Source organism: Pseudorhodoferax sp. Leaf274 (assembly GCF_001422445.1).
In the GTDB taxonomy this organism is placed as follows: Bacteria; Pseudomonadota; Gammaproteobacteria; order Burkholderiales; family Burkholderiaceae_C; genus Pseudorhodoferax.
In genome coordinates this window covers 109,354-163,881 of sequence record NZ_LMNA01000003.1, presented here as the reverse complement: position 1 = coordinate 163,881, position 54,528 = coordinate 109,354, and the positions used below count along the sequence as shown (strand labels likewise).

The window sequence follows — 54,528 nt, the reverse complement described above, 5'->3', positions numbered from 1 at the left end:
TTCATGGTGCTGCCCACGTAGCGGCGCATCACGGCACGGCGGATGAAGGTGACCTTGTCGGCCTTGCCGTCGTACTCGATGACCTCGCCCTCGCCCTCGATGTACTCGTCCACCGCCTCGCGTTTCTGCCGGTAGTAGGCCAGCTGGCCCGGCGCCGCGGTGATGGTGCCGAACTGGTAGCCCTGGGCGTCCTTGCGCACGTCCACCCGTGCGCCGCGCGCCACGATGGTGCCCTTGGTCACGACCACGCGGCCCGTGAACACATTGACCTGCTTGAGGTCGTCGTAGCGCATGGCATCGGCCTCGATGTTCATGGGCTTGTCGCGGTCGGCGCGTTCGGCCAGCGCCAGTCCGGAAGACAGGGCGAGGGCCAGGCTGACGAGGAGGTGGGCGGAGGTGGGTTTCATGAAAGGCACGAATCTTGCTCGGCCATTGTAACGGGCGCGGACGAATGCAAAAACGACATGGCCCGCGTCAGCGGGCCATTGTGCAGTGCAATATTGCTGCAGTCTACGACTTGGTCTTGCGCAGTTCGCCCAGCAGTTGGTCGGTGACGGTCAGGGCGCGGCCCATGGACTGGGCCAGCGTGCCGTCGGTGTAGAAACGGCCGTTGATGCCCATGGCCGGCACGCCGGCCAGCTTGTAGGCATCCTGCAGCTGCGTGGCCTTGCGCACCTTGGTGGCCACGTTGAACGAGTTGTAGGTCTCGGTGAACTTGGCCTTGTCCAGCCCCTGGGTGGCGGCCCAGGCGATCACCGTGTCGTCGCTGTTCAGGCGCTGCTTGTCGACGTGGATGGCGTAGAACGCCTTGCGGTGCAGCTCGTCGACCTTGCCCAGGGCTTCCAGCGTGTAGTAGAGCTTTTGCAGCGGGACGAAGTCGTTGCGGAAGGCCACCGGCGCGCGGCGGAAGGCCACATCCTTGGGCAGTTGCTTGACCCAGGCTTCCAGCGTCGGCTCGAAGGCGTTGCAGTGCGGGCAGGCATACCAGAAGAACTCGACCACCTCGATCTTGCCGGGCGGCGCTTCGGTGCCGGCCGGCTTGTCCAGCACCAGGTAGTCGGTGCCGGCCTTGGCTTGCGCCCACGCGGCAGGCGCCTGGGACAGGCCCAGGGCGGACACGGCCAGGCCGGCTTTCGAGAACTCACGACGTTTCATTGGTTTCAACTCCTAGGGCCGGTGTGAGCGGCGGCGGTCGCAAAAAGTTTCAGCGTTGTACGCGGACCAGGGCCGAATCGGCACCCGTGCTGTCCAGCCGCGTCTTGGTGCGTTCGGCATCCTCGCGCGAATGGTAGGGGCCCATGCGCACGCGGTAGACGGTGCGGCCGGCCTGCTCGCGCTCGGTCACGCGCGCCTCCAGGCCCATCATGGCCAGGCGGGCGCGCTGGGCCTCGGCATCGTCGGCGGTACGGAAGGCGCCGGCCTGCACGAAGTAGTCGAACGGATCGGCCGCGGCAGCCGCCGGCGCCGCCGCGGGCGCAGGCTTGGCCGCCGAGCGGGCACGCGCCAGGTCGCCGAGCGGGTCGGCCGACGGCGTGGCGGGCCGCGCCCCGGCAGGGGCGGCGGCGTCCGCGCGCGGCGCAGCGCCCGGGGCCGGCACGGCCGCCGTGGGCGGCACTGCCGGTGCGGCCGCTGGCGCGGAAGACGGCGCCGCCGGACGCGCCGGGTTGCGGCCATGCAGCGGCGCGTTGGGGTCCCAGTTCTGGTTCTTGCGGCTCTCGGCGTCGTCGTCGGCCGTGCGGCCCGACGGCGACTTGCCGCTCATGAAGGGCACCGGCACCTTGGTCACGTAGACCGCCATGGCCAGCGCGGCCACGAGCCCCACCACCACGCCGGCGATGAAGCCGACGATGGTGCCGCCGGTCTGCCCGCGTGCGGCCTTGGCGCCGGGCTTGGCGGCGGGCCGCTTGCGTTGTTGTGCTTGCGTCATCGTGGGATCACATTTTCTCGGGCGCGCTGACGCCCAGTTGCGCCAGGCCGTTGCGCAGCACCTGGGCGGTGGCCGCCACCAGGGCCACGCGCGCGGTGCGCACGGCGGGTTCGTCGACCAGGATGCGTTCGGCGTCGTAGTAGCTGTGGTAGCTGGACGCCAGCTCGCGCAGGTAGAAGCTCACGTCGTGCGGCGCGAAATCGGCCGCCGCGCTCGTCAGCATGTCGGGGTACCTGGCCAGCAGCTGCATCAGCGCATCGGCCTGCGGGCTCTGCAGCGCCGACAGGTCGGCGCCGGCCAGGCTGGCGCGGTCGCCGCCCCAGGCCGCCAGCACCGAGCAGATGCGCGCATGGGCGTACTGCACGTAGTAGACCGGGTTGTCGTTGCTCTGGGCGATGGCCAGGTCGACGTCGAACACGTACTCCGTGTCGGGCTTGCGCGAGAGCAGGAAGAAGCGCACGGCGTCCTTGCTGGTCCACTCGACCAGGTCGCGCAGCGTCACGTAGCTGCCGGCGCGCTTGGAGATCTTGACCTCCTGGCCGCCGCGCATCACGCGCACCATGGTGTGCAGCACGTAGTCGGGGTAGCCCTCGGGAATGCCCACGCCGACCGCCTGCAGCCCGGCGCGCACGCGCGCGATGGTGCCGTGGTGGTCGGTGCCCTGGATGTTGACGACCTTGGTGAAGCCGCGCTCCCACTTGGCGATGTGGTAGGCCACGTCGGGCACGAAGTAGGTGTAGCCGCCTTCGGACTTGCGCATCACGCGGTCCTTGTCGTCGCCGTAGTCGGTCGACCTGAGCCACAGCGCGCCATCCTTCTCGTAGGTCTTGCCCGAGGCCTGCATGCGGGCCACGGCGTCGTCGACGCGGCCCGAGGTGTACAGGCTGGACTCCAGGTAGAAGTTGTCGAAACGCACCTGGAAGGCCTTCAAGTCCAGGTCCTGCTCGCGGCGCAGGTAGGCCACGGCGAATTCGCGCACCGAATCGAGGTCGTCCACGTTGCCGCTGGCCGTGACCTCGCGGTCGTCCGCCTTGACGGTCTTCTTCGCGAGGAAGTCGGCGGCGATGTCGCCGATGTAGTCGCCGTTGTAGGCCGCCTCGGGCCAGCCGGCGTCGCCGGGCTTGACGCCCTTGGCGCGCAGCTGCGTGGAATTGGCCAGCGTGGCGATCTGCACGCCGGCGTCGTTGTAGTAGAACTCGCGCCACACGTCCCAGCCCTGCGACTGGTACAGGTTGCAGATGGCGTCGCCCAGCGCCGCCTGGCGGCCATGGCCCACGTGCAGCGGGCCCGTCGGGTTGGCCGAGACGAATTCGACCAGCACCTTGCGGCCATTGGACGGCTGCATGCCGAAGCGCTCGCCCTGGGCCAGCACCTCGCGCACGACCTGCTGGCGGGCCTCGGGCTTGAGCTTGAGGTTCAGGAAGCCAGGGCCGGCGATGTCGACGGCCGCGACCCACTGCGCCACGGCCGGCTGCGCCAGCAGCGCGGCGCGCAGTTGCTCGCCGACCTGCCGCGGGTTGAGCTTGAGCGGCTTGGCCAGCTGCATGGCCGCGGTGCAGGCCAGGTCGCCGTGGGCGGCGACCTTGGGCGTTTCAAAGGCCGCGCGGGCGCTGGCGCCGGGGGAAACCTGCTCCAGCGCGGTGCCCAGTGCGGCCAGCAATTCTTGTTTGACGGAGAACATCCACGGGATTTTAGGTGGCGGCCGCTGCGCGCTTCAGCGCCGCCACGGGCGCTCAGCGCGCGCCGACGGGCAATGCGGCGTAGACCATGGCACCGGGCACGGCGGCAGCCGGGCGTTCGGGCAGGCCGGCGGCCAGAAGCCAGCTGCCCCGCACCGCATGTTCCTGCCCGCCTTGCAGCCAGGGCAGCGGCGCGGCATCGGGCAGGCGCTCGGCCAGCAGGGCGCCCGGCACCGGCTGCGGCGGGGCGTCCAGGGTCTGCACGCGCAAGCCCTCGCCCGCGGGCGCGCCGTGCGGCGCCTGCAGCGCGCAGACCCAGCGCGACAGCTGGCCCAGGTGCGGGCGCATGCGCGCGCTCCAGGGGGTGGGCTCGCGCAGCAGGCGCTGGTAGGCGTCTTCGGCCAGCACGCGGGCGTCGCGCAGGCCATACAGCGTCAGGTAGCGCGGGCCGGGCTGCGGCCAGAAGGCGGCGTAGCGCCGCGCCCACAGCATGCCCGGCACCGTGAGGCGTTCGGGCACGTGTTCCTCGGCGTGCCAGCGGTTGTACTCGGCCTCGTGTTCGGGTGCGACGCCGTTCCACAGCGCCAGAAGGGCCGTGGCCTGCGGCTTTTCAGGCATCGCCCGCCTCCGGGCACAGCAGCACCTTGCTGGCCTGCTTGCCGTGCGCGAGCGCGAAGCCCTCGTGCGCCCGGGCCAGCGGCAGCACGTGGCTGACCATGGGGCGCAGCACCGCGTCCATCTCGCCCATCAGCGCCAGCGCCAGCGGCCAGTCGGATTCGGGCGGGCGGAACGAGCCGCGCAGCTGCTGCTGGTTGCGCACCAGCGGCGTCAGGTCCAGCGCGAGCGGCCGGGCGTGGATGCCGGTCACCACCACGATGCCATTGCGGCGCAGCAGGGCCAGCGCCTCGGTGATGGTCTCGGGCACGCCGGTGGCCTCGAACACGAGGTCGAAGGGCGCGCCGCCGGTGTGGGCGCGCGTGCCGTCGGCCAGCGACTGCGCCTTCACGTCGACCAGCGCATCGAAGCCCATGGCGCGCAGCGCGTCGAAGCGGGCCGCGTCGTCGTAGCCGCTGACCACGACCTGGCTGGCGCCCGCGCGGCGCGCCAGTGCCGCGATGCCCTGGCCGATGGTGCCTGGCCCCATGACCAGCACGCGCAGGCCCGCCACGTCGCCCGCGATGCGCAGCGCCTGCATGGAGATCGTCAGCGGCTCGGTCAGCGCGGCCATCTCGTCGCTGAGGCTGTCGGGCACGGGCACGCAGTTGCGCTGCGGCACCCGCACCCAGGGCGCGAAGGCACCATCGCGCGTCATGCCGATGCCGCGGCGGCGCTCGCAGGCGTCGTGCCGGCCCTCCGTGCAGGCGGCGCAGCTGCCGCAGGTGACCGAGGGCCGCACCACCACGCGGCGCCCGGCCAGCGGGCCGGACTGCGCCACGCCGACGAATTCGTGCCCGATGGTGACGGGGATGCTGGGCGCGATGAAGGCGTAGCTCGGCGTCCAGTCGTCCACGTGCAGGTCGCTGCCGCAGATGCCGGTGGCGCGCACGCGCACCAACACCTCGTCGGAGGCCGCATCCACGACGGGCACCGGCACGTCGACCAGTTCGAGTCCCGCCGCGGCGCGGGTTTTCTGGAAGGCTTGCATGGCGAGCATTCAATCGACGGTGATGCCGACCTTCTGGATGATCGCGCCCCACTTCTTGCCCTCGGCGGCGATGAAGCCCTTGAAGCTGTCGGCCGTGCCGCCGCCGATGATGAGCCCCTGCTTGGCGAAGGCCTCGCGCACACCGGCGTCCTGCATCACCGCGTTCACGTCAGCGTTGATGCGGGCGACCAGCTCGGGCGGCGTGCCGGCGGCCGTGAACAGGCCGTTCCAGGCCAGCGCCTCGAACCCCGGGTAGCCCTGCTCGGCCACGGTGGGCAGGTCGGGCATGCCCTCGCTGCGCTTGAGGCTGGTGGCGGCCAGCAGCCGGATGCGGCCGCTCTGGATCAGCGGCAGCAAGGCCGGCGCCACCGTGAACAGCCCATGCGTCTCGCCCGAGGCCAGCGACAGGCCGGCCGGCGGCGAGCCGGCGAAGGGCACGTGCGTGGCCTCGAAGCCAGCCGTGCTGCGGAACAGCTCCATCGTGAGGTGCGAGGAACTGCCGGCGCCGACCGAGGCGTAGCTGACCTTGCCGTTCTGCTGCCTGGCCCAGGCCACGTACTCGGGCAGCGTCTTCGCCGGGTTGCCCGCCGGCACCGCCAGCACGTTGGGCTGCGAGGAGGTCAGCACGATGGGCAGCAGGTCGCGCGCCGGGTCGTAGCTCATCTTCCTGTACATGTAGGGTCCGAACGCGATCGGCCCGTTGAAGCCGATGCCCAGCGTGTAGCCATCGGCCGGCGCCTTGGCGACCATGGCCATGCCCAGCATGCCACCGGCACCGGCCTTGTTGTCCACCACCACGGGCTGCTTCCAGCGATCGCGCAGCTTGTCGCCCAGCGTGCGGGCGATGAAGTCGAGCGAGCTGCCGGCCGGCGCGGGCACGACCAGCTTGACGGGCCTGGCCGGCCAGTCCTGCGCCGTGGCCGCCAGGGCCAGGCTGCCGATCACGAGGGCGAGAAATCTCTTCATGGGGCTTGTCTCCGGAGTAAAGGGGTCGGGGCGGATTCTCGGCACACGCCCGCAATATTCCAAACACCGTTCGGGTATGGTTTCCATATTCACGAGGTATAGGGGGCACCCATGGAACTGCGGCACCTGCGCTACTTCATCGCCGTGGCCGAGACCGGCAGCCTGAGCCGCGCCGCCGAGAAGCTGTTCATCGCGCAGCCGCCGCTGTCGGTGCAGATCCGCCAGCTGGAGGAGGAGATGGGCACGCCGCTGTTCGTGCGCCACCCCAAGGGCGTGCGGCTGACGGCGGCGGGCGAGGCGCTGATGCCCGAGGCCCGCGCGCTGCTCGACCGCGCCGGCCACCTGAAGGACCGGCTGCAAGGCGACGGCGCCGGCGGCGTGCTGTCGCTGGGCTACGTGCCCTCGGCCAGCAGCACCGTGCTGCCGCAGCTGGTGCGCCTGCTGCGCGCCACGCACCCGGGCCTGCGCATCGAGCTGCGCGAGATGATCAGCAGCGCGCAGACAGAGGCCCTGGTCGCCGGCCACCTGGATGCGGGCATCGCGCGCAGCCCGGGCCGGCATCCGCGCGTGGTGGCGCCGGCGCAGATGGACGATCCGTTCTGCCTGGCATCGCCCGCCGCGCAGCCGCCACAAGAGCGCGCGGCCATCGACCTGCGCGGGTTTTCCGAGCAGGACTTCGTCGCCTTCACGCGGCACCGCGGCCCGGCCTACTTCGACCAGTCGATCCACCTGTGCGCGCGCGCCGGCTTCAGCCCGCGCATCCGCTACGAGGCCAGCACCGTGCACGGCGTGCTCGACCTCGTGGGGGCGGGCCTGGGCCACGCGCTGGTGCCGCAGTCGGCCGTGCTGCTCGGGCGCACGGGCATCGCGCTGCGGCGCATCCGCAGCCCGTCGCAGGACCAGGTGCTGGCGCTGCTGCGCCGCAAGGGCGACACGCGCGCCGCGCCGCAGTGGCTGGACGAGGCCGTGCAGACCATCTTTGCGCAGATGGCGCAACGCATGGCCACGGAACTGTGAGAGCCGGTCATCCGCAGGCAGCCGGCGGCGTTAGAGTCGTGCCGGCTGCCATTGCCGGCCAGCCTCTCTTCAACGCATTCGAAGGACACTCCATGTTGAAAACCGCCTCCCTGATCCTGGCCGCGGCATGCGCCCTGTCGCTCGGCAGCGCCCATGCGGCCGATGACGCCAAGCCGGCCACCAAGCTCGGCGCCTGCAGCAAGGAGGCCGCCGCCAAGGGCCTCAAGGGCGATGAACGCAACAAGTACCTGTCGGACTGCAACAAGGGCCTGACCGCCGCCGCGCCCGCCGCAGCCGGCAAGGGCGGCTCCAAGCTGGGTGCCTGCAGCAAGGAGGCCGCGGCCAAGGGACTCAAGGGCGACGAACGCAACCAGTTCTTGTCCGATTGCAACAAGGGCGTGACGGCCGCCGCGCCGGCCGCAGCGGGCAAGCCCGCCTCCAAGCTGGGTGCCTGCAGCAAGGAAGCCGCGGCCAAGGGACTCAAGGGCGACGAGCGCAACAAGTACCTGTCGGACTGCAACAAGGCCTGACCGGGCCAGGCACCGCAACGGCCCGGGCCTGCGCCCTGGCGTTCGCCGGGCTTGCGCCCGGTGGACAGCGCCGCCGGCGTGCGGCGCAGGGCTTGCCGCAACCCACAATGGCGCATCCAACAGACCTGGAGCCACGAGATTGCCAACCCCCGAACCACCACCGTTCCTCGCAGGAGGCGGCCGTGCCACGGAACTGATCCTTGCCAGGGATTGGACCGGCCACCCATTGGGCCTGCCCGATGCGTGGCCCGAGGGCCTGAAGGTTGCGCTGAGCCTGGTCGTCAACTCGCCGGAGTCGATGATCCTGTGCTGGGGCCCGGAGCTGCATTTCTTCTTCAACGAAACCTACATTCCCCTGCTGGGGCCGCGCGTCGATTGGGCCATGGGCTCGCCGTTCGACGAGGTCTGGGCCGACGCACTCGCGCAGGCCCATCCCATCATCGCAGCCGCGATGGCCGGGCAGAGCCAGCGCTTCAACGATCTGCCCTGGAAACTGGCGACCGACCGGGGACAGGCCGACACGTGGTGGACGTTCTCGTACTCCCGCATCCTCGGGCCGGACGGCGCGATTGCAGGCCTCTTCATCTTCACCAACGAGACCACGAACAAGGTGCTGGCAGACGCGGCGCTGAAGGACAGCAACGAGCAGCTGCGCCTGGTGATCGAAGGCGCGAAGGACCATGCGATCTTCACCGTCGACCCGGCAGGGCACATCACCACCTGGTCCGCGGGTGCGCAAGCCATCTTCGGCTGGACGGCGCAGGAGGCGCTGGGCCAGTCGGTGGCCCTGGTCTTCACGCCGCAAGACGTGGCGGACGGCGCGCACGTGCGCGAACTGACGTTGGCGGCGCGGACCGGCCATGCCCACGACGAGCGATGGCACATCACCAAGTCGGGGCGCCGCGTGTTCATGAACGGCTCGGTCCACCCGCTGCCCGACGACACCGACGGCCAGCCGCGGGGCTTCATCAAGATCGCGCGGGACGACACCGTGCGGCAGGAGGCCGCGGCGGCGCGGGCGCAGGAAGTCGAGCGGCAACGGCTGAGCCTGCAGCAGATGCCCGGCTTCGTCGGCATCCTGTCCGGCCCCGAACACCGCTACGAGTACGTGAACGACGCCTACGTCGCGATTTCGGGCGAGCGCGATTTCCTGGGCCGCACCGTGCGCGAGGTGTTTCCCGAACTGGCCGGCCAGGGCTTCTACGAGCTGCTCGACCAGGTGTACGCGACCGGGACGGCGTACACGGCACGTGCGATGCCGCTGCACCTGGACAACCGCACCGCGAGCGAAGCCGACCGGTTCATCGACTTCGTCTACGAGCCGATCCGCGATGCATCGGGCGCAGTCAGCGGCGTGTTCGCCGGTGGCTACGACGTGACGGACCAGGTGCGCGCGCAACGGCAGCTGGCCGAGGCCAACCTCGGGCTGGAGCAGCGCGTCGACGCCACCGTGCGCCATCTGATGGCGGCCGAGGAAGCCCTGCGCCAGGCCCAGAAGATGGAGGCCGTCGGCCAGTTGACCGGCGGTCTCGCCCACGACTTCAACAACCTCCTGGGTGGCATCACCAGCTCGCTGGAGCTGGTGCAGCGCCACATCGCCCAGGGCCGCATCGCCGATGTCGACCGCTATGTGGTGGCGGCCCAGGGGGCTGCGCGCCGGGCGGCCGCGCTCACGCACCGGCTGCTGGCCTTCTCGCGCCGGCAGACGCTCGACCCGAAGATCGTCGATGTCAACCTGCTGGTGGCAGGCCTGGAAGACCTGGTGCGGCGCACGGTCGGGCCCAGCATCGAGGTGACGGTGGTCGGCTCCGCCAGCCTGTGGCCGACGCTGGTCGACGCACCGCAGCTGGAGAGCGCCTTGCTCAACCTGTGCATCAACGCCCGCGATGCCATGCCCGACGGAGGGCGCATCACCATCGAGACGGCCAACCGCTGGCTGGACGGCCAGGCGGCGAAGACGCTCACGATGGCCGAAGGCCAGTACATCTCGCTGTCCGTGACCGACACCGGCACCGGCATGACGCCCGAGGTCATGGCCAGGGCCTTCGAGCCCTTCTTCACCACCAAGCCGCTGGGCCAGGGCACCGGGCTGGGCCTGTCGATGATCTACGGCTTCGCGCAGCAGTCGGGCGGGCAGGTCCGCATCTACTCGGAAGTGGGAGCCGGCACCACCGTCAGCATCTACCTCGCACGCAGCACCGCGTCGGCCGAACCCGCGGAGCTGCCCGCGCTCGAAACGGTGGGGCGTGCCAGCGTGGGCGAGACCGTGCTGCTCGTGGAGGACGAGCCCACCATCCGCATGGCGGTGACGGACGAACTGGGCGAGCTGGGCTACACGGTGCTGGAGGCGAGCGACGGCAAGACCGCGCTGCGGGCCCTGCAATCGGGCGCGCACATCGACCTGTTGCTCACCGACGTGGGCCTGCCCGGGGGCATGAACGGGCGCCAGATCGCCGATGCGGCGCGCACGGCCCTTCCCGGCCTGAAGGTGCTCTTCATCACGGGCTACGCCGAGAACGCGATGATCGGCGACGGGCAGCTGGAGCCCGGGATGGCCGTGCTGACCAAGCCCTTCTCGCTCGAAGAACTGGGAATCCGCATCCGGGAGATGCTTTCCTGAACCAGCCGCCACGCGCGGCACGGACCGTGGGCGCGCCGTGCACCGGCGGCCTGCGCCCGGCAGCGCCCCGCAGCGTCCCGCAACCGGGCAGTGCCGCGGGCCGGCGCCTCTACTTGCCGAAGCCGCGCGCGAGGAACACCGCCGCCAGCGCCACCAGCGGGATCAGGTGGGCCTGCGCCATGACGGTCTTGCGCATGCTGCGCACCTCGGCCTCGGGCGGCAGCGCACCCGTCGCGCGCAGCTGGCGGCGCCAGCGCAGGTAGGTCAGCGTGGGCTTGATGGACATCAGGCCGATCACCACGAACAGCGTGACCTTGCCGTGCAGCAGCGGGTTGGACCAGTACCACCCCATGCCCTTGGCGCCCCAGGCCGAGCGCGCCAGGCCGGTCAGCAGCACAGCCACCGAAGCGATGCCGTAGAGCATGTCCACGCGCGCAAGCCGCTCGACCACGCGCGCGTTCATCCACTCCACGCGGCACAACGCGGCCTCGCTGGAGAGAAACACCACCATCGCGAAGATGGCGACCCAGTGCACGTAGGCGAGAACGGTTTCAAGAATCATCGACGAGGCTCGGATGTGTAGGGCGGCGACGACGACATTTTGCAGGCCACGCGCCGCACTGCGCACCGGACCGCGCCGTGTGGGGTTCTCGACACAGTTGCTTACCGCCCGGTGTAAGATGAGAACAATTCTTGTTTAGATGCGGGCGGTGTTTCGCTCCGCCGAACGGAGCCCCCTTGTCCGCGGCCCAGTCCCTTCACTCCAGCAACCAGCAGTTGATCCACACGCTGTGCAGCAAGCACCGCGGCTGGCTGCGGCGCAGGCTCGCCACAGAAACCGGCACGCTGCCCGTGCGGGTGGTCTGCCGCACGCGCTGGCGGGTCGCCATGCCCGCATCCTCGGCGCCACCGCCCAGCTGATTTTTTGCGGCACGCGGTTGTTCTTTTCATCTCGCGTGCCATGGCACCCAGAGCCAGCTTTCCCGCGCCGTGCGGAGCCAGCCACGCACTCCGTTCAAAGGAAAGCTCCGCATGCACCGACATCTCCGCGCTACCGTGCGCGCCCCGGCCTCGCCGCTCGCACAGGCCGCGCGCCAGGCCTTGCTGGCCATGGCCCTGGCCACCACCTGCCCGCCCGCCGCCCAGGCCCAGGACGCCGTTCCCGTGGCCGACTACAGCGTGCCGGCCGGCCCGCTCGGCGAAGCACTGGCCCGGTTCGCCGCCAGCGCAGGCGTGTCGGTGCAGCTCGACGCCACGCTGGTGGCCGGCCGTCGCAGCCAGGCGCTGGATGGCCGCTTCAGCGTGCGCGACGGCTTCGCGCATCTGCTGGCCGGCACCGGCCTGCAGGTGCAGGAGCGCAGCCGCGGCATCTGGGTGCTGCGCCAGGCCGCCAATGCACCGCAAGCGGTTGCCGCGGCCTCGCAGGTCGTGCTGCCCGAGGTCAAGGTCACCGCCGAGGCCGTGCGCCGGGAGGCCGGCACCCGCACCGTGCTGACGCAGGACGATGTCGAACGCACCGGCGGCAACAGCATCGCCGACGTGATCCGCTACCAGCCGCTCGTCGAAGCCCCAGGCACCGTGCAGGGCGCCACGCGCGGCGCCAGCCGCTACGACCGCAGCGGCACCACGGGCTACAACATCCGCGGCGTCGAGGGCAACCGCATCGGCCTGGACGTGGACGGCATCGAGATGCCCGACGCCGTCGGCCGCGCGCCAATGACCGCGCGCTCGGAAGATGGCACCTTCGGCATGGGCCGCGACTTCATCGACCCCTACCTGTACTCGTCGGTCGACATCCAGTCGGGCACCACCAATTCGCAGCGCACGGCCGGCGGCATTGGCGGCGCGGTCAGCTTTCGCAGCAAGTCGCCCGAGGACTACGTGCACGCCGACAAGCCGTTCTACGCCGGCGCCAGACTCGGCTTCAGCGAGGCCGACAGCGCCTGGGCCAAAGGCCTCACGCTGGCCGGCCAGCAGGGCGACCTCGGCGTGCTGCTGGCCTACTCGCGCCGCGACGGCAAGGAAACCAGGCCGAACAGCGACAGCGACACCGTCCGCGCAGCCCCGGAGGATTGGCATTCCGATGCGCTGCTGCTCAAGGGCGTGCTGCGCGTGAACCCGCAGCACAAGTTCGAGCTGTCGGCCGACCTCTACCGCAAGCAGAACGACTCGACCTTCGACAGCTGGAACAGCGCCGCCACGGCCATCACCGGCCTGTCGCGGCAGGATTCGCGCACCAGGCGCGACACCCTGTCCGCTGCCCACACCTGGACGCCAGGTGCCGGCGGCCCGTTCGACCAGGTCAACACCCGCGTCTTCGTGCAGAACACCGACATGGACGACCTCACGGACACCGTGACGCTGGCCACCGGCGCGCTCATCCGCGAGGTCTCGCAGAACACCACGCAACAGGCGGGCTTCTCCAGCGTGGCCGACAAGCGCATCGCCAACCACGCCATCAAGTTCGGCGTGAACTACTCGCGCAGCAGCAACGAGCACCCGTTCACGTCCACCGCAGCGAACGCAGCCGGCCAGCCCTTCCCCGACACGGTCACGCAGCGCGCAGGCGTGTTCATCCAGGACACCATCGACTTCCAGGTCGGCGGCCGCCGCCTGGCGGTGGTGCCGGGCCTGCGGGTGGACCGCGTCGACCCCCGCATCCGCAACACCGGCAGCTTCGGCAACAACCGCATCACGCAGGAAGAACTGGAAGAGATGTACGGCAAGGCGCCGGCGACCACCATCGTGAGCCCCAGCCTGGCGCTGCTCTACGACGTGACGCCGGGCCTCACGGCTTACGCGCAATACAAGCGCAGCGGCCGCGCGCCCACCAACAGCGAGATCTTCGGCTATTGGAACAGCGGCGGCGGCAGCTATGCGCTGCTCGGCGACCGCAACCTCAAGAAGGAAACCAGCAACGCCTTCGACGTCGGCCTGAAGGGCTCGCCGGTGCCGGGCGTCACGTTCGCCGGTTCGGTCTTCTACACCCAGTACGACGACTTCATCTCCTACACACGCTACACGCGCGCCAACAACCCCGAGAAGTTCGTCGACATCCAGGACAACCTCTCCATCCTGTACCAGGCCAGCAACCGCGACGAGGCCCACATCTACGGCACCGAACTCAGCGTGCGGCTGGACCATGGCACCTGGACGCCGGCCGCGCGTGGCCTGTACAGCACCTGGGCGCTGGGCTACAGCAAGGGCAGCGCCAAGTCGAGCTATGCAGGCGACAAGGACGTGCCGCTGGACACGGTGCAGCCGGGCAAGGCCATCGTCGGCATCGGCTACGAGGCACCCGAGAGGGCCTGGGGCCTGAACCTGACGGGCACCTTCGTGCGCGGCAAGCAGGCCATCGCCACCAACCGCCAGTCCTTCACCAACAACCCTGGCGCAGAGCTGACCGACTCGACGGTCACGCTGTTCCGGGTGCCGGGCTTCGCGCGCTTCGACATCGCCGGCTACTGGCGCATCAACAAGAACGTGCGCGTCAACGCCGGCATCTTCAACCTGACCGACAAGCGCTACTGGGCCTACAGCAACACGCGCAGCCTGCAGCCGGCGCTGCCGCAGGACCGCCAGCAGATCGAGGTGTCCACCGCGCCGGGCCGCACTGTGGCGGTCAACCTGAACGTGGACTTCTGATTCCTCCCGCCCATCCACCCACCGGAGAACCACCCATGACAACACGCACCACATCCCTGCTCGCGGCCCTGGCCGCCACTGCCCTGCTGTCGGCCTGCGCCGGCGGGCCCAGCGGCAACGCTGCGCCCACGTCGGTGGCTGCGGCCCAGAACCAGCCGGCCCGCCCTGCCGGCGGCCACGGCCTGGACGCCTTCCTGGGCAGCTACGACGCCAACCGCGACGGCCAGGTCACGCGCGCCGAGTTCGACGCCATCCGCCTGCAGCGCTTCAAGGCCGCCGACACCAACGGCGACGGCGTGCTGAGCGAGGCCGAATACGTGGCCGAGTTCGAAGGCCGGCTCAAGCGCCAGTACTTCGACCAAGGCCGCCAGCCCGATGCCGCCTACGAGAACAACATCAAGCAGGCGCACACGCGCTTTGGCATCGTCAACCGCGCGCGCGACGGCAAGTTCACCTGGGCCGAAGACCAGGCGATTGCCGACAAGACCTTCACGGGCCTGGACACCAATGGCGACGGCGTCGTCTCCAAGGCCGACCCGCAGCGCCCACGCGAGCAGCGCGCCGACAACGACTGAGCCCCACCATGGCACCCACCGCAGCACGCAACGCCTGGCTCGCCGGCGCGGCCATGACGCTGGCCACCGGGCCGGCGGCCGCGGCCACGCTGACGCTGCAGCTCACCCGGCCGGCAGGCACCTACCAGTTGGCCATCGAGGTCGCGCGCGAGAAGGGCGGGCGCGAGTTGTTGCGCGTGCCCTTCGCCTGGGGCGGCGGCGCCCAGAGGGCCGATGCACAGGGCAGCAAGGGAGCTCGCCAAGGTCAGCGTCTCCATCGCCCCTTGACCGCGCCTTGATCCACCACACACGGAACACACACCATGAAATCCATCCTTTCCTTCTCCCTGGCCGTGCTGGCCGCCGCGACCATCACGGCCTGCGGCACCTCGGCGCCAGTAGTCACGCAGAGCGCGCCCTACCAGGCCGTGCAGGCCGCGCAGATCCAGCGCGCGGCCGTGGCGCCCTCGCTCTACGAGCTGGCCTACTCGGCGCGCCAGAACGCCTTGTTCGTGGCCTCGTCCGGCGGCTTTGGCGACGGCGCCGGCCCGAGCAAGGTGCTGCGCCTGGACCCGAAGACGCTGGCCGTGCAGGCAGAGATCCAGCTGCCGCTGCGCGGCTTCGGCGTGGCGCTGGACGACGCCGCCAACCGGCTCTACGTGGGCAACACCACCGAGGGCTCCGTCACCGTGGTCGACACCGCCACCAACCAGGTCGTCAAGACCGTGCCGTTGATGGCCAAGGCCAAGGGCGCGGACGGCAAGGAGAAGTTCCCGCACCACCTGCGCGAGCTCGTGCTCGACCCGGCCAACGGCCGCCTCTACGCGCCGGGCCTGGGCGCGGACGGCAGCGCGCTGTACGTCATGAACACGCGCACGTTGGCACTGGAGAAGGTGATCCCGGGCTTCGGCGCCATCGCCACCGGCATCGCGCTGGACGCGGCCAACAACCGGCTGTTCGTCTCCAACCTGCGCGGCCGCCTGCACGAGGTCGACACGCGCACGCTGGCGATCGCCAGGAGCCACACCCCTGGTGCCGACCAGATGCTGAACCTGGCCTACGACGCGCAAGGCAAGCGCCTGTTCGCCACCGACCAGGGCCTGGCCAGCATCAGCGAAAGGCGCCAGAAGGCCGAGCCCGGCTTCACGCCCACGCCGGGCAACCGCGTCGTCGTGCTCGACCCTGCGACGGCCCGCATCACGGCCAGCCTGCCCACCGGCGACGGCCCGATCGCGCCGCTGCTGGACGCACCGCGCCAGCGCCTGTACGTGAGCAACCGCGGTGGCGGCAGCGTCAGCGTGTTCGACACCGCCAGCCACAAGCTGCTGCAGACCATCGCGCTGCCTTCGCACCCCAACAGCCTGGCGCTGGACAGCCGCAACAACGTGCTCTACGTGACCGTGAAGAACGGCCGCGACGATGCCAAGGGCAGCAACGAGAGCGTGGTGCGCATCGCGTTCTGATGGCGGGCTGACATGCGCGCGTTCTGGCTGCGCCAACTGGCCTGGCTGCTGTTCGGCGAGCGCACGCGGCGCAGCGATGCGCTGTACGACGCGCCGCTGCAGGACTGGCTGGCCAACGGCGTGCTGCAGCGGCTGGACCGGGCCTTCTCGCGCGACGCGGATGCGCCGGCGCACCACGTGCAGGACCTGCTGGGCCTGCACGGCGCGCTGCTGCGCGACTGGGTGGGCCGCGGCGCCGCCGTGTACGTCTGCGGCCAGCGCAAGGGCATGCCGCAGGGCGTGGACACCGCGCTGCGCCGCGCCTTGGGCGATGCGCTGCTGGAGCAGCTGGCGGCCGGCGGCCGCTACCGCCGCGACGTGTACTGAAACCGGAACGCGCGCGCCGTCACAGGCCCCAGAACCCCGGCTGCGCGTACTGCGCCTTCAGGAAGTCCAGCCACAGCCGCACCCGCAGCGGCAGGTGCTTGCGCTGCGGGAACACGGCATAGATGCCGTTGGGCGGCGCGGCGAAATCGTCGAGCACGGGCACCAGCAGGCCGGCCGCGATCTCGGCCTCCACCTCCCAGGTGCTGCGCCAGGCGATGCCATAGCCGGCCAGGCACCAGTCGTGCAGCACCTGCCCGTCCGAGCAGTCCAGCGGGCCGCCGGGCTTGAGGTGCACGACCTCGCGCGCATCGCCCGCGCCAGGGATCACGAAGGCCCAGCCGCGCGTCTGCGAGGCGTCACTGGACAAGGTCAGGCAGGCGAAGCGCGGCAGGTCCGACGGGTGGCGCGGCGTGCCGTGGCGACGCAGGAACTCCCTGGTCGCCACGCAACGGCGCCGGTTGTCGGCCAGCCGGATGCTGACGAGCGAGGAATCGGGCAGGTCGCCCACGCGCACCGCGCAGTCGAAGCTCTCGCCCGGCAGGTCGACCACGCGGTCGCTGAGGTTCAGCGAGATCGTCACTTCGGGGTGCAGTTCGTGGAAGCGCGGCACCAGCGGCGCCACATGCCGGCGGCCGAAACCGGCCGGCGCCGTCACGCGCAGGTGGCCGCTGGCCTTGACGCCGCCGGCCCCGACGCTGGCCTCGGCATTGGCCAGCTCGACCAGCAGGCGCTGGCAGTCCTCCAGGAAGGCCGTGCCCTCGTAGGTCAGCGAGATGCGCCGCGTGGTGCGCACCAGCAGGCGCACGCCCAGCCGCTCCTCCAGCGCGTCGAGCCGGCGCCCCATGATGGCCGGCGCCACGCCCTCGGCCTTGGCCGCTGCCGTCAGGCTGCCGCGCGCAGCCACGGACACGAACGACTCCAGCTGTTTCAGTCTGTCCATGGGCGCATTATCGAAGGCGCCCCGGGTGCCTCGGGGCCATGGTGCCCGCGGTGGACGACGCCGCCGCGCGCCCGGCCCGGCCTGGTCCGGGTCAGTCGGCCGTGGCGCCCGAGGCCTTCACGGCCACGCCCCACTTGGCGATCTCGCTCGCGATGAAGCGGTCGAATTCCGGGCCCGTGGTGGGCGCCGCCTCGGAGCCGCGGTCGCGGATGAACTTCACCATGGCATCGCTGCGCAGGATCTCGACGACCTCCTGGTTGAGCCGCTCCACGATCTCGGCCGGCGTGCCCTTGGGCGCCATCAGGCCGAGCCAGCCCACGGCTTCGAAGTCCTTGAGCCCGGCGACGCCGCTCTCGCGCACGGCCGGCACGTCCGGCAACTGGCTGGAGCGCGTGGCCGAGGTCACGGCCAGCGGCACGGCGCGCCCGGCCTGGATGTTGGCCAGCGCCGCGGTGACCGAGTCGACCATCAGCGGCACCTGGTTGCCCAGGAAGTCGGCCTGGGCCGGGCCGCTGCCGCGGTAGGGGATGTGGGTGATGAACACGCCGGCCTGGGCCTTGAGCATCTCGCCCGACAGGTGCTGCGAGCCGCCGATGCCGGCGCTGGCGTAGTTGAGCCGGCCCGGCGCGGCCTTGGCCTGCTGCACCATCTGCGGCAGGGTCTTGATGCCGGAAGCCGGCGTGGCCAGGAACACCAGCGGCACCTTGGCGATCAGCGAGATGCCGGCCAGGTCCTTGGCCGGGTCGTAGGCGAGCTTCCTGTACAGCGTCTGGTTCACCGCCATGGCGCTGCCGGCGACCAGCAGCGTGTAGCCATCCGGCGCGGCGCGCGCCACCATCTCGGTGCCGATGTTGCTGCCCGCGCCGGCCTTGTTGTCGATGACGATGGGCTGGCCCAGGCGCTTGCCGAGTTGCTCGGCCAGGGCGCGCGCGAAGATGTCCGAGGCCTGGCCGGGCGGGAAGGGCACGACCATGCGGATCGGCTTCTCGGGCCAGGCCGCATGGGCCAGCGGCGCCAGCACGGACAGGGCAAGGCCTGCGAGCAGGCTGCGGCGGGCAAAGGGGATGCGCATGGTGTGTCTCCAGGTCAAAAGAAAAAAGCGCAGGAGCGTCGCCGCTCCTGCGCCCGTCGCGCAAGGCTCAGGAGGTCAGGTGCTTGCCGAGGATGCCGGCCAGCTCGAACATGGTGGCGCTGGGCTTGCCGAACACCGCCTGCAGGGCCGCGTCTGCCTTGATGCTGCGCTTGTCCTGGGGATCCTGCAGGCCCTTGGCCTTGATGTAGTCCCACAGCTTCTTGGTGGCCTCGGTGCGCAGCACGGGCGCATCGCCGATCACCGCGGCCAACGCGGCGCTGGGCTTGAGGCCCGTGCCGGCCGTGGCCTTGCGCGGTGTCTTGGCGGCTGCCGTCTTGGTGGCCGGGGCCTTCTTCGCCGCCGCGGCCTTCTTGGCCGGCGCCGCCTTCTTGGCGGCAAAGGCTGCGCCCTTGCGCGGCGGGAACTTCGAATCGCGCGGCTCGAACTCGAAGGTCACCTTGCCCTCGTCCTTGTTCCAGGCCAGGAAGGCCTTGAAGCTGCGCCGCGTGCGCATGCTCACGAACTTGTCGAGCAGGTCGGTCTTGCCCTCGGCCAGCAGCTTGCGCACCTGGGCCTCGTCCACCGGTTGCTGCAGGATGACCTTGCCGGTCTTGAAGTCGCACGTGGGCTGGGCCTGCTCGGGCGTGGGCACCGAATGCGCGCAGATGTAGTTGCTGCCGAACTCGAACACGCCGGCGCCGCACTTCGGGCAGGGCCCCAGGTTGGGCTGGCCGCTGAAGTCGACGATCTCGCCGGTCTCTGCCGGGTCCTTGTCGTCGTCGCCGAAGTCGAATTCCAGTTTCCAGTTCTTGTCGTCCTCGCTGAAGGCCAGGCGGATCTCGGCCACGAAGGGCCAGCCGGCCTTGGAGCGGAAGCCCTCCAGCGGGCCGATGTGCTTGTCGCGCACCAGGGCCTCGGCCTCGGCGATCTCGAAGGTGCGCCCCGCGGGCGACTTGGTGAACGAGAAGCCGCAGGCGCCGTCGCCGCTGCCCTTGGGGCCAGTGCAGGCATAGCGGCGGTAGTTCTCCTTCACCACGCCGGCGCAGTTGGGGCAGGGCGCGGACAGCTGGGCGTAGTCGCCCGGCACGGTGTCGCGGTCGTACTCCTTGGCCTTCTTGACGATGTGCTCGGTCATCTGCGCGATCTCGCGCATGAAGGCGTCGCGGCTCAGCGCGCCCTTCTCCATCTGGGCCAGCTTGTATTCCCACTCGCCCGTGAGTTCGGCCTTGGAGAGCTCCTCCACGCCCAGGCCGCGCAGCAGCGTCATGAGCTGGAAGGCCTTGGCCGTGGGGATCAGCTCGCGGCCTTCGCGCAGCATGTATTTTTCGCCCAGCAGGCCTTCGATGATGGCCGCGCGCGTGGCCGGGGTGCCTAGGCCTTTTTCCTGCATGGCCTCGCGCAGTTCCTCGTCGTCTATGAGCTTGCCGGCGCCTTCCATGGCGCCCAGCAGCGTGGCTTCGCTGTAGCGTGCCGGCGGGCGGGTGCGCAGGCCCTTGGCCTCGGCCGATGCCACGCGCACCGTCTCACCGGGCTGCACGGGCACCAGGCGCTTGCCGCCTTCCTTCTCGTCGTCCTCGCCCTCGGCTTCCTTGCCGTAGATGGCCATCCAGCCCGGCTTGACCAGCACCTTGCCGTCGGAGCGGAAGGCGTACTTCCTGCCCGGCGTCTCGACCGTGCTGATGCGCGTCGTGACCTGGAATTCGGCGCTCGGGAAGAACACGGACAGGAAGCGGCGCACGACGAAGTCGTACAGCCGCTGCTCGGCATCGGACAGGCCGCTGGGCGCCTGCAGCGTGGGGATGATGGCGAAGTGGTCCGACACCTTCGCGTTGTCGAACACGCGCTTGCTGGGCTTCACGTAGTTGCCGTCGATGGCCTGCTGGGCGAACGGGGCCAGGTGCTTCATGCCGCTGCCGGCCAGCATCTTCATGGTGTCCTTGACCACGGGCAGGTAGTCCTCGGGCAGCGCGCGCGAGTCGGTCCGCGGGTAGGTCAGGGCCTTGTGGCGCTCGTACAGGCTCTGCGCCAGCGCCAGCGTGGTCTTGGCCGAGAAGCCGAAGCGGCTGTTGGCCTCGCGCTGCAGCGAGGTCAGGTCGAACAGCAGGCCGCTGGCCTGCGTGGTGGGCTTGCTCTCTTCGGTGACGGTGGCCGGCTGGCCGCGTGCGGCGTCGGCGATCGCCTGGGCATCGCGGGCGTTCCAGACGCGGTCGGCACGCTGCTCGGGATCAGGTTCGCCGTTCGGCAGCAAGGGCGCGGCGGCCTTCTTGAACGCCGGGTCGAAGTACTTGCCGGCGTACTGGCCGGCCTGGGCGTCGAACAGGCCGTGGATCTCCCAGTAGTCGCGGCTCACGAACTTGCGGATCTGCTCCTCGCGCTCGACCACCACCGACAGCGTGGGCGTCTGCACGCGGCCCACGGTGGTCAGGAAGAAGCCGCCGTCGCGCGAGTTGAAGGCCGTCATGGCCCGCGTGCCGTTGATGCCGACCAGCCAGTCGGCCTCCGAGCGCGAGCGCGCGGCGTCGGCCAGGCCCTGCATCTGCGCTTCGCTGCGCAGGCGGTCGAAGCCGTCGCGGATGGCCTGCGGCGTCATGGACTGCAGCCACAGGCGCTTGATGGGCTTGCCCAGCGGCTTGGCGCCGCCTGCGTACTGCTCGATCAGGCGGAAGATCAGCTCGCCCTCGCGCCCCGCGTCACAGGCGTTCACGAGCGCCGTGACGTCCTTGCGCTTGGCCTGCTTGACGACGGCGTTGAGCCGCGACTTGGTCTTGTCGACGGGCTTCAGGTCGAAGTGCGGCGGGATCACGGGCAGGTGGGCGAAGCTCCACTTGCCGCGCTTGACGTCGTACTGCTCGGGCGCCTGGATCTCCACCAGGTGGCCGACCGCGCTGGTCACGACGTAGCCGTCGCTCTCGAAATGGTCGTCGTGCTTGTCGAACTTGCCGGCCACCGGGGTGAGTGCGCGCACGATGTCCTGCGCCACCGACGGCTTTTCGGCGATCACCAAGGTCTTGGTCATATAGAAACTCTGCGATGTCCTTCTGCGGCGCCGGCCCGCGGGCATGCCAGCCGGAGCGCCTTCCAAAATTTGTGCCGAATGTAATTCAGCAGGCCACAGGCCCCGCGCCCCAGGGGGCGAGGGCCGGGGAGGCGGCTCCTACAATCCGCCCCTCGCGCACATGCGCGCATGCCTTTTTTAAACTAACAGAGTTTCGCCGTGGCTTCAAAAACCCAGCGCCCCGCTGCGCCAGCGCGCCGCATCCAGGCCCGTCGTTCGGGCGTCCATGGCAAGGGCGTGTTCGCCGTGCAGGACATCGCCGAGGGCGAGACCATCATCGAGTACGTGGGCGAGATCGTCAGCTGGCAGGAGGCGCAGGACCGCCACCCGCACGACCCGAGCGACCCCAACCACACCTTCTACTTCCACGTCGACGAAGACCATGTCATCGACGCCACCTACGGCGGCAACTCCTCGCGCTGGATCAACCACGCCTGCGAGCCCAATTGCATCGCCGACGAGGTGGACGGCCGCATCTTCATCAAGGCGCTGCGCGACATCCACGCCGGCGAGGAGCTGAACTACGACTACGGGCTCATCATTGACGAGCCCTACACCAAGAAGCTGAAGGCGGAGTACCCCTGCTGGTGCGGCGCCAAGAGCTGCCGCGGCACGCTGCTGTCGCCCAAGCCGCGCCGGCGCAAGGCCTGAGCATGCTGCGCTGGCCTGCCGAGGACATCTGGGAAGCGGTGGCACCGGGGCTGCCGGGCTTCACGGTGGAGGTGCTGCCGCAGGTGGATTCCACCAGCAACGAGCTGATGCGCCGCATCCGCGCCGGCCGGCCTGAGCCGACCCTGCTCGTGGCCGAGCGCCAGACCGCCGGCCGTGGCCGCATGGGCCGGCCCTGGCAGGCCGAGGTGGGCAGTTCGCTGGCCGTGTCGCTGGCGTTGCCGCTGGCGCCTGCCGACTGGTCGGGCCTGTCGCTGGCCGTGGGCGTGGCCGTGGCGGGGGCGCTGCACCCGGCGCTGCGGCTCAAGTGGCCCAACGACTTGTGGTTCGATGACCGCAAGCTCGGCGGCATCCTGATCGAGACCGTGGCGGCCAGCGGTGTGCGCCACGCCATCATCGGCATCGGTCTCAACATCGCGGCACGTCCTGCCGAGGGCCTGTCGACGCCGCCTGCGGCGCTGGCCGAACTGCAGCCCGGCTGGGACGCCGGCCAGGCGTTGCGCGCGCTGGCGCTGCCGTTGGTGCAGGCGGTGCAGCGTTTCGAGGCCGAGGGCTTCGCGCCGTTCCGCGCCGCGTTCGAGGCGCGCGACCTGCTCCAGGGCCGGCTGCTGCGCCTGTCCGACGGCACCGAGGGCGTGGGCGACGGCGTGGACCCCGATGGCGCGCTGCGCGTGCAGACCGCGGCGGGGCTGCAGCGCATCAGCAGCTCGGAAGTCAGCGTCCGGCCGGTGAAGGCCTGAGCATGCTGCTGCGGACCACGGCCCTGGCCCTGCTGTTCGCCAACTGCGCCTACTTCGCCTGGTCGCAAGGCCTGCTGGCGCCGGTGGGGCTGGCGCCGGACTCGGCGCGCGAACCGCAGCGGCTGGCGCAGCAGATCCGGCCCGAGGCCTTGCGCGTGGCACCAGCGAGTGCCACGGCCTCTGCGTCGCCTGCCGCCCCCTTGGCCCCCTCGGCCCCTGCAGCCTCGGCCGTCCCCGAGCCGCAACCGGCTCCCGCGGCTCCCCCTGTCCCGCAGGCCGAAGCCCCGGCACCTGCCGCGGCCTGCCTGCAGGCCGGCCCCTTCGACAACGCCCAGGCCCAGGCCCTGCGCCAGGCCCTGGCGGCCGGCGGCCTGCCGGCGGCAGCCTGGTCGCTGGACCCCATCGCGCCGCCGGACCGCTGGATCGTCTACATGGGCCGCTACAGCGACGCCGATGCGCTGGAGAAGAAGCGCGCAGAGCTGCGGGCGCTGCGCGTGGACACGGCCCCGGCCACCCAGGCCGGGCTCGCGCCGGGCCTGTCGCTGGGCGTGTTCTCGACCCAAGAGGCGGCCCAGGAGCACCTGGCGCAGCTGACGCGCCGCGGCGTGCGCACGGCGCGCGTGGTGGTGGACCACCGCGAGCCCCAGTCGGCGCGGCTGCGCCTGCCGGCCGCCGATGCCGCGCTGCGCGAGCAGGTGCAGGGCCTGCTGGCGGGCCGACTGTTGGCGCCCTGCTGAGCCTGGAGAACGCCGGCGCGTCAGCCGCGCGCAGGTTCCGGGCCGAAGCGCACTTCCAAGCAGGTGCCAGGCGGTTGCTGGCCCGGATGCGCATCGCGCAGTGCCACGGCCGCACCATGGTGGCCGGCGATCTCGCGCACGATGGGCAGGCCCAGGCCGGAGCCGTCGGCATCGGTGCCGAGCGCGCGGTAGAACGGCTGGAACACCAGTTCGCGCTCTGCCACCGGGATGCCGGGCCCCGAATCCTCCACCTGCAGCCGCAGCGGGCCGTCGCCGTCGGCTGCCAGCACGCGCGCGGTCACCACGCCAGGCCGGTCCGGGCGCGAGGGCGTGTAGGCGATCGCGTTGTCGACCAGGTTGCGCACGAGTTCCTTGAGCAGCGTGGCGTTGCCTTCGAGCTGCACGCCGGCCGCCCCGGGCAGGGCACCGTCGTAGCCCAGGTCCAGCGACTTGTCCATGGCGCGCGGCAGCGCCTCCTGCACCACGTCCATGACGAGCCGCGCGAGGTCGCAGGGCTGGCGCGTGATCGGTGCGCCGGCGTTCTCGGCGCGCGCCAGCGCCAGCAGCTGGTTGACGGTGTGCGTGGCGCGCATGCTGGAGCGGCGGATCTGCAGCAGCGACTGCTTGAGCTCGTCGGCGTTGGCGCCCTCGCGCTGCGCCAGGTCGGCCTGCATGCGCAGCCCCGCGAGCGGGGTCTTGAGCTGGTGCGCGGCGTCGGCCAGAAAGCGCTTTTGCGTGGCGATGGAGTCCTTGAGCCTGGTGAGCAGGTCATTGACGGAGGACACCAGCGGCGCCACCTCCAGCGGCACGGTGCGGTCGTCCAGCGGCGACAGGTCATCGGGCTTGCGCGCGCGGATGCGCTCCTCCAGTTCGGACAGCGGCTTGATGCCGCGCACCAGCGCCAGCCAGACCAGCAGCACGGCCAGCGGCAGGATCACGAACTGCGGCAGCATCACGCCCTTGATGATCTCGGCGGCCAGCACCGAGCGTTTCTCGCGCGTCTCGGCCACCTGCACCAGCACCGCCTGGCCGGCGCTGTCCAACGCCACCCAGGTGTAGGCCACGCGCAGGCCCAGGCCGCGCAGCTCGTCGTCGCGCAGCCGCACCTCGCCGGGCTGCGGGCGCTCGGCATCGCGCGGAAGCGCCAGTTCGCGTTCGCCGGCCAGCAGCTCGCCGCGGGGGCCCAGCACCTGGTAGAACACCTGGTCGGACTCGTCGGCGCGCAGGATTTCGTGCGCCGGCGGCGGCAGGCTGAACTGCAAACGCCCGCCCTTGGGCAGCGCCACCTGCTGGGCCAGTGTGCGCACGTTGTGTTCCAGCGCGCGGTCGAACGGGTTGCCTGCGATGCCCTGGGCCACCAGCCAGGTCAGCACCAGGCTGACCGGCCACAGCAGCAGCAGCGGCGTGAGCATCCAATCCAGGATCTCGCCGAACAGCGAACGCTGCTCGCGCTGGAAGATCTTCACACGCTGATTTTCTCGAGGCAGTAGCCCAGGCCGCGCACCGTGGCGATGCGGATCGGGCCCTTCTCGATCTTCTTGCGCAGGCGGTGGATGTAGACCTCGATGGCGTTGGTCGAGACCTCCTCGCCCCATTCGCACAGCCGCTCGACCAGCTGGTCCTTGCTGACCAGGCGGCCGGCGCGCTGCAGCAGCACCTCGAGCAGGCCCAGCTCGCGTGCCGACAGCTCGACCATGCGGCCGTCGATGGTGGCCACGCGGCCGGCCTGGTCGTACTCCAGGGGGCCATGGCGGATCGAGCTGCTGGTGGCGCCGGTGCCGCGCCGCGTGAGCGCGCGCACGCGGGCCTCGAGCTCCTGCAGCGAGAACGGCTTGGCCATGTAGTCGTCGGCGCCGTAGTCCAGGCCCTTGACGCGCTCTTCCACGCTGTCGGCCGCCGTGAGGATCAACACCGGCAGCGCCGAGCCGCGCCCGCGCAGCGCGCGCAGCACTTCCAAACCATGCATGCGGGGCAGGCCCAGGTCCAGGATCAGCAGGTCGAACTGGCTGCTGGTGCGCAATGCGGCATCGGCCTCGCTGCCGCTGGCCACATGGTCCACGGCCGCGCCGGAGCTGCGCAGCGCGCGTAGCAGGCCATCGGCCAGCACCTGGTCATCCTCGGCGATCAATATGCGCATGGTGTCTCTCCAGGTTGCGCGAAGCATCGGATTCTAGGAGCCGGCATAGGCCTCGAGCCCGAGCGCGACCACGGTCGCCACCTCGGCGCCCACGGCGTCGCGGAACTCGGCCTCGGCCTGCGCCAGCGCGCCGCGGAAGGCCTGTTGCCAGGCCAGGCCATCCGGGGTGAAGCGCACCACGCGGGCACGCGCATCGTGCGGGTCCGCGGCCCGCGTGACCAGGCCCCAGGCTTCGCACTGCGCGATCAGATCGCCCATGGCCTGCTTACTCATGCCGGCGCGCTCGGCCAGCACGCCGGGCCGCGTGCCGCCCTCGTCCAGGTGCCGCGTGATGTGCACATGGGCGGCGCTGACCTGGGCCCGCGCCGCCAGGTTGGACAGGGCCAGCGGCACCTGCACGTCGTGCGCCATCAGGGCCAGCACGCGCATGTCGAAACGGCGCAATGCATCGCCCAGAAGACGGCCCAGGTGTGTGGTGCGCCAGGCGTCGCCGAGGTCGGGGGTTTGCATGGTTTTATCGTAAGGCAAACTGACTAAAAAATTCGATTCTCAGAATAGACACGTGCGCTACACTACTGGTCAGGCATCCAGACAGTACATAGCCACAGTTCGGGTGCAGTTCGCAAGTCATTGATCTCAAGGAGATTTTTCCATGGACGTCGCAGTGAAGCCCAATCCCGCCCAAGCAGAACGCACCAAGGCCTTGCAGGCCGCGCTGGCCCAGATCGAAAAGCAATTCGGCAAGGGCACCATCATGCGCCTGGGCGAGGGCGAGGTGATCGAGGACATCCAGGTCGTCTCCACCGGCTCGCTGGGCCTGGACATCGCGTTGGGCGTCGGCGGCCTGCCGCGTGGCCGCGTGGTCGAGATCTACGGCCCGGAATCCTCCGGCAAGACCACGCTGACGCTGCAGGTCATCGCCGAGATGCAGAAGCAGGCCGGCACCTGCGCTTTCGTCGACGCCGAACACGCGCTGGACATCCAGTACGCGCAGAAGCTGGGCGTGAACCTGCAGGAACTGCTGATCAGCCAGCCCGACACCGGCGAGCAGGCGCTGGAAATCGTCGACAGCCTGGTGCGCTCGGGCGCCGTGGACCTGATCGTGGTCGACTCGGTCGCCGCTCTGACGCCCAAGGCCGAACTCGAAGGCGAGATGGGCGACTCCCTGCCCGGCCTGCAGGCCCGCCTCATGAGCCAGGCGCTGCGCAAGCTCACGGCCACGATCAAGAAGACCAACTGCATGGTCATCTTCATCAACCAGATCCGCATGAAGATCGGCGTGATGTTCGGCAGCCCCGAGACCACCACGGGCGGCAACGCGCTGAAGTTCTACGCCTCGGTGCGCATCGACATCCGCCGCACCGGCACGATCAAGAAGGGCGACGAGGCCATCGGCAACGAGACCAAGGTCAAGGTGGTCAAGAACAAGGTGGCGCCACCGTTCAAGACGGCCGAGTTCGACATCCTGTTCGGCGAGGGCATCTCGCGCGAAGGCGAGATCATCGACATGGGCGTGGAGGCGCGCATCGTCGACAAGTCCGGCGCCTGGTACGCCTACAACGGCGAGAAAATCGGCCAAGGCCGCGATAACGCCCGCGAGTTCCTGCGCGAGAACCCCGACCTGGCGCGCGAGATCGAGAACAAGGTGCGCGACAACCTGGGCATCGCGCTGTTGCCGCCCGCAGCCGCGCCTGCCAAAGGCGAGTGAACGGCGCCCGGCCAGCGCTCTCGCTGAAAGGCAGGGCGCTGCGCTACCTGGCCCAGCGTGAACACGCGCGCCCCGAACTAGAGCGCAAGCTGGCGCGCCACACCGAAGACCCCGAGGAACTGGCGCGCGCGCTGGACGAACTGCAGGCCAAGGGCTTCATCAGCGAGGCGCGCGTGGTCGAGTCGGTGCTGCACCAGCGCGCAGCGCAATACGGCGCGCTGCGGCTGCGCCGGGAACTGCAGCACAAGGGGGTCGCGCCCGAGGCCATCGCCCAAGCCGTGGCGGGCCTGGCCGACAGCGAGTTCGATCGTGCGCTGGCGCTGTGGCAGCGCCGCTTCGAGGCGGCGACCGATGCGCGCGAGCATGCCCGGCAGAGCCGCTTCCTGCTGGCGCGCGGTTTCTCCAGCGCAGTGGTGACGCGGGTGCTTCGGTACCGGCCCGACAATGCGGACTGAATGCCCGCATCTTCCGCCCGCGCCCTGGGCACCCTGACCTTCGCCTTCGGCTTGAGCCAGTTCTTCCGCAGCTGCCTGGCCGTGATCGCGCCCGAACTGCAACGCGACCTGGGCCTGTCCGCCGCCGGCTTCGGCCTGCTGTCCTCGTGCTTCTTCCTGTCGTTCGCGGTCGCGCAGATCCCGGTCGGCATCGCGTTCGACCGCTACGGCGTGGGCCGGCCCACGCGCTGGCTGATGTCGATCGGCGTGTTCTCCTCGGCGCTGTTCGTGCTCGCACCCGACGGGCCGACGGCCATGCTGGCCCAGGCCGGCCTGGGCCTGGCCTGCGCGCCCGTGTTCATGGGCCTCATGCACTACGCCGGGGCGCAGCTGCCCAGCACGCAGTACGTGGCCTTCGTCGGCCGCGCCAACGCCACCGGCATGCTGGGCGCGCTGTGCGCCACGCTGCCGCTGGGCTGGGTGGCACAGCACTTCGGTTGGCGCCCCGCGTTGGCGCTGGCAGGGCTGTGCATGCTGGTGGCCAGCGTGGCCGTGTGGCGCACGCTGCACGACGAGGGCGATGCGGACGCGCGCCACGAGACGCCGATCGCCATGCTGGGCTCCAGCGCCGCGCTGCTGCTGCGGCCGGCGCTGTGGACACTGATTCCCCTGTGCGTGGCGATGGCGGCCGGCACCAGCTTCCGCAATGCCTGGGGCGGCCCCTACCTGGCAGACCTGTTCGGACTGCAGACGCAAGGGCGGGGCCTGGCACTGTCGGCCGTGACCATCGCCTGCTTCGGCACCGCCCTGCTGTTGCCGCGGCTGGTACGCCGCAACGGCTTGCGCGCGACCGTGCTCGCATGGACGCTGCTGTCACTGGCTGGCGCGCTGGTGCTGGTGGCGTGGCCCGGCGGCGGCGCCATGCTGGCGCACCTGGCGCCGATGGCGCTGCTTGTGACCATCGGCATGCTGCATCCGCTGGTCATGACGCACGGCCGCGAACTGCTGCCGCCAGCGCTGCGCGGGCGCGGCCTGGGCGTACTCAACAGTTTCGTGTTCCTGGGCTCCGCCCTCACAGCCTGGGCCTTCGGCCAGATCGCCGACACCGGCCAGCGCGCCGGCTGGACGCTGGAGTGGACCTGGTCGGCCATCTTCGGCTGTGCCGGTGCGCTGGTGCTTCTTGGCGCGCTGCCCTATGCCTTCAGCCCGCGGCCGGGCGCCAGGCCCTGAGCGGGCTCACAGGCCCAGCATCAGCTTCAGGTTCTGCACCGCCGCGCCGCTGGCGCCCTTGCCCAGGTTATCCAGCCGCGCGATGACGACGGCATGGCGCGCATCCTCGTTCGGGAACACGCGGATCTCGAGCCGGTTGGTGTCGTTGAGCGCCAGCGCATCGAGCTTGCCGCTCTCGGTCGGCGGCAGCACCTGCACGAATTGCTCGGGCGTGTTGCTCTTGGCGTAGTGGCTGGCCAGCGCACCGTGCAGATCGGCCGCGCGCGGCTTGCCCGGCAGGTCGTCCAGGTGCAGCGGCAGTTGCACCAGCATGCCTTGGCGGAAGTTGCCCACCGAGGGGATGAACACCGGGCGGCGCGTGAGCCCCGTGTACTGCATGATCTCGGGGATGTGCTTGTGCTTGAGGCCCAGCGCGTAGGTCTCGAAGAGCGGGGCCTCGTTTTTCTCGTAGGCCTCGATCATGGTGCGGCCGCCGCCGGAATAGCCACTGACGGACGGCAATGCAATCGGGAAATCGGCGGGCAGCAGTCCGGCGTCGACCAGCGGCCGCACGATGGCGATGGCGCCGGTGGCGTAGCAGCCCGGGTTGGCCACGCGGTCGGCCTGCGCGACCTTCTGCGCATGGCCCGCCACGAGTTCCGGAAAGCCGAAGACCCAGGCTGGATTGACGCGGTGGGCTGTGGAGGCATCGACGATCTTGGGCTTCTTGCCCTGCAGTTGGTCGATCAGCGCCACCGACTCGATCGCTGCATCGTCGTGCAGGCACAGCACCACGAGATCGACACCCGCCATCAGATCGCGCTTGGCCGCCACATCCTTGCGCAACTCGGGCGCGATGCTGACCACTTCGATCTGCGGCATGGCCTGCAGCCGCTCGCGGATCTGTAGGCCGGTGGTGCCGGCTTCGCCATCGATGAAGACTTTTGCCATGGTGTTCGCTCGGTAGAAGTACGTGTTGACCGCACGAAATTGGTGCAGCGCACCATGATACAGTCGCCGGCTGTCCGCCGTCTGGTTGTCAAGCATCCGTCGCTGGTGGACAACAGCGAACCCAGTTTTCGCCTCTCCGTCCCCAACCCTCTTCCGAGAGACCTCCTCATGAAGATTCACGAGTACCAAGGCAAGGAAATCCTTGCCAAGTTCGGCGTACCGGTGCCCCGCGGCATTCCGGCCTACACGGTGCAGGAGGCGGTCGAGGCCGCCCAGAAACTCGGCGGCCCGGTCTGGGTGGTCAAGGCCCAGATCCACGCGGGTGGCCGCGGCAAGGGTGGTGGCGTGAAGGTGGCCAAGAGCATCGAGCAGGTCAAGGAACTGGCCGGCCAGATCCTGGGCATGCAGCTCAAGACGCACCAGACCGGCCCCGAAGGCCAGAAGGTTCGCCGCCTGTACATCGAGGACGGTGCAGACATCCAGAAGGAGTACTACATCTCCGCCGTGACCGACCGCGCCACGCAGAAGGTGGCCTTCATCGCGTCGAGCGAAGGCGGCATGGACATCGAGGAAGTGGCCCACTCCACGCCCGAGAAGATCATCACGGTGTTCGCCGACCCCAAGGAAGGCCTGACCGACGCGCAAGCCAAGGAAATCGCCGACGGCATCGGCATGCCGGCCGACTCGACCGCGCAGACCGTCGACATCCTGAAGAAGCTCTACACCTGCTACATGGAAACGGACGCCTCGCTGGTCGAGATCAATCCGCTGAACCGTGACAGCAAGGGCAAGGTCATCGCACTGGACGCCAAGTTCAACTTCGACAGCAATGCGCTGTTCCGCCACCCCGAGATCGTGGCGCTGCGCGACCTGGATGAAGAAGACCCGGCCGAAGTCGAGGCTTCCAAGTTCGACCTGGCCTACATCAGCCTGGACGGCAACATCGGCTGCCTGGTGAACGGCGCCGGCCTGGCCATGGCCACCATGGACACCATCAAGCTGTTCGGCGGCGAGCCGGCCAACTTCCTGGACGTCGGCGGTGGCGCCACGCCCGAGAAGGTGACCGAAGCCTTCAAGATCATGCTGAAGAACAAGAACGTCCAGGCCATCCTGGTCAACATCTTCGGCGGCATCATGAAGTGCGACACCATCGCCACCGGCGTGATCGCAGCCTGCAAGGCCGTGAACCTGTCCGTGCCGCTGGTCGTGCGCATGAAGGGCACGAACGAAGAACTGGGCAAGAAGATGCTGGCCGAATCCGGCCTGCCCATCATCGCCGCAGACACCATGGCGGACGCGGCCCAGAAGGTCGTGGCCTCGGTCAAGAAGTAAGGAAGCGTCATGTCGATCTACATCAACAAAGACACCAAGGTCATCACCCAGGGCATCACCGGCAAGACCGGCCAGTTCCACACGGAAAAGTGCCAGGAATACGCGAACGGCAAGAACGCTTTCGTCGCCGGCGTGAACCCGAAGAAGGCCGGCGAGTCGATCTTCAACATCCCGATCTACGCCTCCGTCAAGGAAGCCGCCCAGCAGACCGGCGCCACCGTGTCGGTGATCTACGTGCCGCCCCCGGGCGCGGCGGCCGCGATCTGGGAAGCCGTCGAGGCCGACCTGGACATGGCCATCTGCATCACCGAAGGCATCCCGGTCCGGGACATGCTGGAAGTGCGCAACAAGATGAAGGCCAAGGAAGCCGCCGGCGGCAAGAAGACGCTGCTGCTGGGCCCCAACTGCCCCGGCCTGATCACGCCTGACGAAATCAAGATCGGCATCATGCCCGGCCACATCCACCGCAAGGGCCGCGTGGGCGTGGTCTCGCGCTCCGGCACGCTGACCTATGAAGCCGTGGCCATGCTGACCGAGATCGGCCTGGGCCAGTCCAGCGCCGTCGGCATCGGTGGCGACCCGATCAACGGCCTGAAGCACATCGACGTGATGCAGGCCTTCAACGACGATCCGGAAACGGACGCCGTGATCATGATCGGCGAGATCGGCGGCCCGGACGAGGCGGATGCCGCCCGCTGGTGCAAGGAAAACATGAAGAAGCCGGTGGTCGGCTTCATCGCCGGCGTGACCGCGCCTCCCGGCAAGCGCATGGGCCATGCCGGTGCTCTGATCTCCGGCGGTGCCGACACGGCCGACGCCAAGCTGGCCATCATGGAAGAGTGCGGCTTCACGATCACGCGCAACTTCTCGGAACTGGGCAAGCTGCTCAAGTCCAAGCTGTAAGAGCCAGTCAGGTTCTGGTCAGCCTACGCAGTTCCACGAACTGCGCACCTCCGGATTGCTGGGTAAACTTGCCCGGCATACACGAAAGCGCCCTGCACGGGCGCTTTCGCATTCATAACAGCCGGAGAAATCATCCATGTTCCTGGGTCTCGACCTGTCTTCCGCCGCGTTCTGGAGCGCTTTCGGCTCCATCCTGCTGGCCAACGTGGTGCTGTCGGGCGACAACGCCGTCGTCATCGCCATGGCCGCGCGCACACTCAAGCCCGAGCAGCGCAGCAAAGCCATTTTCTTTGGCAGCGCCGCCGCCATCGTGATGCGGATCTTGCTGACCATCGTGGCGATCCGTCTGCTGACGCTGCCCTTCCTGAAGATCGCCGGGGCCGGCCTGCTGGCTTACATCGGCGTCGACCTGCTGATGGGCGAAGGCGATGGCGACGGCGAGGGCACCGAAGTCAACGGCATGTTCAACGCCATCCGCACCATCCTGGTGGCCGACCTGGTCATGAGTTTGGACAACGTGCTGGCGGTCGCCGCTGCAGCGCAGGGCAACCTGCCACTGCTGACGCTGGGCCTTCTGGTCAGCATTCCGCTCATCGTGTTCGGCGCTTCGCTGCTGACCAAGGTGATGGAGCGGTTTCCCATTATCATCACCATCGGCGCGGCGTTGCTGGGCTTCCTGGCTGGCGAGATGCTTTTGACCGACCCCGCGGTGGCCCAGTACCTGGGCGAGGTCAGCGAGACCACCGTCAAGGCCGCTGGCGTGGCTGGGGCCGTGTTGGTGGTGGCGCTGGGCAACTGGCTGCAGCGCCGCAATAACCACTAGCAGTCGGCAGCCGCCGCTGTTGCAGGAACAGCGCACACTTCGCCCCGTTGGCACAAGTTCCAACGATATTTTCTGGCGCTTGCGGCAAATGGACTCACCTTGTAACAGAATGCAGAGTCCACGCCCTGGCCTTGTTCGGTGCGCTGCCGCAGTCGGCTCCAGCCGCTGAGCGCCCTTCGTCCGCACGCGTGGCGTTTCCACGCAGACGCAAGCCAGGCAAAGGGCACGAGTGCAGGCTCAGCACAACAAATTCCAAGCGAACGGCCCAGGCCCATCCGGCGGCTTGGCTGGCGAACGCCCGGGCGCGCCATGAACTACCTGTTCCAGGCCTTGACCCATCCCGGCCTGCTACGCAACAACAACGAAGACGCCGCCGCTTTCGACCCGGCATGCGGCCTTGGCGTGCTGGCCGATGGCATGGGCGGCTACAACGCCGGGGAAGTGGCCAGCAGCATGGCCGTCAACGTCATCCTCAGCGAACTCGCCGATTGGTTTGCCGTCTCGGGCCAGGTCACTTCGGTGCGCGAGATCCGCAAGGCAGTCGACCGTTGCGTGCAGCATGCGAATCAAGCCATCCTGAGCACGGCGCGGGCAGATCCAGACTGCGCCGGCATGGGCACCACATTGGTGGTGGCCGTGTTCCAGGATCAGCGCCTGGTGGTCGGCCACATCGGCGATTCGCGCGCCTACCGGTTGCGCGACCAGCAACTGCAGCAGATCACGCGCGACCACTCGCTGCTGCAGGAACAGCTCGATGCCGGGCTGATCACTCCCGCGCAGGCCGCCGTGTCGTCGCAGCGCAACCTCGTCACCCGTGCGCTCGGCATCGAGCAGGGCGTCGAGTTGGAACTCAATGAATTTGCAGTCGAAGCCGGCGACCTGTATCTGCTGTGTTCGGACGGCCTTTCGGACATGGTGTCGGACAGCGACATCGGGGACATCCTGCGGGCTGCCGGTTCGCTGGAGCACAAGGCGCGCCGCCTTGTCGACTGCGCGAACGCCAACGGTGGCCGGGATAACATCACCGTCCTGCTCGTACACGCGCCGGCCTCATCTCCCACCCGGCAAGGCTTGGTTTCCAGGTTGTTGCGCACTTAAACATCCATCGACATCCCAATGATCAGACCCAGGAGCCGACCATGCCAAAGTTGATCGTCTCGATCGACGGTGTCGTCATCAAGGAGGTTCAGCTCACCAAGGACCGGACAACGTTGGGCAGGCGCCCATACAACGACGTGGTGATCGATCACTTGGCCGTCAGCGGCGAGCATGCAGCCGTCCTGATGTCGGGCAGCGAGGTGCAACTGGAAGATCTGAACAGCACCAACGGCACCTACGTCAACAGCCGCCCCATCCGCAGGCAGGTGCTGCGCCACAACGACATGCTCGAGATCGGCAAGTACAAGATCAAGTTCTTGCATGACGCCCAGGACGCAGGTGCTGCCCGGGCTCCTGCGGCGTCGGCACCGGCCGCGCTGCGCGCCGAGGCGCCGACACCTCAGCGCCGCGCCTTCGACACCGTGCTGGGGCCAGACCTCGAAACGGCGGCAGGTCCGGCCTCCATACGTGTCACCTCGGGCTCGGCAGCCGGCCGCGAAGTCGCTCTCGTCAAGGTCGTTACCACCATCGGCAAGCCGGGCGTGGCCGTGGCGGCCATCACGCGCCGTCCCCACGGCTATGTGGTCGTGCATGTGGAAGGGATACATGCCCCGCTCGTGAACGGTGCCACCGTCGGCACGACACCGGTAGACCTCAAGCACGGCGATGTGCTCCAGTTGGCGGGCACGCAGATGGAGTTTCTCCACACGCTTTGACGGTGCGGCGTCTGCTCGGCAAACAGCGCAAGTCGAGGACATCGTTGGCAACGAAATCGGCAAAACTCCTCGACATCGGGTCGCCACTGCCTGTAGCCTTCGGCTGGCGACCTGGCCTAGGGAGGCTGGGCGCTTATCCTCATTTCACCGAAGGACCCGGATGAAACTGCGTGTGCTCGGCTGTTCCGGCGCCATCGCGAAGGACTGCCGCACCACATCCTTCCTGCTCGACGCCGATGTGCTGGTCGATGCGGGCACCGGCGTGGGGGATCTGAGCCTGGACGAGATGCGGCTGATCGACCATGTGTTCCTGACCCATTCGCACCTGGACCACATCGCGGCGCTGCCGCTCATGGTCGATGCCATCGCATCGCAACGGACCAAGCCCATTTGCGTGCACGCCCTCGCCGGCACCATCGCTGCGCTCAAGGCACACGTCTTCAACAACGTGATCTGGCCCGACTTCAGCAGGATTCCGTCGGAAACGGCGCCGTTCGTGCGCTTTCATGAGATCGAGGTGGGCACGCCCGTCCAGGTGTGCGGCAAGACCATCGAACCCCTGCCAGCGGTGCACACGGTGCCGGCATGCGGATATGCCGTGTCGTCGGGCGGGCCGCATTGGGTCTTCACCGGCGATACGGAGCGCAACCCGGCGTTCTGGCAACGCATGCAGCACCTGGATGTGGCCATGCTGGTGATCGAGACCGCCTTCAGCAACCGAGAGCAGGAACTTGCCCGGCGCAGTCTGCACCTGTCTCCTGTGGCCCTGGCAGACGAGCTGGGCCACATGGACCACACGCGCAAGGTACCGGTCTACATCACCCATACCAAGCCGTCCGAGACCGTTCTGATCATGGCCGAGATCGACCAGTTCGACCGCAATGTCAGCAGTGGCCAGGCTGGCGCCCACGACATCCGCTGGCTCGAAGCCGGTCAAGAATTCGAGATCTAGCGCCGGGTCATGGCCGCGGCGCCATGGAAAAGTCGATCGAGAGCAGATACCACAGGATCAGCGTCGGGATCACGACTGGCAAGGACAACGCCAGAAACAGCAGCAGCGCCGTGGCAAACGACGCAATGTCCTGCCACCACTGCCGCAGCAGGATGCGCAGGTCGACGTTCCAAAAGTACTCCTTGTCCTTCATCAAAACCCTCCCGGATGGCTCGCGAAGGTATGCCTGCCTCAGTGTAGTCTTCGCGTCAGCAAAAACCCTTGTCGAGCGGCTGGAAGGCTGACTGGCCTTTGGTATCTGCTAATCTGCATACATTCCATTTCCACCATCAGAAGGGAGATCCTCATGTCCAAAGCAAGTGCATCCAGCGTCGAATCCCAAGAGCAACTGGTCAGCGACATCAAATCAGTGATTTCGGACGCTGAAGAAATGCTGAGCGCCACGGCCGACCAGGCCGGCGAAAAGGTCAACAACCTGCGCGCGCGCATCCAGGTTCGCCTGCACGATGCCAAGCTGCGCCTGGTCGATGCGGAAGAAGCGCTGTTGGCCAAGACCAAGGCTGCAGCACGCGCCACCGACGAATACGTGCACGAGTCGCCCTGGACGGCCATCTGCGTGGCCGCGGCCGCCGGCGTTTTGCTGGGCCTGGCCCTCGGCCGTCGTTGACCGACATCCGTAGGGTGACCGAGGCCCGGCATGGCTAGCGGACCGCGCAGTGCGGCAGCGGGCGCCGGCCCGGTCGGAGCCTTGCGCCGCATGGTGTCGACCTTGCTCGACATCGGCCAGACGCGGCTGCAACTCATCGGCAACGAGATCCAGATCGAGAAGCACCGCGCGCTGCAGATGCTGGTCCAGGCGCTGGTTGCCGTGTTCTGCCTGTGCATGGCACTGCTGATGGCGGTTGGCCTTGTGCTTGCGCTGTGGTGGGAGCAGCGTGTTGCGGTACTGAGTGTCCTGCTGGTCCTCTTCGGCGTGGCCGCCTTCTGGATGCAGCACCGGATCAGTAGCCGGCGTGCCCTGCAAGACCACCCCTTCGCCGCCAGCCTGGCGGAGTTGCAGGAAGATCTGCGCCAACTGAAGGCAACAGCCCAGCATGCGCCGCAGCAAGAGCCTCGCTGAGCTGGAGCGCGAACGCGGCCGCTTGCTGGAACGCATCGGCGCACAGCGCAGCCAGCTGCCGACCCAATTCGCGCCGGTGGCACACCTGCTGCAATTCGGCGAACGCGTCGCGCAAACGGTGCAGGCCGCACGGGACTTCGTGCAACGACATCCCTGGGCCATGGGCACTGTGGGCGCATTGCTGGTGTTGCGCCGGCCACGCTCCATCGGACGATGGGCCAAGCGGGGCCTGCTGATCTGGCGCACCTGGCGCACGGCGCGCAACCTCGTGCAGGCGGTCCAGCGCCAGCTGAACCGCGCCGCCTGAGAATCAAGCCGCCAGGTAGCGGCGCAGATAGCGGCCGGTGTGGCTGGCCGCGTGGCCCGCGATCTGCTCGGGCGTGCCAACCGCCAGCACCTGCCCGCCGCCAGCGCCGCCCTCCGGGCCCATGTCGATCAGCCAGTCGGCTGTTTTGATCACATCAAGGTTGTGCTCGATCACGACGATGGTGTTGCCGGCATCGCGCAGCTGGTGCAGCACGCGCAGCAAGAGATCGATGTCGGCGAAATGCAGGCCGGTGGTGGGCTCGTCCAGGATGTACAGCGTGCGGCCGGTGTCGCGCTTGGACAATTCCAATGCCAGCTTGACACGCTGCGCCTCGCCGCCCGACAGAGTGGTGGCCGCCTGGCCCAGCTTGACGTAGGACAGCCCGACATCCAGCAGCGTCTTGAGCTTGCGCGCCAGCGCCGGGACCGCCTGCAGGAAGTCGTGTGCGGCCTCGACTGTGAGGTCCAGGATCTGGGCGATGTTCTTGCCCTTGTAGACGACTTCGAGCGTTTCACGGTTGTAGCGCTGGCCATGGCAGACATCGCACGGCACGTACACGTCCGGCAGGAAGTGCATCTCCACCTTCACGACACCATCGCCCTGGCAGGCCTCGCAGCGTCCTCCTGCCACATTAAAGGAGAAGCGCCCGGGACCGTAACCCCGCTCACGCGCCATCGGCACCTCCGCCATCAGCTCGCGGATCGGCGTGAACAGTCCCGTGTAGGTGGCCGGATTGCTGCGCGGGGTGCGGCCAATCGGCGACTGGTCGACGTTGATCACCTTGTCGAATTGCTCCAGGCCGGCGATTTCGTCGTGTGGCGCCGGCTCTTCGTGCGCCCGGTAGATCTGGCGCGCCGCCGCTGCGTAAAGCGTGTCGTTGACCAACGTGGACTTGCCCGAACCCGAGACGCCGGTCACGCACGTGAACAGCCCCACCGGGAAGTCCACGTCCACGCCCTTGAGGTTGTGCCCCCGCGCGCCGCGCACGCCAATCGTCTGCAACGCACCCTTGGCGGCCTCGCCGGTGGCCGGCAGCCAGGCCGTGCGCCGCGCGGGCACCGCAATGCGCAAGCCCCCCGACAGGTAACGGCCCGTGAGCGAGTCGGCATTGGCCTTCACCGCGGCAATGTCGCCCTGGGCCACGACACGGCCCCCGTGCACGCCGGCGCCGGGCCCCATGTCGATGATGTGGTCTGCGGCGGCCATCATGTCTTCGTCGTGCTCCACCACCAGCACGCTGTTGCCCAGGTCGCGCAGGTGCTGCAGCGTGCCGATCAGGCGGTCGTTGTCGCGCTGGTGCAGGCCGATGCTGGGCTCGTCCAGCACGTACATGACGCCGGTGAGGCCCGAGCCGATCTGCGAGGCCAGGCGGATGCGTTGCGACTCCCCGCCGGACAGCGTTTCGGCGCTGCGGTCCAGGCTCAGGTAGTTCAGGCCGACATCGTTCAAAAACTTCAGGCGCAGGCCGATTTCGCGCACCACCTTGGCCGCGATGTCCGCCTTGGAGCCGCGCAGTTGCAGGCCGTCGAAGTAGGCCTGGCTCTCGCGCAAGGTGATGTTGCTGATCTCGTAGATCGCCCGCGCCTGCATGCCTTCGCCCACCTTGACGTGCCGCGCCTCGCGCCGCAGGCGCGACCCTTGGCACTCCGGGCAAGGCTGCACGCTGCGGTAACGGGCCAGGTCCTCGCGCACCACGGACGAATCGGTCTCGCGGTAGCGGCGCTGCATGTTGGGAATCACCCCTTCGAAGGGGTGCTTCTTCGTCAGCTTCTTGCCCTGGAAGTTGCCCGATTCCATGACATAGCTGAACTTGATTTCTTCCTCGCCCGAGCCGTGCAGCACCACCTGCCGCACCTCGGCGGGCAATTCGTCCCACGGCGACTCGGCATCGAAGCGGTAGTGCTTGGCCAGGCTCTCGATCAACGCGTAATAGTAGCCATTGCGCCGGTCCCAACCTTTGATGGCGCCGCTGGCCAGGCTCAGCGTCGGAAAGCCGACCACGCGCGTGGGATCGAAGAACTCCTGCGCGCCCAGCCCATCGCAGCTGGGGCAGGCGCCGACCGGCGAATTGAAGGAGAACAGCCGCGGTTCCAGCTCGCTGATCGAATAGCCGCAGGCGGGGCAGGAGAACTTGGCGTTGAACAGGTGCTCGCGCGGCTGCCCCGGCGTGCCGTCTGCGTTGGACGCGGCGTCCATCTCCAGCGCAATGGCCCGGCCGTCGGCCAGCCGCAGCGCCGCCTCGAAGCTCTCGGCCAGGCGCTGGCGCAGGCCGCCGCCCGGCGCATCCTCTTCGCCGCGCACCTTGATGCGGTCGATGACCACGTCGATGTCGTGCTTCTCGGTCTTCTTGAGCTTGGGCAGGTTGTCGAAGTCGAACGCCTGCCCGTCGATGCGAAAGCGCACATAGCCCTGGGCCTGCAACTCGGCAAAGACCTCGGTGAACTCGCCCTTGCGCTCGCGCGCGATCGGCGCCAGCACCATCAGCCGCGTGCCCTCGGGCAGCGCCAACACTGCATCCACCATCTGCGCCACGGTCTGGGCCGACAGCGGCAGGTCATGGTCCGGGCAATAGGGCGTGCCGGCACGCGCGAACAGCAGGCGCAGATAGTCGTGGATTTCGGTCACCGTGCCCACCGTGGAGCGCGGGTTGTGGCTGGTGGCCTTCTGCTCGATGGAGATCGCGGGCGACAGGCCCTCGATCAGGTCCACATCGGGCTTGTCCATCAGCTGCAGGAACTGCCGCGCATAGGTCGACAGGCTCTCCACATAGCGGCGCTGCCCCTCGGCATACAGCGTGTCGAAGGCCAGCGAGGACTTGCCCGAGCCCGACAGCCCCGTGATCACGACGAGCTGGTTGCGCGGGATGTCCAGGTCGATGTTCTTGAGGTTGTGCGTGCGCGCACCGCGGACGCTGATGCGCTGCAGCTGCAGTGCCGTCGCAAGGTAAGTGCCGTCCGTGGGGTCGTTCAAGATGCGCGTCCGGGAAAACCCGCCATGATAAGCGGCGGTGCCGTCCCGCGCCGGAGCCTCCTGCCAAGACCGCGATGCGGCACAATCGACGCCCTTTTCCCCTCCCGCCCTCTCTTCGCATCGGCAGCACACAGGCACCACACCATGGCATCCGTCAACAAAGTCATCATCGTCGGCAACCTGGGCCGTGACCCCGAAACGCGCACCTTCCCGAGCGGCGGCCAGGTCTGCAACGTACGAATCGCCACCACCGACCGCTGGAAGGACAAGCAGAGCGGCGAGATGCGCGAGATCACCGAATGGCACAACGTGGTCTTCAACGACCGCCTGGCCGAGATCGCCAACCAGTACCTGCGCAAGGGCTCGCAGGTGTACGTCGAAGGCTCGCTGCGCACGCGCAAGTGGACCGACAAGGATGGCAACGAGCGCTACACCACCGAGATTCGCGCCGACCAGATGCAGATGCTGGGCAGCCGCCAGGGCATGGGTGGTCCATCGTCGGGCGACGACGAGGGCGGCTACGAAGCGCCGCGCCGCCCGGCCGCGCCCGCAGCCCGGCCGGCCGCGGCTCCCCGTGCGGCACCCGCGCCTGCGCCCAAGGCGTCGAGCGGTTTCGACGACATGGACGACGACATCCCGTTCTGAGCCGGTTCAGTCCCGGGCGCTGGCGATCACGCCACCGCCCAGGCAGACCTCGCCGTCGTACAGCACGGCAGACTGCCCCGGCGTGACCGCCCACTGTGGCGCGCCGAACTCCAAGGCAAACGCACCATTCGCACCCGCTGCCAGCGCACAGGGTGCGTCCAGCTGGCGGTAGCGCGTCTTGCTGGCATACGCGCCCGGCGCGGGCGCGTGGCCGGCGGTCCAGCTGGCATCGTTGGCCTTCAGCGTCAGCGACTGCAGCCAGGGATGGTCGTGCCCCTGCACCACCCACAGCGTGTTCTGCGCCATGTCCTTGCGCGCGACGAACCACGGCGCATGCTCGCCGCCACCGCGCGGCGCACCCTTTTCCTTGAGGCCGCCGATGCCCAGGCCCTGGCGCTGGCCCAGCGTGTAGAACGACAGGCCCTGGTGCTGCCCGAGCACGCGGCCCCGCTCGTCCTTGATCGGGCCGGGCTCCTTGGCGATATAGCGGTTCAGGAAATCGCGAAACGGCCGCTCGCCGATGAAGCAGATGCCCGTGGAGTCCTTCTTCTTCGCGTTCGGCAGCCCGATCTCCGCCGCGAGCCGGCGCACCTCGGTCTTGTGCAGCTCGCCGACCGGGAACAAGGTCCTGGACAGCTGCGCCTGCGTCAGGCGGTGCAGGAAGTAGCTCTGGTCCTTGGACGGGTCCAGGCCCTTGAGCAGCTCGAATCGGCTTGTCCCGCCAGTGTGGCGCTCACGCACGCGCGCATAGTGGCCTGTGGCAATCTTCTCGGCGCCCAGCCGCATCGCGTGGTCGAGGAAGGCCTTGAACTTGATCTCGGCATTGCACAGCACGTCGGGATTGGGGGTGCGGCCGGCCTGGTACTCGCGCAGGAACTCGGCGAACACGCGGTCCTTGTACTCGGCCGCGAAGTTCACATGCTCGATCTCGATGCCGACCACGTCGGCCACGGCCGCGGCATCGACGAAATCGACATTGGAGGAGCAGTACTCCGAATCGTCGTCGTCCTCCCAGTTCTTCATGAAGATGCCGACCACCTCGTAACCCTGCTGCTTGAGCAGCCAGGCCGTGACCGAAGAATCCACCCCACCGCTCAGACCGACGACGACACGTTGCTTGCCCATGCCGCGATTCTAGAAAGCGGTGCCCGACCCGCGTGCGCGGACGGGTTCAGCCGAACACGGAAGGATCGGTGTGCAGCAGCGCCAGCGGATAGCGCTGGCCGGCCAGATGGTCTTCGATGCAGCGCAGCAGCAAGGGACTGCGGTGCCGGTCCTGGCTGCCGCGGATCTCGTCCGGCGTCAGCCACAGGGTGCGCACGATGCCGGTGTCCAGGTCTCGACCGACCACCCGGGCGCCCAGATCGCCGCAGAACGCGAACCGCAGGTAGCTGATGTCCTCCCCCGTGGCCGGCCGCCCGAACCGCGACAGGTACACGCCCACCAACGCCGTGGGCCGGAACGCGTGCGCGGTTTCTTCCAGCGCCTCGCGTGCGCAGGCCGCCGCCAGGGCCTCGCCAGCCTCCAGGTGGCCTGCGGGATTGTTCAGGCGCAGGCCCTCGGGGGTGTGCTCTTCGACCAGCAGGTAGCGCCCTTCGCGCTCGATGACCGCGGCCACCGTCACACTGGGCTTGAAGCGTTCGGACATGGCACGAGTTTAGGCCTCCGCAGAGGCCCTGGAGCCGGGCAGCGGGCGCAGCGATCTCGGGTAAGCTCCGGCTGCACCAAAGACCAGAGACAACGACAACAGAGGGAAGGAGCCCCCATGCTGATCGGAGTGCCCGCCACAGTGGCTGGCGAAACACGCACAGCGGCACGACGCGCTTCAGGCATGGAGGCCCGCGCTACCGCCCCGGCCCATGCCATCCCTGCCCGCAGCGCAGCGCGGCAGTGCCCACGGTGAATCCATCCAACGCGGCAGAAAAGCCGCGCGCGGCCGTGCGCTCGTTCCCGGCCGCCCCGGCAGGCCAGGACACACGGACAGCACCACACGGCGAGCCGGCTTAGCCACCGCCGCACCCCAACCGCGCACCGTGCGTGCCCGCCGGCCCTGCGCCCGCCGCGCCGGCACCACACGAACAACTTCAGGAGGTCTTTCATGCAAACCAGTCCCACCCAGCCGCCGCAGCGCATCGGCATTCCCCGGGAGATCTTCCCGGGCGAAAAGCGCGTGGCCACCGTGCCCGATGTCGTCGAGAAGCTGATCAAGCTCGGCTTTGCGGTGTCGGTGCAGTCCGGCGCGGGCGAGGCCGCCAACTTCGGCGACGAGACCTACCGGGCGGCCGGTGCCGAGGTGGTGGCCGATGCGCCCGCGCTCTGGGCCGCGGCGGACATCGTGTTCAAGGTGCGCCCGCCCACGCCCGAGGAGGTGGGACTGATGCGCGAAGGCGGCCTGCTCGTCGACTTCATCTGGCCCGCGCAGAACCCCGAGCTGATGCAGCAGCTCGCGGCCAAGCAGGCCACCGTGCTGGCCATCGACTGCCTGCCGCGCACGCTCTCGCGCGCGCAGAAGATGGATGCGCTGACCTCGATGGCCGGCGTGTCCGGCTACCGCGCGGTGATCGAGGCCGCCAACGCCTTTGGCCGCTACTTCAACGGCCAGATCACGGCCGCCGGCAAGGTGCCGCCCGCCAAGGTCTTCATCGCCGGAGCGGGCGTGGCCGGCCTGTCGGCCATCGGCACGGCGGCCAGCCTGGGCGCCATCGTGCGCGCCAACGACACGCGTGCCGAGGTGGCCGACCAGGTCACCTCGCTGGGCGGCGAGTTCGTGAAGGTGGACTACGAGGAAGAGGGTTCGGGCGGCGGCGGCTACGCCAAGGTCATGAGCGAGGGCTTCCAGGCCGCCCAGCGCGCCATGTACGCCAAGCAGGCGAAGGACGTGGACATCATCATCACCACCGCCCTGATCCCCGGCAAGCCTGCACCAAAGCTCATCACGGCCGAGATGGTGCAGAGCATGAAGCCCGGCAGCGTGATCGTGGACATGGCGTCCGAACAGGGCGGCAACTGCGAACTCACGGTGCCCGGCGAGGCCGTGGTGCGCCATGGCGTGACCATCGTGGGCTACACCGACCTGGCCTCGCGCCTGGCCAAGCAATCGTCCACGCTGTACGCCACCAACCTGCTGCGCCTGACCGAGGAACTGTGCAAGGCCAAGGACGGCGTGGCTGTGGTGAACATGGAGGACGACGCGATCCGCGGACTGACCGTGGTGAAGGACGGCACCATCACCTGGCCCGCACCCCCGCTGGCCCAGGCGGCCAAGCCGCCCCCGGCCGCCAAGCCGGCCGCTGCGCCCGCCGCCAAGAAGGGCGGCCACGGCCACGGCAGCAGCGGCCCGCTGCCGGCCAAGACGCTGGCCATCGTCTTTGCGGTGGCGGCGGTGGCCTTCTGGTTCATCGGCAGCTTCGCCCCCGCCGCCTTCCTCGGCCACTTCACGGTCTTCGTGCTGGCCTGCTTCATCGGCTACATGGTGGTGTGGAACGTGACGCCCGCGCTGCACACGCCGCTCATGAGCGTGACTAACGCCATCTCCAGCATCATCGCCATCGGGGCGCTGGTGCAGATCGCGCCGCCCGATGCGGCGGCCGGTGGCAGGCCTGACGAGCTGATCCGCTGGCTGGCCTTTGCGGCCCTGGTGCTCACGGCGGTCAACATGTTCGGCGGCTTCGCGGTGACGCGCCGCATGCTGGCCATGTTCCAGAAATAAGAACAACAAGAGAGAACGACACCATGTCCCAAAGTCTCGCCACGGTGGCCTACCTGGGCGCCGCCATCCTGTTCATCCTGAGCCTGGGTGGCCTGTCCAACCCAGAAACCTCGCGCCGCGGCAACCTGTTCGGCATCATCGGCATGGCGCTGGCCGTGCTGGCCGCGGTCTTCGGGCCGCGCGTGAGCAGCGGCGGCATCGCCTGGATCGTGACCGCCCTCGTGATCGGCGGCGGCATCGGCCTGTACGCGGCCAAGGTCGTCAAGATGACGCAGATGCCCGAGCTGGTCGCGCTCATGCACAGCCTGGTGGGCCTGGCGGCCTGTCTGGTGGGCTTTGCCAGCTACGTGGACACCTCGGTCCAGTACCAGGGCGCAGAGAAGGTCATCCATGAAGTGGAGATCTATGTCGGCATCCTGATCGGCGCCGTGACCTTCTCGGGCTCGCTGGTCGCGTTCGGCAAGCTCAACGGCAAGATCGGCGGCAAGCCCCTGCTACTGCCCGCGCGCCACTGGCTCAACTTGGCGGCGCTGCTGGTCGTCATCTGGCTGGGCCGCGCCTTCATCCACGCCGAAACCGTGTCCGGCGGCATGCTGCCGCTGCTCGTGATGACCGTGATCGCCCTGCTGTTCGGCGTGCACATGGTGATGGCCATCGGCGGCGCCGACATGCCCGTCGTCGTGTCCATGCTCAACAGCTACTCGGGCTGGGCCGCTGCGGCCACCGGCTTCATGCTGAGCAACGACCTGCTGATCGTGACGGGCGCGTTGGTGGGCTCCTCGGGCGCCATCCTGTCCTACATCATGTGCCAGGCGATGAACCGCAACTTCATCAGCGTGATCGCGGGCGGCTTCGGCTCCGGTGCGCCGGCCAAGAAGAGCGGCGATGCCGCCGCAGCCGAGCCACAAGGCGAGGTGACCCCCATCACGGCGCTGGACACCGCCGAACTGCTGCGCGACGCCAAGAACGTGGTTATCGTGCCCGGCTACGGCATGGCCGTGGCCCAGGCCCAGCACACGGTGAACGAGATCACCCGCACGCTGCGCGACAAGGGCGTGAACGTGCGCTTCGCGATCCACCCCGTGGCGGGCCGGATGCCCGGCCACATGAACGTGCTGCTGGCCGAAGCCAAGGTGCCGTACGACATCGTGATGGAGATGGACGAGATCAACGAGGACTTCCCGAGCACGGACGTCGCCATGGTCATCGGCGCCAACGACATCGTGAACCCGGCCGCGCAGGACGACCCCGCCAGCCCCATCGCCGGCATGCCGGTGCTGGAGGTGTGGAAGGCCAAGCATTCCGTCGTGATGAAGCGCTCCATGGCCTCGGGCTATGCCGGCGTGGACAACCCTTTGTTCTACAAGGAAAACAACCGCATGCTGTTCGGCGACGCGAAGAAGATGCTGGACGAGGTGCTGGCCGCATTGAAGGCCTGACCCGCAGAACGAAGGAGATTCCATGACCGAGCGCATCTGGCTGCAGAGCTATCCACCGGGCGTGCCCAGCGACGTCGATCCCGGCGAGTACCCTTCGCTGGTCGCCCTGATGGAAGAGAGCTTCGCGAAGTTTGCCGACCGCCCGGCCTACAGCTTCATGGGCCGCGACGTCAGCTATGCCGAGACCGACCAGCTCAGCGGCCGGCTTGCCGCCTACCTGCAAGGCCTGGGGCTGGCGCGCGGGGACCGGGTCGCCGTGATGATGCCCAACGTACCGCAGTACCCGGTGGCCGTGGCGGCCATCCTGCGTGCCGGCTACGTGCTCGTGAACGTCAACCCGCTGTACACGCCGCGCGAACTCGAATTCCAGCTCAAGGACTCGGGGGCCAAGGCCATCGTCATCATCGAGAACTTCGCGGCGACGCTGGCGCAATGCATCCAGGCCACACCGGTGCGCCATGTGGTGCTGTGCGCCATGGGCGACCAGCTGGGCATGCTCAAGGGCGCGCTCGTGAACTACGTGGTGCGCAAGGTCAAGAAGCTGGTGCCGCCGTTCTCGTTGCCGGGCGCGGTGCGCTTCAACGACGCCGTCGCGCGCGGCGCGCGTGCGCAATTCACCAAGCCGCAGATCGGCCCGGACGACCTGGCCGCGCTGCAGTACACGGGCGGCACGACCGGCGTCAGCAAGGGCGCCATGCTGCTGCACCGCAACGTGATCGCCAACGTGCTGCAGTCCGAAGCCTGGAACCAGCCGGTCATGGACAAGGTGCCCCAGGGCGAGCAGCCGACCTCGGTCTGCGCGCTGCCGCTGTACCACATCTTCGCGTTCACCGTGGGCATGATGTTGAGCATGCGCACGGGTGGCAAGCTGGTGCTGATCCCCAATCCGCGCGACCTGCCGGCGGTGCTCAAGGAGCTGTCCAAGCACCGCATCCACAGCTTTCCGGCCGTCAACACGCTGTTCAACGGACTGGCGAACCACCCGGACTTCGGCACCGTGGACTGGAGCCACCTGAAGATCTCCGTCGGCGGCGGCATGGCCGTGCAGAGCGCCGTGGCCAAGCTCTGGCTGGACAAGACAGGCTGCCCGATCTGCGAGGGCTATGGCCTGTCGGAGACCTCGCCGTCCGCCAGCTGCAACCCCGCCACGGGCAAGGAGTTCACGGGCACCATCGGGGTGCCGTTGCCCGGTACCTGGTTCAGGCTGGTGGACGACGAGGACCGCGCCGTGCCCACGGGCCAGCCCGGCGAGATCGCGATCAAGGGGCCGCAGGTCATGGCCGGCTACTGGCAGCGGCCCGACGAGACCGCCAAGGTCATGACCGCCGACGGCTACTTCAAGACCGGCGACATCGGCACGGTGGACGAGCGCGGCTTCTTCCGCATCATCGACCGCAAGAAGGACATGATCCTGGTCAGCGGCTTCAACGTCTATCCCAACGAGATCGAGGATGTCGTGGCCCAGCTCGATGGCGTGCTGGAGGTGGCCTGCGTGGGCGTGGCCGACGACAAGACCGGCGAAGCCGTCAAGCTCGTGCTGGTGCGCAAGGACCCCGGGCTGACCGAGGACGCCGTGCGCGCCTACTGCCGCGCCAACCTGACAGGCTACAAGCAGCCGCGCGTGGTCGAGTTCCGCAACGAACTGCCCAAGACGCCGGTGGGCAAGATCCTGCGCCGCCAGCTGCGCGACCAGCCCGCATGAAGACGGCCATCGTCAGCGCCATGCGCGAGGAGCTGGCCGCCGTGCTGGCCCTTCTGCCCGACGAGCAGTGCCAGCGCGTGGCGGGGCGCGATTTCTGGGTCGGCCACCTGCACGGGCAGGAGGTGGTGGCGGTGCTGGCACGCATCGGCAAGGTGGCAGCGGCCACCACCGCCACGCTGCTGGCCGAGCGCTTTCGGGTGGACCGCGTGGTGTTCACCGGGGTGGCCGGCGGCATCGGCGCGGGCGTGCGGGTGGGCGACGCTGTCGTCGCCGACGCCTTCTTGCAGCACGACATGGATGCCTCGCCGCTGTTCCCCCGCCACGAGGTGCCGCTGTATGGCATGAGTCGCTTCGAGGTCGACCCCGGCCTGCGCGCCGCGCTGCTGCAGGCCACACGCCAGGCGCTGCCGCAGGCGCAGGTGCACGAGGGGCTCATCGTCAGCGGCGACCGCTTCGTCAACAGCTCGGCCGAGGTGCGCGCCCTGCGTGCGGCGCTGCCCGACGTGCTGGCCGTGGAGATGGAAGGCGCCGCCTTCGCGCAGGTCTGCCACGACTTTGATCTGCCATTCGCAGCCGTGCGGACCATCTCGGACCGCGCCGACGAAACCGCGCACGGCGATTTCCTGCAGTTCGTGCGCACGGTGGCCAGCCCCGCCTCGGCCTCCATCGTGCAGGCCTTGCTCGCCGCTACTTGAGCCAGCCGCGCCGGCGGAAATACAGCATCGGCACCAGCGCGCTGGCCGCCATCAGGCCCAGCGCATACGGGTAGCCCATGCTCCAGTCGAGCTCGGGCATGAACTTGAAGTTCATGCCGTAGATGCTGGCGATCAGGGTCGGCGGCAACAAGGCGACGCTGGCCACCGAGAAGATCTTGATGATCTTGTTCTGGTTGATGTTGATGAAGCCGACCGTCGCGTCCATCAGGAAGTTGATCTTGTCGAACAGGAAGGCCGTGTGGCTGTCCAGCGACTCGATGTCGCGCAGGATCTGGCGCGCCTCCTCGAACTGCTCGGCATTGAGCATGCGGCTGCGCATCATGAAGCTGACGGCGCGGCGCGTGTCCATGGCGTTGCGGCGGATGCGGCCGTTCAAGTCTTCCTGGCGTGCGATGAGTCCCAGCACCTCGCCGGCGGTCTCGTCGCTGACGTTGCCCTTGAGCACCAGCGTGCCAGCCTTCTCCAATTCGTCGTAGACGCCTTCCAGCGTGTCGGCGGAATACTCGGCATCGGCATCGAACAGTTTGAGCAGCACTTCCTTGGCGTCTTCGATCAGGCCGGGCGCGCGGCGCGCGCGCATGCGCAGCAGCCGGAACACCGGCACGTCTTCGTCATGGATCGAGAACAGCACGCCGCGGCTCTTGAGTTCGGCGTTGTGCTGGTTCAGGATGAAGGCCACGCGCACGTGGCGCGGGTCGTCGGCGTCGGCGATCAGGAAGTCGCTGCGCACATGCAGGTCGCCGTTGTCTTCCTCGTAGAAGCGGGCCGACTCCTCGATGTCTTCGTCCGTGACGTCCTCGGGGATCGACAGCCCGTAGTACTGCTTGACCCAGCGCTTTTCCTCCAGCGTGGGCGACTCCAGGTCGACCCAGATCGGCTGGAATTGCGACAGTTCTTCGAGCGAATCGATTTCTTCCTGGACCAGCCGCCCGTTGGCCAGGGTGAAGATGTTCAGCATGGGAATTCCCTGTGGTGTTCTCGGGTTCGCGGCAAGGATTCCACGCGGCGGGCTCCGTACGGGAAGCCCGAAATTATGGCATCGCCCACGCCATGTAACCTTGTCCAACCAGCCTTGCATTTCAGGGGCTTCACGCGCATAGTGAATTGCCCGTCAACCATGAACTGCAAAGGAGGCTCCATGAATTTGACGATCAGCGGTCACCACCTCGAAGTGACTCCCGCACTGCGCAGCTATGTCATCAACAAGCTCGATCGCATCACGCGGCACTTCGACCAGGTGGTCGATGTCAAGGTCCTGTTGACCGTGGAGAAGCAGAAGGAAAAGCAGAATCGGCAACGCGCCGAATGCAACATCCACGTGAAGGGCAATGACATGTTTGCGGAGAGTGCACACGCTGATCTCTATGCGGCCGTCGATGAACTGGTGGACAAGCTGGACCGTCAGGTGGTGCGCCACAAGGACCGCATCCAGCAGCATCACCACGAGGCCCCCAAGCGCCTGATGTGAGCCCGTTGGCGATGCGCGCTGCGTGTCGCCGGCAACCGACAAAACCCGAGGCCGCCGAAATGGGCGGCTTTTTTGTTGCTGCACCGCAATGTGACGGCGTGCATAATCCGCCCTTCGTATGAACCGCCTAGCGTCCATCCTGCCTGCCGCGCAGGTCCTCGTCAGCGTCGATGCCACCAGCAAGAAGCGCGCATTCGAGGAAGCCGGCCTGCTGTTCGAGAACCTGCATGCGCTGTCGCGTGCACTGGTGACCGACAGCCTGTTCGCGCGTGAGCGCCTGGGCTCGACGGGACTGGGCCACGGCGTGGCCATCCCGCATGGCCGCATCAAGGGCCTCAAGTCGCCGATGGCCGCCGTGCTGCAGTTGGAGCAGCCCATCGGTTTCGATGCGCCGGACGAACAGCCCGTCAAGCTGTTGATCTTCCTGCTGGTGCCCGAAGCGGCAACCCAGAAACACCTGGAAATCCTGTCGGAGATCGCCGAACTGCTGAGCGACGCGCCGTTGCGCGAGAGCCTCAAGAGCACGGCCGATGCCGCAGCGCTGCACGCGCTGATCGACGGCTGGCAATCGTCCCAGCCGGCCTGAGCGCCAACGCTGGCGACGCAGTGCGGCCATGAAGCCCAACGTCGTCAGTGCCGATGTCCTGTTCGAGGAATTCCGGGCGCTGCTGCGCTGGGAATGGGTGGCCGGGCTCGGCGCGTCCGAACGCCGCTTCGACGAAGTCGCCGTGCGCGCAGCGCGCTCGGGCGCCGATCTCGTCGGCTACCTGAACTACATCCACCCCTACCGCGTACAGATCCTGGGCGAGCGCGAGATCGCCTACCTGGTCAACGCCACGCCCGAGGATTGTGCGCGGCGCATCGCCCGCATTGTCACGCTGGAGCCGCCCGTGCTGGTGCTGGCCGACGGGCAGACCGCGCCCCAGGCGCTGCTGTCGATGTGCGAGCGCGCGCAGATCCCGATGTTCGCGACCGAGGAATCATCGGCCTTCGTCATCGACGTGCTGCGCGCCTACCTGTCCAAGCACTTCGCCGACCGCACCACCATGCACGGCGTGTTCATGGACATCCTGGGCCTGGGTGTAATGATCACGGGCGAGTCCGGCCTGGGCAAGAGCGAGCTCGGCCTGGAACTGATCTCGCGCGGCAACGGGCTGGTGGCCGACGATGCGGTCGACCTGTACCGCATCAACCAGACCACCATCGAAGGCCGCTGCCCCGAGCTGCTGCAGAACCTGCTGGAAGTGCGCGGCATCGGCCTGCTGGACATCCGCGGCATCTTTGGCGAGACCGCCGTGCGCCGCAAGATGCGGCTCAAGCTCATCGTGCACCTGGTCCGCCGCGAGACCATGGAGCGCGAGCACGAACGCCTGCCCTACGAGCCGCTCACGCAGGATGTACTGGGCGTGGCCGTGCGCAAGGTGATCATCCAGGTGGTGGCGGGGCGCAACATCGCCGTGCTCGTGGAAGCGGCCGTGCGCAACACCATCTTGCAACTGCGCGGCATCGACACCTACCAAGAATTCGTGGAGCGGCACCGCCGCGCCATGGAAAGCGACTGAAGCGCCTGCTTCAGGCCTTGGCCTGCTTGCCGCCGCACTCGGCGCACAGGCCGTACAGCGACATGGCATGGTCCTGCACGGTCCAGCCCTTGGCCTTGGCCACGATGGACTGGCGTTTCTCGATCTCGGCGTCGAAGAACTCCTCGACCTTGCCGCAGGAGGTGCAGACGAAGTGGTCGTGGTGCCGGCCTTCGTTGAGCTCGTACACCGCCTTGCCGGATTCGAAATGGCTGCGCGACAGGATGCCGGCCTGCTCAAACTGCGTCAGCACCCGGTAGACAGTGGCCAGGCCAATGTCCGAGCGCTCCATCAGCAGCACGCGGAACACGTCTTCGGCCGTCATGTGGCGCAACTCGCCCTTCTGGAAGATCTCCATGATCTTCAGCCGGGGCAGGGTGGCCTTCAGACCGGTGCTCTTGAGTTCGTCGATATTGGCCATGCGCGCTCTGGATGTTGTGATGGCAGCCCCCCGCCGCGCCCGGACGGGCGACAGGGGCAAAAAGGGCCGCCGCTACAATCGCGCGATCATAGCGCCGCCGAGTCTCCATGCCCGCTTCCCGTTCGATGCCCCTGCCCTTCGGCCTGCTGATGCTCTGCTGCGCCGCGCTCGCGGGGTGCGGCACGGTCACCGATGCCACGCGCCGCGCTGCCAACGCGATCGTGCCCTACAAGATCGAGATCGTGCAGGGCAACTTCGTGTCCAAGGAACAGGTCGAGGCGCTCAAGCCCGGCATGTCGCGCGCGCAGGTGCGCGACGTCCTGGGCACGCCGCTGCTGCAAAGCGTGTTCCATGCCGACCGCTGGGACTACGTGTTCACGATGAAACGCCAGGGCACCGAACCGCAGGCGCGCCAGCTCACCGTGTTCTTCAAGGACGACCTGCTCGAGCGCAGCGAGGGCGACCCGATGCCCAGCGAGACCGAGTTCGTGGCCCTGCTCGGCGCCGAGCGCAAGCCCAAGGCGGTGCCGGTGCTCGAAGCCAGCGAAGACAAGCTCAAGCCCTTCGCGCCGCGCGAGCCGGCGGCGCAGGCCACGCCGCAGCCCGCGGCCCCGCTGCCCACGTCCTACCCGCCGCTGGAAACGCCGGCGCGCTGACCGTGCCGGCCCGCGGCGGCGGCTTCCGTATTCCTGTCCTGCCATCGCCATGACGCCATCTTCGACTTCTGCCGCGACCCCACATGCCGTGGCCATCGCGGGCGCCTCCGGCCGCATGGGCCGCACCCTGATCGAGGCCGTACTGGCCTCGGGGGATTGCCGCCTGAGCGGCGCACTCGACGTGTCCACCAGCCCCGCGCTGGGCCAGGATGCCGCCGCCTTCCTCGGCAAGCCCGCCGGTGTGGCCATCACGGCCGACCTGGCCCTGGGCCTGCAGGGCGCCCAGGTACTGATCGACTTCACGCGGCCCGAAGGCACGCTGGCCCACCTGCGTGCCAGCCGCGCCCAGGGCACGGCCCTGGTGATCGGCACCACCGGCTTCACCGAGGCGCAGAAGGCCGAGATCGTCGATGCCGCGCGCGACATCGCCATCGTCATGGCGCCCAACATGAGCGTGGGTGTCAACGTCACGCTCAAGTTGCTGCAATTGGCCGCAAAGGCCATGCCCGTGGGCTACGACATCGAGATCGTCGAGACCCACCACCGCCACAAGATCGACGCGCCCTCGGGCACGGCACTCAAGATGGGCGAGGTCATCGCCGAGGCCATGGGCCGCGACCTCAAGCAATGCGCGGTGTACGCGCGCGACGGTGTGACCGGCGAGCGCGACCCCTCCACCATCGGCTTCCAGTCGCTGCGCGGTGGCGATGTGGTCGGCGACCACACCGTGATGTTCGCCGGCACCGGCGAGCGCATCGAGATCACGCACAAGGCCACCAGCCGCATGAACTACGCGATCGGCAGCCTGCGCGCCGTGCGGTTCCTGGCCGGCCGCAAGAACGGGCTCTACAGCATGTTCGACGTGCTGGGCCTGAACGACTGACCCGCGCCCTGCCGTGAACGCGCTGGATCTGCTGACCGCTGGCGACGCCATCCACCGGCTGGTCGCCTGGCTGCTGCTGGCGATGTCGGTCGCCAGCTGGGTCGTGATCCTCTACAAGCTGTGGACGCTGCGCCGCGCCGGCCGCGACGTGCTGCGCGGCACGGCCGCGTTCTGGCAGGCGCCGGCCCTCGAAGGTGCGGCCGAGCGCGTGGCCGCGTTCGACCGCGGCGGCCTGCTGCGGCCCTTGCTGGCCGCCACGCAGGCGCCGTCGGCCGGTACGCTGGCCGGCAGCGGCCCGCGCGGCCAGCAACTCACGCGGCTGCTGCGCGGTGCGCTAAACCAGGGCACGCAGCGCCTGCAGTTCGGCCAGGTGCTGCTGGCCACGGTGGGCTCTACCGCGCCTTTCGTCGGCCTGCTGGGCACGGTCTGGGGCATCTACCACGCGCTGACCAGCATCTCCTCGACGGGCCAGATCACCATTTCCCAGGTCGCCGGCCCGGTTGGCGAGGCCCTGGTGATGACCGCAGCCGGCCTGGCCGTGGCCATTCCCGCCGTGCTGGCCTACAACTGGTTCGGCCGCAGCATCGCGCGCATCGAAGCCGAGCTCGAGGGCTTTGCCTTCGACTTGCGCGACCTGCTGGCCCCGGACGCCTGAGCCATGCCCTTCGGCCGCCTGGAGCGCAAGGAAGGCGCCAAGCCCATGGCCGACATCAACGTCACGCCGCTGGTGGACGTGATGCTGGTGCTGCTGGTGATCTTCATCATCACGGCGCCACTGATGGCCGGCAGCCTGCGCATGGACCTGCCGCACAGCGAGTCCGCCGAGCCCGGCCTGCCGTCCGAGTCCATCAACCTGGCGTTGACGCCGGACGGCCAGATCCACCTGGACGAACGCCCGGTCACGCCCGAGCAGCTGCGCCAGGCGCTGGAGCGGCGCGCCGCACAGGACCCGGACACCGAAGTGCAGCTGCGCGCCGACGCCCAGGTGCCTTACGGCAAGGTGGTCGAGCTGATGGACATGGCG

At 68.6% G+C, this 54,528-nt stretch carries 57 protein-coding genes (2 of these 57 cut by a window edge); 35 read left to right on the top strand and 22 right to left on the bottom strand.

Features of this window, described 5'->3' with window-relative positions:
* From lptA to ASF44_RS07555, 7 genes are all read right to left on the bottom strand, one after another.
* Positions 1-407, bottom strand: partial view of a lipopolysaccharide transport periplasmic protein LptA gene (gene lptA / locus ASF44_RS07585; protein WP_056898603.1) — the 5' portion only. 211 nt of this gene lie to the left of the window's left edge; only the first 407 of its 618 coding nucleotides appear in the window; it begins with the start codon at positions 405-407; the stop codon falls past the left edge of the window.
* Between the two features lie 103 nt (positions 408-510).
* Positions 511-1,155: a thiol:disulfide interchange protein DsbA/DsbL gene (locus ASF44_RS07580; RefSeq protein WP_056898602.1), complete on the bottom strand. Its 645-nt coding sequence runs from the start codon at positions 1,153-1,155 to the stop codon at positions 511-513.
* Between the two features lie 49 nt (positions 1,156-1,204).
* A complete protein-coding gene (locus ASF44_RS07575; protein WP_056898601.1) occupies positions 1,205-1,927 on the bottom strand; it encodes an SPOR domain-containing protein in 723 nt (240 codons plus the stop codon).
* A gap of 7 nt (positions 1,928-1,934) precedes the next feature.
* Positions 1,935-3,608 (bottom strand): arginine--tRNA ligase, encoded by a 1,674-nt coding sequence (argS, locus tag ASF44_RS07570; RefSeq protein WP_056898600.1) that lies wholly within the window; start codon positions 3,606-3,608, stop codon positions 1,935-1,937.
* Between the two features lie 52 nt (positions 3,609-3,660).
* On the bottom strand, positions 3,661-4,224 hold the full coding sequence (locus ASF44_RS07565) for a DUF4286 family protein (protein WP_056898599.1): 564 nt from the start codon (positions 4,222-4,224) through the stop codon (positions 3,661-3,663).
* Positions 4,217-5,251 carry a zinc-binding dehydrogenase gene (locus ASF44_RS07560; RefSeq protein ID WP_056898737.1) on the bottom strand — a complete coding sequence of 345 codons (1,035 nt, stop codon included), beginning with the start codon at positions 5,249-5,251 and terminating at the stop codon, positions 4,217-4,219. The genes ASF44_RS07565 and ASF44_RS07560 overlap by 8 nt, the downstream gene beginning before the upstream one ends.
* Positions 5,252-5,260: 9 nt before the next feature.
* Entirely contained in the window at positions 5,261-6,217 is a 957-nt protein-coding gene (locus tag ASF44_RS07555) for a tripartite tricarboxylate transporter substrate binding protein (RefSeq protein ID WP_056898598.1), read from the bottom strand.
* A 111-nt stretch (positions 6,218-6,328) separates the two neighbouring features.
* On the opposite strand from ASF44_RS07555, the gene ASF44_RS07550 reads away from it, so the two are divergent.
* From ASF44_RS07550 to ASF44_RS07540, 3 genes are all read left to right on the top strand, one after another.
* Positions 6,329-7,234: a LysR family transcriptional regulator gene (locus ASF44_RS07550; RefSeq protein WP_056898597.1), complete on the top strand. Its 906-nt coding sequence runs from the start codon at positions 6,329-6,331 to the stop codon at positions 7,232-7,234.
* Positions 7,235-7,326: 92 nt separating this feature from the next.
* Entirely contained in the window at positions 7,327-7,764 is a 438-nt protein-coding gene (locus ASF44_RS07545) for a PsiF family protein (RefSeq protein WP_056898596.1), read from the top strand.
* Positions 7,765-7,903: 139 nt separating this feature from the next.
* Positions 7,904-10,384: a PAS domain-containing protein gene (locus ASF44_RS07540; protein WP_082524587.1), complete on the top strand. Its 2,481-nt coding sequence runs from the start codon at positions 7,904-7,906 to the stop codon at positions 10,382-10,384.
* A gap of 109 nt (positions 10,385-10,493) precedes the next feature.
* On the opposite strand, the gene ASF44_RS07535 is transcribed toward ASF44_RS07540, so the two are convergent.
* A complete protein-coding gene (locus ASF44_RS07535; RefSeq protein ID WP_056898594.1) occupies positions 10,494-10,946 on the bottom strand; it encodes a DUF2214 family protein in 453 nt (150 codons plus the stop codon).
* Between the two features lie 196 nt (positions 10,947-11,142).
* The gene (locus tag ASF44_RS33080) at positions 11,143-11,274 is read right to left on the bottom strand and encodes a hypothetical protein (protein WP_255358193.1); all 132 of its coding nucleotides are present in this window, start codon (positions 11,272-11,274) and stop codon (positions 11,143-11,145) included.
* A gap of 142 nt (positions 11,275-11,416) precedes the next feature.
* Here ASF44_RS33080 and ASF44_RS07530 point away from each other — a divergent pair, with 142 nt between their 5' ends.
* The 5 genes from ASF44_RS07530 to ASF44_RS07510 are packed head-to-tail and all read left to right on the top strand — an operon-like array spanning position 11,417 to position 16,412.
* Positions 11,417-14,029, top strand: a complete 2,613-nt coding sequence (locus ASF44_RS07530; RefSeq protein ID WP_235579159.1) for a TonB-dependent receptor — start codon at positions 11,417-11,419, stop codon at positions 14,027-14,029.
* 35 nt (positions 14,030-14,064) lie between these two features.
* Complete coding sequence (locus ASF44_RS07525) at positions 14,065-14,604, top strand: EF-hand domain-containing protein (protein ID WP_056898593.1); 540 nt, start codon at positions 14,065-14,067, stop codon at positions 14,602-14,604.
* Between the two features lie 8 nt (positions 14,605-14,612).
* Entirely contained in the window at positions 14,613-14,882 is a 270-nt protein-coding gene (locus tag ASF44_RS33250; protein WP_056898592.1) for a DUF2271 domain-containing protein, read from the top strand.
* A 24-nt stretch (positions 14,883-14,906) separates the two neighbouring features.
* Positions 14,907-16,046 carry a YncE family protein gene (locus tag ASF44_RS07515; protein WP_082524586.1) on the top strand — a complete coding sequence of 380 codons (1,140 nt, stop codon included), beginning with the start codon at positions 14,907-14,909 and terminating at the stop codon, positions 16,044-16,046.
* A 12-nt stretch (positions 16,047-16,058) separates the two neighbouring features.
* Entirely contained in the window at positions 16,059-16,412 is a 354-nt protein-coding gene (locus ASF44_RS07510) for a hypothetical protein (protein WP_056898591.1), read from the top strand.
* 19 nt (positions 16,413-16,431) lie between these two features.
* On the opposite strand, the gene ASF44_RS07505 is transcribed toward ASF44_RS07510, so the two are convergent.
* The 3 genes from ASF44_RS07505 to ASF44_RS07495 all read right to left on the bottom strand — a co-directional run bounded on the left by ASF44_RS07505 (position 16,432) and on the right by ASF44_RS07495 (position 21,440).
* Positions 16,432-17,352: a LysR family transcriptional regulator gene (locus ASF44_RS07505; protein ID WP_056898590.1), complete on the bottom strand. Its 921-nt coding sequence runs from the start codon at positions 17,350-17,352 to the stop codon at positions 16,432-16,434.
* Positions 17,353-17,443: 91 nt separating this feature from the next.
* Positions 17,444-18,424, bottom strand: a complete 981-nt coding sequence (locus ASF44_RS07500; RefSeq protein ID WP_082524585.1) for a tripartite tricarboxylate transporter substrate binding protein — start codon at positions 18,422-18,424, stop codon at positions 17,444-17,446.
* Positions 18,425-18,491: 67 nt separating this feature from the next.
* Entirely contained in the window at positions 18,492-21,440 is a 2,949-nt protein-coding gene (locus ASF44_RS07495) for a DNA topoisomerase III (RefSeq protein ID WP_056898589.1), read from the bottom strand.
* Positions 21,441-21,638: 198 nt separating this feature from the next.
* Here ASF44_RS07495 and ASF44_RS07490 point away from each other — a divergent pair, with 198 nt between their 5' ends.
* Genes ASF44_RS07490 through ASF44_RS07480 form a run of 3 tightly spaced genes read left to right on the top strand, consistent with a single transcriptional unit; the run spans position 21,639 to position 23,625 of the window.
* Positions 21,639-22,130, top strand: a complete 492-nt coding sequence (locus ASF44_RS07490) for an SET domain-containing protein (protein WP_056898588.1) — start codon at positions 21,639-21,641, stop codon at positions 22,128-22,130.
* A 2-nt stretch (positions 22,131-22,132) separates the two neighbouring features.
* Positions 22,133-22,888 carry a biotin--[acetyl-CoA-carboxylase] ligase gene (locus ASF44_RS07485; RefSeq protein ID WP_056898587.1) on the top strand — a complete coding sequence of 252 codons (756 nt, stop codon included), beginning with the start codon at positions 22,133-22,135 and terminating at the stop codon, positions 22,886-22,888.
* A gap of 2 nt (positions 22,889-22,890) precedes the next feature.
* The gene (locus ASF44_RS07480) at positions 22,891-23,625 is read left to right on the top strand and encodes an SPOR domain-containing protein (RefSeq protein ID WP_369820906.1); all 735 of its coding nucleotides are present in this window, start codon (positions 22,891-22,893) and stop codon (positions 23,623-23,625) included.
* Positions 23,626-23,645: 20 nt separating this feature from the next.
* On the opposite strand, the gene ASF44_RS07475 is transcribed toward ASF44_RS07480, so the two are convergent.
* From ASF44_RS07475 to ASF44_RS07465, 3 genes are read right to left on the bottom strand one after another with little or no spacing between them, the layout of a single operon-like run.
* Positions 23,646-25,091, bottom strand: a complete 1,446-nt coding sequence (locus ASF44_RS07475; protein ID WP_056898586.1) for a sensor histidine kinase — start codon at positions 25,089-25,091, stop codon at positions 23,646-23,648.
* A complete protein-coding gene (locus ASF44_RS07470) occupies positions 25,088-25,762 on the bottom strand; it encodes a response regulator transcription factor (protein ID WP_056898585.1) in 675 nt (224 codons plus the stop codon). Before ASF44_RS07470 ends, ASF44_RS07475 begins: the two co-directional genes overlap by 4 nt.
* 33 nt (positions 25,763-25,795) lie before the next feature.
* Entirely contained in the window at positions 25,796-26,272 is a 477-nt protein-coding gene (locus ASF44_RS07465) for a MarR family winged helix-turn-helix transcriptional regulator (protein ID WP_056898584.1), read from the bottom strand.
* 142 nt (positions 26,273-26,414) lie between these two features.
* Here ASF44_RS07465 and recA point away from each other — a divergent pair, with 142 nt between their 5' ends.
* From recA to ASF44_RS07450, 3 genes are read left to right on the top strand one after another with little or no spacing between them, the layout of a single operon-like run.
* On the top strand, positions 26,415-27,470 hold the full coding sequence (gene recA / locus ASF44_RS07460; protein ID WP_056898583.1) for a recombinase RecA: 1,056 nt from the start codon (positions 26,415-26,417) through the stop codon (positions 27,468-27,470).
* Positions 27,467-27,925 (top strand): recombination regulator RecX, encoded by a 459-nt coding sequence (gene recX / locus ASF44_RS07455; RefSeq protein WP_056898582.1) that lies wholly within the window; start codon positions 27,467-27,469, stop codon positions 27,923-27,925. Before recA ends, recX begins: the two co-directional genes overlap by 4 nt.
* Entirely contained in the window at positions 27,926-29,134 is a 1,209-nt protein-coding gene (locus tag ASF44_RS07450) for an MFS transporter (protein ID WP_056898581.1), read from the top strand. It begins immediately after the preceding gene.
* Between the two features lie 6 nt (positions 29,135-29,140).
* On the opposite strand, the gene argC is transcribed toward ASF44_RS07450, so the two are convergent.
* Positions 29,141-30,064 carry an N-acetyl-gamma-glutamyl-phosphate reductase gene (argC, locus tag ASF44_RS07445; protein ID WP_056898732.1) on the bottom strand — a complete coding sequence of 308 codons (924 nt, stop codon included), beginning with the start codon at positions 30,062-30,064 and terminating at the stop codon, positions 29,141-29,143.
* A gap of 168 nt (positions 30,065-30,232) precedes the next feature.
* Between argC and sucC the strand changes: the two genes are divergently transcribed.
* The 6 genes from sucC (at position 30,233) to ASF44_RS07415 (ending at position 35,888) form a co-directional block, all read left to right on the top strand.
* Positions 30,233-31,396: an ADP-forming succinate--CoA ligase subunit beta gene (sucC, locus tag ASF44_RS07440; protein WP_056898580.1), complete on the top strand. Its 1,164-nt coding sequence runs from the start codon at positions 30,233-30,235 to the stop codon at positions 31,394-31,396.
* Positions 31,397-31,405: 9 nt separating this feature from the next.
* Positions 31,406-32,299 (top strand): succinate--CoA ligase subunit alpha, encoded by an 894-nt coding sequence (sucD, locus tag ASF44_RS07435; protein WP_056655491.1) that lies wholly within the window; start codon positions 31,406-31,408, stop codon positions 32,297-32,299.
* A 136-nt stretch (positions 32,300-32,435) separates the two neighbouring features.
* Complete coding sequence (locus ASF44_RS07430; RefSeq protein ID WP_056898579.1) at positions 32,436-33,122, top strand: TerC family protein; 687 nt, start codon at positions 32,436-32,438, stop codon at positions 33,120-33,122.
* Between the two features lie 309 nt (positions 33,123-33,431).
* Positions 33,432-34,220, top strand: coding sequence for a Stp1/IreP family PP2C-type Ser/Thr phosphatase (locus ASF44_RS07425; RefSeq protein ID WP_056898578.1), 789 nt, complete (start codon positions 33,432-33,434; stop codon positions 34,218-34,220).
* Positions 34,221-34,261: 41 nt separating this feature from the next.
* Entirely contained in the window at positions 34,262-34,936 is a 675-nt protein-coding gene (locus ASF44_RS07420; RefSeq protein ID WP_056898577.1) for an FHA domain-containing protein, read from the top strand.
* Positions 34,937-35,096: 160 nt separating this feature from the next.
* The gene (locus ASF44_RS07415) at positions 35,097-35,888 is read left to right on the top strand and encodes a 3',5'-cyclic-nucleotide phosphodiesterase (RefSeq protein WP_056898576.1); all 792 of its coding nucleotides are present in this window, start codon (positions 35,097-35,099) and stop codon (positions 35,886-35,888) included.
* 7 nt (positions 35,889-35,895) lie between these two features.
* Here ASF44_RS07415 and ASF44_RS07410 read toward each other — a convergent pair whose 3' ends face one another.
* Positions 35,896-36,081, bottom strand: a complete 186-nt coding sequence (locus tag ASF44_RS07410; protein ID WP_056898575.1) for a hypothetical protein — start codon at positions 36,079-36,081, stop codon at positions 35,896-35,898.
* A 153-nt stretch (positions 36,082-36,234) separates the two neighbouring features.
* Between ASF44_RS07410 and ASF44_RS07405 the strand changes: the two genes are divergently transcribed.
* From ASF44_RS07405 to ASF44_RS07395, 3 genes are all read left to right on the top strand, one after another.
* Positions 36,235-36,555, top strand: a complete 321-nt coding sequence (locus tag ASF44_RS07405; RefSeq protein ID WP_056898574.1) for a YqjD family protein — start codon at positions 36,235-36,237, stop codon at positions 36,553-36,555.
* A gap of 90 nt (positions 36,556-36,645) precedes the next feature.
* On the top strand, positions 36,646-37,008 hold the full coding sequence (locus ASF44_RS07400; protein ID WP_056898573.1) for a phage holin family protein: 363 nt from the start codon (positions 36,646-36,648) through the stop codon (positions 37,006-37,008).
* A complete protein-coding gene (locus tag ASF44_RS07395; RefSeq protein WP_056898572.1) occupies positions 36,983-37,315 on the top strand; it encodes a YqjK family protein in 333 nt (110 codons plus the stop codon). Before ASF44_RS07400 ends, ASF44_RS07395 begins: the two co-directional genes overlap by 26 nt.
* Positions 37,316-37,318: 3 nt before the next feature.
* Here the strand turns inward: ASF44_RS07395 and uvrA are convergent, their stop codons facing one another.
* Positions 37,319-40,285, bottom strand: coding sequence for an excinuclease ABC subunit UvrA (uvrA, locus tag ASF44_RS07390; protein WP_082524583.1), 2,967 nt, complete (start codon positions 40,283-40,285; stop codon positions 37,319-37,321).
* Between the two features lie 144 nt (positions 40,286-40,429).
* On the opposite strand from uvrA, the gene ssb reads away from it, so the two are divergent.
* Entirely contained in the window at positions 40,430-40,930 is a 501-nt protein-coding gene (ssb, locus tag ASF44_RS07385; RefSeq protein WP_056898571.1) for a single-stranded DNA-binding protein, read from the top strand.
* A gap of 6 nt (positions 40,931-40,936) precedes the next feature.
* On the opposite strand, the gene mnmA is transcribed toward ssb, so the two are convergent.
* The gene (mnmA, locus tag ASF44_RS07380) at positions 40,937-42,055 is read right to left on the bottom strand and encodes a tRNA 2-thiouridine(34) synthase MnmA (protein ID WP_056898570.1); all 1,119 of its coding nucleotides are present in this window, start codon (positions 42,053-42,055) and stop codon (positions 40,937-40,939) included.
* 46 nt (positions 42,056-42,101) lie between these two features.
* The gene (locus ASF44_RS07375) at positions 42,102-42,578 is read right to left on the bottom strand and encodes an NUDIX domain-containing protein (protein ID WP_056898569.1); all 477 of its coding nucleotides are present in this window, start codon (positions 42,576-42,578) and stop codon (positions 42,102-42,104) included.
* Between the two features lie 450 nt (positions 42,579-43,028).
* On the opposite strand from ASF44_RS07375, the gene ASF44_RS07370 reads away from it, so the two are divergent.
* The 4 genes from ASF44_RS07370 to ASF44_RS07355 are packed head-to-tail and all read left to right on the top strand — an operon-like array spanning position 43,029 to position 48,475.
* Positions 43,029-44,639, top strand: coding sequence for a Re/Si-specific NAD(P)(+) transhydrogenase subunit alpha (locus tag ASF44_RS07370; RefSeq protein ID WP_056898568.1), 1,611 nt, complete (start codon positions 43,029-43,031; stop codon positions 44,637-44,639).
* Positions 44,640-44,662: 23 nt separating this feature from the next.
* Positions 44,663-46,078: a Re/Si-specific NAD(P)(+) transhydrogenase subunit beta gene (pntB, locus tag ASF44_RS07365; RefSeq protein WP_056898567.1), complete on the top strand. Its 1,416-nt coding sequence runs from the start codon at positions 44,663-44,665 to the stop codon at positions 46,076-46,078.
* Positions 46,079-46,100: 22 nt separating this feature from the next.
* Positions 46,101-47,780 (top strand): long-chain-fatty-acid--CoA ligase, encoded by a 1,680-nt coding sequence (locus tag ASF44_RS07360; RefSeq protein ID WP_056898566.1) that lies wholly within the window; start codon positions 46,101-46,103, stop codon positions 47,778-47,780.
* Positions 47,777-48,475, top strand: coding sequence for a 5'-methylthioadenosine/adenosylhomocysteine nucleosidase (locus ASF44_RS07355; RefSeq protein WP_056898565.1), 699 nt, complete (start codon positions 47,777-47,779; stop codon positions 48,473-48,475). Before ASF44_RS07360 ends, ASF44_RS07355 begins: the two co-directional genes overlap by 4 nt.
* Here ASF44_RS07355 and corA read toward each other — a convergent pair.
* Positions 48,468-49,454: a magnesium/cobalt transporter CorA gene (gene corA / locus ASF44_RS07350; protein WP_056898564.1), complete on the bottom strand. Its 987-nt coding sequence runs from the start codon at positions 49,452-49,454 to the stop codon at positions 48,468-48,470. The genes ASF44_RS07355 and corA overlap by 8 nt on opposite strands.
* 180 nt (positions 49,455-49,634) lie before the next feature.
* Between corA and hpf the strand changes: the two genes are divergently transcribed.
* The 3 genes from hpf (at position 49,635) to hprK (ending at position 51,526) form a co-directional block, all read left to right on the top strand.
* The gene (hpf, locus tag ASF44_RS07345; RefSeq protein ID WP_056655574.1) at positions 49,635-49,964 is read left to right on the top strand and encodes a ribosome hibernation-promoting factor, HPF/YfiA family; all 330 of its coding nucleotides are present in this window, start codon (positions 49,635-49,637) and stop codon (positions 49,962-49,964) included.
* Positions 49,965-50,082: 118 nt separating this feature from the next.
* Positions 50,083-50,550, top strand: coding sequence for a PTS sugar transporter subunit IIA (locus ASF44_RS07340; protein ID WP_056898563.1), 468 nt, complete (start codon positions 50,083-50,085; stop codon positions 50,548-50,550).
* Between the two features lie 28 nt (positions 50,551-50,578).
* Positions 50,579-51,526, top strand: coding sequence for an HPr(Ser) kinase/phosphatase (hprK, locus tag ASF44_RS07335; protein ID WP_056898562.1), 948 nt, complete (start codon positions 50,579-50,581; stop codon positions 51,524-51,526).
* 10 nt (positions 51,527-51,536) lie between these two features.
* On the opposite strand, the gene fur is transcribed toward hprK, so the two are convergent.
* Complete coding sequence (fur, locus tag ASF44_RS07330; protein WP_056898561.1) at positions 51,537-51,965, bottom strand: ferric iron uptake transcriptional regulator; 429 nt, start codon at positions 51,963-51,965, stop codon at positions 51,537-51,539.
* 107 nt (positions 51,966-52,072) lie between these two features.
* On the opposite strand from fur, the gene ASF44_RS07325 reads away from it, so the two are divergent.
* The 4 genes in view from ASF44_RS07325 to ASF44_RS07310 are tightly spaced (at most 49 nt apart) and all read left to right on the top strand, a layout consistent with a single transcriptional unit that may run on beyond the window.
* Positions 52,073-52,621, top strand: a complete 549-nt coding sequence (locus ASF44_RS07325; RefSeq protein WP_056898560.1) for an outer membrane protein assembly factor BamE — start codon at positions 52,073-52,075, stop codon at positions 52,619-52,621.
* Positions 52,622-52,670: 49 nt separating this feature from the next.
* A complete protein-coding gene (gene dapB, locus ASF44_RS07320) occupies positions 52,671-53,504 on the top strand; it encodes a 4-hydroxy-tetrahydrodipicolinate reductase (RefSeq protein ID WP_056898559.1) in 834 nt (277 codons plus the stop codon).
* A 13-nt stretch (positions 53,505-53,517) separates the two neighbouring features.
* On the top strand, positions 53,518-54,159 hold the full coding sequence (locus tag ASF44_RS07315) for a MotA/TolQ/ExbB proton channel family protein (protein ID WP_056898558.1): 642 nt from the start codon (positions 53,518-53,520) through the stop codon (positions 54,157-54,159).
* Positions 54,160-54,162: 3 nt separating this feature from the next.
* Positions 54,163-54,528 carry the 5' portion of a biopolymer transporter ExbD gene (locus ASF44_RS07310; protein ID WP_056898557.1) on the top strand. It continues 57 nt past the right edge of the window, so the window shows 366 of its 423 coding nt (coding positions 1-366); its start codon is at positions 54,163-54,165; its stop codon lies beyond the right edge, outside the window.

Excerpts from the sequence above, each read along its gene's own strand:
- ASF44_RS07565 (WP_056898599.1), bottom strand. The coding sequence starts at position 4,224 with ATGCCTGAAAAGCCGCAGGCCACGGCCCTTCTGGCGCTGTGGAACGGC.
- ASF44_RS33250 (WP_056898592.1), top strand. The coding sequence starts at position 14,613 with ATGGCACCCACCGCAGCACGCAACGCCTGGCTCGCCGGCGCGGCCATG.
- dapB (WP_056898559.1), top strand. The coding sequence starts at position 52,671 with ATGACGCCATCTTCGACTTCTGCCGCGACCCCACATGCCGTGGCCATC.
- ASF44_RS07545 (WP_056898596.1), top strand. The coding sequence starts at position 7,327 with ATGTTGAAAACCGCCTCCCTGATCCTGGCCGCGGCATGCGCCCTGTCG.
- ASF44_RS07415 (WP_056898576.1), top strand. The coding sequence starts at position 35,097 with ATGAAACTGCGTGTGCTCGGCTGTTCCGGCGCCATCGCGAAGGACTGC.
- ASF44_RS07465 (WP_056898584.1), bottom strand. The coding sequence starts at position 26,272 with ATGCAAACCCCCGACCTCGGCGACGCCTGGCGCACCACACACCTGGGC.
- argS (WP_056898600.1), bottom strand. The coding sequence starts at position 3,608 with ATGTTCTCCGTCAAACAAGAATTGCTGGCCGCACTGGGCACCGCGCTG.
- ASF44_RS07410 (WP_056898575.1), bottom strand. The coding sequence starts at position 36,081 with ATGAAGGACAAGGAGTACTTTTGGAACGTCGACCTGCGCATCCTGCTG.
- recA (WP_056898583.1), top strand. The coding sequence starts at position 26,415 with ATGGACGTCGCAGTGAAGCCCAATCCCGCCCAAGCAGAACGCACCAAG.
- ASF44_RS07500 (WP_082524585.1), bottom strand. The coding sequence starts at position 18,424 with ATGCGCATCCCCTTTGCCCGCCGCAGCCTGCTCGCAGGCCTTGCCCTG.
- ASF44_RS33080 (WP_255358193.1), bottom strand. The coding sequence starts at position 11,274 with ATGGCGACCCGCCAGCGCGTGCGGCAGACCACCCGCACGGGCAGCGTG.
- ASF44_RS07400 (WP_056898573.1), top strand. The coding sequence starts at position 36,646 with ATGGTGTCGACCTTGCTCGACATCGGCCAGACGCGGCTGCAACTCATC.
- hpf (WP_056655574.1), top strand. The coding sequence starts at position 49,635 with ATGAATTTGACGATCAGCGGTCACCACCTCGAAGTGACTCCCGCACTG.
- fur (WP_056898561.1), bottom strand. The coding sequence starts at position 51,965 with ATGGCCAATATCGACGAACTCAAGAGCACCGGTCTGAAGGCCACCCTG.
- ASF44_RS07510 (WP_056898591.1), top strand. The coding sequence starts at position 16,059 with ATGCGCGCGTTCTGGCTGCGCCAACTGGCCTGGCTGCTGTTCGGCGAG.
- ASF44_RS07430 (WP_056898579.1), top strand. The coding sequence starts at position 32,436 with ATGTTCCTGGGTCTCGACCTGTCTTCCGCCGCGTTCTGGAGCGCTTTC.
- ASF44_RS07405 (WP_056898574.1), top strand. The coding sequence starts at position 36,235 with ATGTCCAAAGCAAGTGCATCCAGCGTCGAATCCCAAGAGCAACTGGTC.
- sucD (WP_056655491.1), top strand. The coding sequence starts at position 31,406 with ATGTCGATCTACATCAACAAAGACACCAAGGTCATCACCCAGGGCATC.
- ASF44_RS07485 (WP_056898587.1), top strand. The coding sequence starts at position 22,133 with ATGCTGCGCTGGCCTGCCGAGGACATCTGGGAAGCGGTGGCACCGGGG.
- corA (WP_056898564.1), bottom strand. The coding sequence starts at position 49,454 with ATGCTGAACATCTTCACCCTGGCCAACGGGCGGCTGGTCCAGGAAGAA.
- ASF44_RS07420 (WP_056898577.1), top strand. The coding sequence starts at position 34,262 with ATGCCAAAGTTGATCGTCTCGATCGACGGTGTCGTCATCAAGGAGGTT.
- ASF44_RS07480 (WP_369820906.1), top strand. The coding sequence starts at position 22,891 with ATGCTGCTGCGGACCACGGCCCTGGCCCTGCTGTTCGCCAACTGCGCC.
- ASF44_RS07550 (WP_056898597.1), top strand. The coding sequence starts at position 6,329 with ATGGAACTGCGGCACCTGCGCTACTTCATCGCCGTGGCCGAGACCGGC.
- ASF44_RS07340 (WP_056898563.1), top strand. The coding sequence starts at position 50,083 with ATGAACCGCCTAGCGTCCATCCTGCCTGCCGCGCAGGTCCTCGTCAGC.
- ASF44_RS07450 (WP_056898581.1), top strand. The coding sequence starts at position 27,926 with ATGCCCGCATCTTCCGCCCGCGCCCTGGGCACCCTGACCTTCGCCTTC.
- ASF44_RS07530 (WP_235579159.1), top strand. The coding sequence starts at position 11,417 with ATGCACCGACATCTCCGCGCTACCGTGCGCGCCCCGGCCTCGCCGCTC.
- ASF44_RS07535 (WP_056898594.1), bottom strand. The coding sequence starts at position 10,946 with ATGATTCTTGAAACCGTTCTCGCCTACGTGCACTGGGTCGCCATCTTC.
- ASF44_RS07495 (WP_056898589.1), bottom strand. The coding sequence starts at position 21,440 with ATGACCAAGACCTTGGTGATCGCCGAAAAGCCGTCGGTGGCGCAGGAC.
- pntB (WP_056898567.1), top strand. The coding sequence starts at position 44,663 with ATGTCCCAAAGTCTCGCCACGGTGGCCTACCTGGGCGCCGCCATCCTG.
- ASF44_RS07560 (WP_056898737.1), bottom strand. The coding sequence starts at position 5,251 with ATGCAAGCCTTCCAGAAAACCCGCGCCGCGGCGGGACTCGAACTGGTC.
- ASF44_RS07395 (WP_056898572.1), top strand. The coding sequence starts at position 36,983 with ATGCGCCGCAGCAAGAGCCTCGCTGAGCTGGAGCGCGAACGCGGCCGC.
- ASF44_RS07515 (WP_082524586.1), top strand. The coding sequence starts at position 14,907 with ATGAAATCCATCCTTTCCTTCTCCCTGGCCGTGCTGGCCGCCGCGACC.
- ASF44_RS07355 (WP_056898565.1), top strand. The coding sequence starts at position 47,777 with ATGAAGACGGCCATCGTCAGCGCCATGCGCGAGGAGCTGGCCGCCGTG.
- hprK (WP_056898562.1), top strand. The coding sequence starts at position 50,579 with ATGAAGCCCAACGTCGTCAGTGCCGATGTCCTGTTCGAGGAATTCCGG.
- ASF44_RS07505 (WP_056898590.1), bottom strand. The coding sequence starts at position 17,352 with ATGGACAGACTGAAACAGCTGGAGTCGTTCGTGTCCGTGGCTGCGCGC.
- ASF44_RS07470 (WP_056898585.1), bottom strand. The coding sequence starts at position 25,762 with ATGCGCATATTGATCGCCGAGGATGACCAGGTGCTGGCCGATGGCCTG.
- sucC (WP_056898580.1), top strand. The coding sequence starts at position 30,233 with ATGAAGATTCACGAGTACCAAGGCAAGGAAATCCTTGCCAAGTTCGGC.
- ASF44_RS07555 (WP_056898598.1), bottom strand. The coding sequence starts at position 6,217 with ATGAAGAGATTTCTCGCCCTCGTGATCGGCAGCCTGGCCCTGGCGGCC.
- mnmA (WP_056898570.1), bottom strand. The coding sequence starts at position 42,055 with ATGGGCAAGCAACGTGTCGTCGTCGGTCTGAGCGGTGGGGTGGATTCT.
- ASF44_RS07360 (WP_056898566.1), top strand. The coding sequence starts at position 46,101 with ATGACCGAGCGCATCTGGCTGCAGAGCTATCCACCGGGCGTGCCCAGC.
- ASF44_RS07580 (WP_056898602.1), bottom strand. The coding sequence starts at position 1,155 with ATGAAACGTCGTGAGTTCTCGAAAGCCGGCCTGGCCGTGTCCGCCCTG.
- ASF44_RS07575 (WP_056898601.1), bottom strand. The coding sequence starts at position 1,927 with ATGACGCAAGCACAACAACGCAAGCGGCCCGCCGCCAAGCCCGGCGCC.
- ASF44_RS07370 (WP_056898568.1), top strand. The coding sequence starts at position 43,029 with ATGCAAACCAGTCCCACCCAGCCGCCGCAGCGCATCGGCATTCCCCGG.
- ASF44_RS07375 (WP_056898569.1), bottom strand. The coding sequence starts at position 42,578 with ATGTCCGAACGCTTCAAGCCCAGTGTGACGGTGGCCGCGGTCATCGAG.
- ASF44_RS07325 (WP_056898560.1), top strand. The coding sequence starts at position 52,073 with ATGCCCGCTTCCCGTTCGATGCCCCTGCCCTTCGGCCTGCTGATGCTC.
- ssb (WP_056898571.1), top strand. The coding sequence starts at position 40,430 with ATGGCATCCGTCAACAAAGTCATCATCGTCGGCAACCTGGGCCGTGAC.
- ASF44_RS07525 (WP_056898593.1), top strand. The coding sequence starts at position 14,065 with ATGACAACACGCACCACATCCCTGCTCGCGGCCCTGGCCGCCACTGCC.
- argC (WP_056898732.1), bottom strand. The coding sequence starts at position 30,064 with ATGGCAAAAGTCTTCATCGATGGCGAAGCCGGCACCACCGGCCTACAG.
- ASF44_RS07425 (WP_056898578.1), top strand. The coding sequence starts at position 33,432 with ATGAACTACCTGTTCCAGGCCTTGACCCATCCCGGCCTGCTACGCAAC.